Origin of the sequence: Streptomyces cellostaticus (genome assembly GCF_023630175.1) — a bacterium.
In the GTDB taxonomy this organism is placed as follows: Bacteria; Actinomycetota; Actinomycetes; order Streptomycetales; family Streptomycetaceae; genus Streptomyces; species Streptomyces cellostaticus_A.
In genome coordinates, this window is the sequence record NZ_JALLIN010000018.1 from 56,180 (window position 1) to 113,850 (window position 57,671).

Below are 57,671 nucleotides of genomic sequence, written 5' to 3' on the forward strand. Positions count from 1 at the left end.
GCCCGCTGCGGGCAGGGTGACCGACTGCTGCGCGCCGGTAGGCGTATAGCTGTAGGAGTAGGCGTAGGTGCCGGCCAGTCCGGTGGTCATCGAGTTCGCCGGGATGACCGTCTCGGTGCCGGTGGCGCGGTATTCGGTGTCGTAGCCGGTGACGCGGTTGATGTAGTCGCCGTTGACGGTGTGCCGGGTGGAGCTCACCGGCAGGCCGATCGCGCCGGGGATGGTGTCGTAGGTGTATTCCTTGACGGGGACCGCGGTCGCAGAGTCCTGTCTCACCTTGGCGATACGTCCCAGGACGTCGTATTCGGTGAAGGTCTCCTGCTGGCGCCCATTGCGGACACGGTTGGGGCGGTCGGCCTCGTCGTACCAGGTATCCGTGGTGCCGGTGTCGGGGTCGGTCGCGTGGATGATCCGGCCGCGGGCATCGTACTCGTAGGACCACACGTTGCCGGCTGGGTCGGTGACCCTGTTCCGGTTGCCTCGTGCGTCGTACTCGTACGTGGTGGTACGTCCGGTGCCTGCCGAGGAATCGGTCGTGGTGTAGTGCTTGACGGACGTGACGCGTCCGAGCGCGTCGAAGGACGTCAGGGTCGTCGGGGTGGTTGACCCTGGGGGGTTCACCCAGGTGCTGGTGTCGTTGTAGTCGGTGTAGGTGGCGTACTTGTAGTCGCCGTCTTGGTAGACCGATGCGCGGACCTCGCGTTCCAGGCCGTCGTAGCGGTGCTTGGTCCAGCTGGGGATGGACGACTTCGACTTGGGGGTGAAGACGTCGGTGGTCGGCTCGCCTTTGGCGAGGTAGGCGCTGGTCACCTCATCGACTAGGCCGTGGTCGTTGTAGGTGGTGTCCGTGATGACCCGGCCGGGGCCGTGGGCTTCGGCCTGAGTTTGGACTGGACGTGCCAGCCCGTCGTAGAGGGTGACCTGTCGAGAGTAGGAGTCGTCGTCCTTGAGCGTTTTGACGGTTACCGAGGCCGGACGGTTCTCCTTGGGTGTGGCGATCGCCGTCTGGTAGGAGATTTCGACGTTCGGTGACTTGCCGCCGGTGGAACGCGAGGGCGAGTAGCCCTTCACCAGGCGTCCCAGCGCGTCGTACTCGCGCCGTTCTACTTTGCCGTTGACGTCCGTGGTGGTCAGGGGAAGCTCTCGGCCCGGGTCGTAGGTGGTGACCGTCGCGTGGTCCATGGCGTCGATGGACCTCACCGATGTGACCGGTCCCCCGGCGTCGCCAGGGGTGTACTGCTTCTCGGTGGTGCCCAGGCCGGGGGCCGTGATCGTGCGGATCCGTCCGAGCGGGTCGTACGTCGTGGTCACGGCGGGGTCGTAGCCGGTGCCGGCAGCGTTGTTCTTAGCTGTCGAGGTCACCTGGCCCTTGGTCGGTGTGGCGCCGTAGGCGAGGTTGTCGTAGGAGGTCCGCTCCGCGCCCTGGAGTCTGGTGGCCGGGTCCGCCGTGTCGTAGCCGGCGCACGATGTGGCCATGGTGCGCTGTTCCTTGGGCAGGCCGATCAGCCAGACCGTCGGATTGTGCACATAGGAGGTCTTGGTGCAGGACTCGTCGGAGAGGGTCTCGCCGCTCCCGTTGGGCTTGACTACGGACGTCTCCACCTCGAGGGGCAGTCCGTAGGTGTCGTCGACGGTGGTCAGCGTGCGCACGCTGCGCCAGCTTGAGCCGACCGTTTGGATTTCATCGGTCCGCTTGATGCCGGTGCGGTAGGCGAGGAGCGGGTCTCCGGCTGTGCCGTCCTCGTTGTCCCGGGATCGGGACGCTGTCTGCTTTGACCAGGGGAAGCTCAGGCCCTGCTTGAGGACCTTGCCGTCGGAGTCGCGGTAGGTGATCGTCTCCGCGGTCATGCCTGCGTACTGCGCCGCGTCGTCCGCGAGCAGTGTGTAGGTGCCGGTGGAGTCCTTGACCGCGCCGCCCGTGCCCTGGAAGTAGCGGCTCCTGGTGTACGACTGGGACTGCGGGACGCCTTCCTCGGAACTGATCTTGCTGCCCTTGACGGCGGTGACCTGACGGTAGCCACGCCAGTCGCTGTAAGTACGCAGTGCGGGGCGGATGAACTCGTCGTCGCTCTTGGCCCAGGCCGCGTCCTTGTACGCGTACGTGGTGAAGACCGGTCTTCCGTGCGAGGTGACCTTGTCATTCTCGGTGACGGAGTCGACGACGTACTTGTTGAACCAGGCTTTGGCCGGGGTCTTCTCGTCGCCGTCGGGTGACCAGCGCACCGGGTAGCAGGTGCCGTTGGACTTGCCCTTGTCCTCGGCGGGCGTGGTGGCGCAGCCGCCGGTGTACTCGATTTCGACGTCCCCGCCGTTCTCGGTGGAGACCGTGCCGATGCGGGGGCGGGTGAAGCCGGGACGCGGGTCGTTCTTGCCGTCGAGTACCAGGTTCGGCAGCTGCCTGTCCTTGAGCCGGGTGTGCAGAGGGGAGTCGGCGCCGACGGTGTAGGGGGCGAAGCTGATGCCGTCCGCGGACTGCAGGGTGCCGGTGGTGTCACCGGGGGCGTATCCGGTGCGCGTGATCGAGTTGAGCCACAGGCCGGGGGCGGTGTCGTACCAGTCCTCGGGGAAGGACTGGCGCAGCGTGTACTTGTCGACCGGGCCGAGGCCGCTCTGCCCTGCGCGTTGCGCCTTGGACGTCACTGTGTCCAGGCGCATCTGGGTCCAGAAGGACGGGAACGGCGCGCACAGCTTGGACGTGGATTTACAGTTGAGGTTGCCGGGGGTGTCCCACCAGGGCCGGTAGGCGCCTGGGTCATCGGTTTTGGCGAAGTTCGCCGCGTCGCAGGCCGTCGCGGACTTCAGGCAGCGTTGCTTGGCCCCGAAGTCGATGGTGGCGGACGGCTTGGTCAGGTCGGAGCGCATGCCGTACTCGATCGTGGTCGGGTAGGCGTTGCGGTCGTACTGCTCGGGTGATTTGAACTTCTTCTTCACCGCGTAGTAGTTGGTCTCCTGCTTCCAGTTGACCACCATCGTGTTGCCCTGGACGTCGACGACCTTGTCCAGTCCCCAGTACCAGGCCTGCTGCTTGCCGGAGCCGCATCGGGAGTCGGCGAAGGTGTCGGCGTGGCAGGGCTCGCCGGGGTGGTTGCCGAAGACGGGGACGGTGGAGACTGAGTGGGTGTCGGCGTGACCGCCGCCGATGCTGTTCTGGCCGTAGAAGTACTGGGTGCCGTCGGTGGTGGTGACGATCCAGTACTCGCCGTTGTTGTCGTCGTTGCTCGCACCGACCCGGTGCTCCACCCGGGTTCCGTCGTCATGCTGAGGCCGGTAGATCTCGGTGTCCGTCTCCGGCTTGCTTCCGGAGGCGGCGTCCCGGATCAGTTCGGTGGTCCGGCCCGCCAGCGACATCACGGCGTTGTACGACACCCAGCACAGATCGGACGTCTTGTCCTTCTTCGCCGTGTTGTTGGGAGTTCCGCCGTCGAGGGCTTTGCGGTCGTCCTTGCAGGTGCGGTAGCGGCGCTCGATGTGTCCGGGGTCGTAGGACCAGCCTTCCCCGATCCACGAGGCCTGGGGTGAGGAGACTGCGGTACGGCCGTCGACCGACTGGGAGTTGTACTCGAACGAGACCTTGGGCTCCGGCCCCGCCGGCGCCGGCGGCACCACCAATGGGTAGGACCAGTTGAAGCCGCCCGACGAGCCTCCGGCCACCCACTTGCCGTCGGAGGCGAGCGGTGTCGCCGTGAACGTTCCGCCCGCACCGCTGCCGGAGTCGACGGCGCCGATGACCGCCGTGTTGCCGGCGGCCACTGGAGTTGCCGGGGAGGACGTCCGGTAGGCCGCCTGTATCACACCGGAGTTCTTGGAGCCGGCCGATGGTGCAGAGGCCGGAGTGACGGTGTCCTGGGCTGCGGGGTCGACGGTGGCGGTCAGGGACGTCGAGGCAGGGTCGTTGACTGTCTCCAGTTCCTCATAGGCCTGGCACGCCTCGTCGTCCGGCGTGGTCAGATAACAGTCGGGGAACTGCACGAACCGCAGGCGTGACGCCCAGTCAGCGCCGTAGAGATTCTGGAACTTGGAGTAGTCCAGTTTGACGGAGACCGGCACGGAACCGGTGGCGGGAGACTGGACGACCAGGACTGTGCCGTCCACCCCCTGGCTCTCCGGGGCCGTGCGGTTGGGGATGGTGACTTGCCAGGTACCGGTGGGTGCGGGCTCGTCAGGGGCTTGGCCGAGGCTGACGGGCAGGATGCCCACGGGCGACAGGGCAGCCGGGTCGGCCGCTGCGGCAGCGGTCGGTGCCGAGGCAGGTGACGCTGTGCTGCCGCCGAAACTGACGAAGTCGGACAGGTCGGAAGGTGGCGTCACCGTGCCCGCAGGCGCGGCAAGCAGCTCGTCGGGCGCATCGGCCCGCAGCGTGTCGAGGTGCCGGCTGAACGTCTTGCCGGGGATGGGCAGATCACGTTCCAGGTCTGCCAGGTCCAGCGTCTCGCGACCTGTCTCCGCCGTCGCCGGATCCGGCGGCACCGCCAGTGACTGCGCAGGCAGCAGGCCGACCAGCAACGCGGCGGCCGTGAAGGGCACGGCTGTGCGGGCAAGGCGGCGCTTACGAATACGTGGAAGTCCACCGAACACGGCGAGGTCCCCCCAAACCGTTGGAGCGGGACCAGTGACGGACCACGCAGATCATGCATCAGACAGTGGAGATTCTGTGATCACGCTGTGAGGAACGCCAGACACATAAGGATGATGTGAGCATGATCACGGAAGGTAACGTGCCGCTACACACGAACATGATCGAATGCAGGAAATTGGTCAGAAGGGACGTGCCGGGACGCGAGTGCGCTTCACGCCTTAGGGAGCACCACCTAGTTTTTCGTCACTCGATTGACGGGATTGGTCAACCTATGTCCGCTTTGCGTACTGGCGATGCATCAGCCTGCACTCGCTGCGACCGATGTCTGCCCCCTGCGTGGCTTCCGGAGGATGGTTCCGCGTCCTCTGTGCACGAATCCCGCACAGGATGACGACAGCTCCTTCATAGGTCATCATCGGCAGGCCCGGCCGCGCCCTGTCACGCGCCGGATTCCATTGGGGGAAAGGGAAGCCGTCCGATGACGCGCAACTGGCGCCGCATACCCGGCCGCCGGACCAGTGCGGCACTGCTCGCCACCGCAGTCGCCACGACCGGCATCGTCTACGCAGGACTCCGGCTGGACACCGACACCCCGGACCGCGGGGCCACCGAAAACAGGCGGACCGCACGAACCGTCACCGAAGCCGAAGCCGCCGACGAGGCGGCCCGGACCGGGAAGCGGGTCGAGATCACCTCCGCGCGCACGGCACACTCCACCACCTGGGCCCGCCCCGACGGACTCATGGCGAAGCAGCTCTACTCGTCACCCATCCGTGCCAAGGTGGGCGGCGGATGGAAGAGGATCGACGCGAGCCTGCACCGCACCAAGGATGGATGGGAACCGGTCGCCACCAACACCCGCATGGTGTTCTCGCCCGGCTCCGCCGCACCCGGCAAGCGGCGCGCCTCCCGTTCGACCACGCAAAGGATCTCCCTCCTCAAGAGCACAGCCGCAACCGACACCGGGACCCCGCTGGCCTCACTGCACGTCGGTACCGGCGATGGCACCTATGACATCCAGCTCACCTGGCCCGGTACCGTCCCCACCCCCATCATCGACGGCAACCGCGCCCTGTACCCGGACATCTTCCCCGGTGGCGACCTGGTGCTCACCGCCGACGACGACGGCTTCGGCCAGCTCGTCGTCCTGAAGAACCGCCAGGCAGCCTCCGACCCGCATGTGCAGCAGCTCGTCTACGGCCTGCACTCCGCCGAGCTGACCTTTCGCCTGGACCCGTCCTCTGGGATCGTCAGCGCCGAGAACCCCTACGGCGAAGAAGTCGCGGTCTCGCCCACCCCGCTGATGTGGGACAGCAGCGGAGCGCCAGCCACCACGGACGGCGACGTCGGCGCCACCGCCCAGCCCACCGAGCCCGAATCCGCGGCCCCTTCGGACCCCGTCGTGCCCGACCCCAGCGACACTCCGACCGCCACGGCAGACGATCCCGTCGAATCCGACGAGCAGAGCGACACCGATGTCGAGGACCTGCCCTCCGCGAGCGACGGTCCCGAACCGACTGTGGCGGAGTCTCCGCTGCCGTCCGCCCCTCCGGAACCGACCCCGGCACCGTCACAGACCGGCTCCGCTGCCACGCTGAGCCTGCCTTCCCTCGACGGCCCCTCACCCGACTCTCGCGGCGATCTGGTGGGGACCGACCTGTCCGCCGGACGGTGGACCATCACTCCGAACCAGGACTTCCTCACTGATCCGGACATCACCTACCCGGTGTTCATCGACCCCTCGGTCAAGAAGCACGTCCAGAACTGGACCACGGCCTACGACCGGCACCCCACGGCCACCTTCTACAACGGCAAGGGCTTCAACAGGGGAGGAACGCACGAGGCGCGGGTCGGCTTCGAATCCGACACCTGGGGCACCTCCCGCTCGTTCTTCAACATCACCTTCGACAAAGACCTCAAGGGAACAAAGATCAGCAGCGCGAAGCTTCGCCTGCTGGAGACCTACTCCTGGTCCTGCAGTGCCCGCTCCATGAGCGTGCACATCACCGGCGAGATCAACGCCCACACCAACTGGCGCAACGCGCCCAAACTTCACGACGGCAACAAGCTCGCCACCAAGAGCTTCGCGCACGGCTGGAAGGCATCCAGCTGCCGTGACTCCTACGAAGCGTTCGACGTGAAGAAGGGCGCCCAGAAGACCGCCGACGACGGCGACGACACCATCACTTTCGGACTGCGCGCCCGCGACGAGCATTCCCAGTACGCGTGGAAGAAGTTCCAGGCCAACGGCGACTTCTCCCCGTACCTGGAGCTCGTCTACAACCGAAAGCCTACGATCGTCTCCAACTCCTTGGACTTGGGGCCGGACGCCAAGTGCACCACCACCAAGCCCTATGTCCGCATGGGCTCCGCCGATCTGACCTTCACCGCCAAGGCCACGGACAAGGACAAGAACCTCAACTACCTCGACTTCGACCTCTGGCCCACGGGCCAGTGGCAGAGCACCGGTGACCTTCTCAAGACGGCCGGCAAGGTGTCCGTCGGGGCCGATACCGGCACGGCACTGAAGACGACGAAGGGTTTTTCCACCACCGGCCTGAAGGACGGCACCACGTACTCGTGGCGGGTCCGAGCCGTCGACGACGCCGCAAGCTCGTCGGCCTTCTACCCGAGCAAGTCCGTCTGCCGGTTCGTCCTGGACACCACCGCCCCCCGACCGCCCGAGGTCACGTCCGTCGACTTCCCCGACGCCGACGGGTCCGAGAACGGATTCGGCAGTGGTGCCGAGGACGCCATCTGGAGCACCAAGAAGTTCGGCACGCCCGGCTCCTTCACCTTCCGCGCCGTCAACTCCGACGTTGTGCGCTACGAATACGGCTTCAACTCACCCAGCTACACGGGCCAGATTGCGCGCACGGCCGGCACCGCCACGAGCGTCAAGACCACCATCACCGATGCCAAGCCGCCGACCGCCGGCCCCAACGTGCTCTACGTCCGCACCCTCGACAGCGCGGGCAACTATTCCGACCCGCTGAAGTACTTCTTCTACGTCACGCCTCGCGACCAGGCCGATGCCCCCGGCGACTTCACCGGCGACAAGCTGCCCGATTTGATGGTGGTCACAGAAGGCGGCAATCTTGCCCTCTACCCGTCGCAAGCCGACAAAGACCTGGTCAAGGGAACGGGCGACCTGGACTACTCCATGGCAGGAGCCTACCGAGCCAACCCCGATAAGGACCCGAACGGCGACGAACTGCCACCATACGTCGCCGCGTCCTCCGGTCATTTCAAGAACGCGCTCATCACCCACAACGGTGACATCATCGGCGGCGACGGTCTCCAGGACCTCGTCGTCCGCCTCGACGGCAAACTCTGGGTCTACCCCGGAGACGGCTACGGCGCCGTCAACACCGACAAGCGGCGCGAGGTCCTTCTGCCCGACGGCGCCCCCAGCCCGGCCGCCTTCACCCAGATCGTCAGTGCCGGCGACGCCACCGGAGACGGACGCCCCGACTTCTTCGCCACCGTCAAAGGCTCCAACGATGACGAACTCTGGGCCTTCACCGGCTACCACGGCGCCACCATCGACCAGGCCGTCAAGCTGTCCGCCTCCGCCTGGAAGGACCGAGACCTCGTCACCGTCCAGGACATCACCGGCGACGGCGTCACCGACCTCCTCTACCGCACCGACGTGTCCGCCCGGCTCCTACTGCGCAAGGGCATCGCAGCAAGTGGCGGCGGAGTCAATCTGAACTCGCTCGCAGCCGCGGCGAACAGTTCCGGCGGCGTCGACCTCGAGTACGGGGCGTCCGGCTGGTCCAGCACCAGCCTCCCCTTCGTCGTCGGCACTCCCAGCGCCGACGGGGACACCGTCCCTGACATCTGGGCCGTCCGGTCCGACGGATCCGTGCGCTTCTACTCGGGCAGCAAGACAAAGCTGACCGGCTCCGGAACCGAAATCATCACTCCGCGCGACTACTGGAAGACCCGTATCGCCGTCGGCTGACGAACTGCGGTGAGTCGTTGTGCCCCACGCGCCTCAAGCCGTGGGGCACAACGACATGCAAATGCCTCGACCGCCAGTCGTACGGGCCGTCGCCATTCACCATGAAAGCGGCTCCTCCGACGTCCACCCTGGACTCACAGGGGGCGCCGAGGTGGTCCGGACCCGTTGAACGCGCGAGCCGGGGCGAAGCCGATGTCTGCGCTCCCGGACGACCGGCCGGCACCTGGGCGAGGGGTGACGGCCTAGTCCCCGTAGGCCGCCCGCAGGGCCTCCCGTACGGCGGCCAGGGCGTCCTCCTCGGCCAACCCGAGCCGGTGCGCCCGCTCCGCGTAGGCCTGGGCGGCCGACGCGGCCTCGCGCACCGCGGCCGGGCCGGCGGCCGCCACGACCGTGCCGTTGCGGCCCCGCGTCTCGATCACCCCGTCGCCCTCCAGCGCGCGGTACGCCTTGGCCACCGTGTTCACCGCGAGCCCCAGCGACTCGGCCAGCCCCCGCACGGTCGGCAGCCGGTAGCCCACCGGCAGGGCCCCGGACCGTGCCTGCTCAGAGATCTGCGCCCGTACCTGCTCATACGGCGGCGCGCTGTCATCGATGTGGATCTTCAGGCTCACAGGCCGATTGTCCCGCACCCGGCGGAAAATGGGAGGCACCCCCGGGATCCCGGCCCGTACGGTGCCTCACCATGACAGTGATCGTGCGCGATCTGCGCGTCGACGTCCCGGGCGAGGCAGAGGCATACGCCCGGGTCCGCCATCTCACCCTGCCCTACATGCTGTTCACCCCGGAATCCGTCCGCCACGTCATCACCCACAGCCATCCCGACGCCCACTTCCGCTCGCTGGTCGCCGTCGAGGACGGCGAGGTGATCGGCGTCGCCGGGGTGTGCCTGGCGCACGACAGCCCGGAGCCGGGCCAGGGCGTCCTCAACGTGTACGTCCGGCCGGACCGGACCGGCCGGGGGGCGGGCCGGCTACTCGTCCGCGCCGCCGAGGAGCACCTCGACGCCGTCGGCGCGACCCGGCTCTACACCTGGGTCCTCGACGAGCCCGCCAACCGCGCCTTCGCCGAGCGGAACGGCTTCACCGCGGGACGCCCGGCCCACTTCCTCCGCCTCGACCTGGCGGACGGCACCCTCCCGCCGCTCCCCGGGACCCCGCCGGGCGTCGAGCTGCGCAGCGCCGCGGACTTCGCGGACGACCCGCGCCCGCTGTTCGAGCTGGACGCGGCGACGGTGGCCGACGAACCGGGCATGGTGTCCATCGAGTTCACGGACTACGACGCCTGGCTCGAGGAGAACTGGCGGCATCCGCTGCTGAACCACGAGCTGACCACGGTCGCCGTCGTCGACGGGCGGCCGGTCGCCTTCACCGTGGCCTACACCGACGGCGGCACCCGCTACACCACCTCGATGACCGGCACGCTGCGCGGCCACCGCGGCCGTGGCCTGGCCAAGCTGGCCAAGATCCACTCGCTGCACCGGGCCCGCGCCGCCGGCGTCACCGAGGCGTTCACGGGCAACGACGCCGGCAACGACCCGATGATCGCGATCAACAAGTGGCTCGGGTACGAGATCTGCGCGACGGAGGTGCGCTATGTCCGCGCCGTCGGCTGAGCCGGCCGGCCGGGTGGAGGTCGTCCTGGTCAAGGGCGGTCGCACGAAGATCCGTTACCCCGCGGAGCTGCTGCACGAGGACGGCGTCCGCGTCTCGGTGCGTGCCCCGTGGGCGGGCGAGGGCGTGCGCGACTTCGGCTTCGTGCGCTTCGAGCCCGGTGACGTGTTCACCGAGCACTACTGGCGGGACCGGTGGTACTCGGTGAAGGAGGTCCGTGCCGGGGACGGCACCCTGAAGGGCTGGTACTGCGACGTCACCCGGCCGGCCGTCCGGTCCGGCACCGGACTGGTCGTCGAGGACCTCGACCTGGACCTGTGGTGCTCGGCCGACGGCCTCGACATCCGACGGCTGGACGAGGACGAGTTCGCCGAGAGCGGGCTGGCGGAGCGGGACCCGGAGGCCGCGTCCGCCGCCGTGGCCGCGCTGGAGGAGCTGGAGGCGCTGGCCCGCGAGGGCGGCTTCGACGTCCTGCCGGCCTGAGGCCGCCGAGCGGCCCCGCGGGCGCGGGCCCCCGGCCGCCGCTACACGGTCGCCAGCACCGCGTACCGCTCGTCGTCCACGGCTCCGCCCCACAGCATCGGGTCGCCGGACAGCCGCTCCACCCGCGTGTGCAGGGCGACCGGCTCCAGCAGGGACACGAGCCCGGCGGCGGGTATGCCGACCGGGCTGAGGGTCCCCCAGACGCCCTCGACCAGCACGAACCGGCCCCCGGGCCGCAGCAGGGCGCGCCAGTGGCGCAGGACGCGCGCCGGGTCGGGCAGGGTCCACAGCACATGCCGGACCAGGACCACGTCGTGGCTCCGCTCGCGCACCGGCGGTGACGCGGCGTCGCCCCGCAGAACCGCCGCGCCGCGACCGGCGAGCTTGGCCCGGGCCAGTTCGACCATGGCCGGGGAACTGTCCACCGCGGTCACCCGGTGTCCCTGCTCGGCGGCGAGGAGGGACAGGCTTCCGGTGCCGCAGCCGAGGTCGAGGACGTCGGCGGGGTGTCCGGGCAGCCAGTCGCGCAGCCGGTCCGCCCAGGCGGCGCGCACCTCGGGGTCGCGCAGTCCGTGGTCGGGCTCGTCGTCGAAGGCGGCGGCCTGCGCGTCCCAGTCCACCCCGGCGTCCGTCGCGGCCCGGTGGCCGCTCTCGTTCGTCATGCGCCGAAGAGTGACATCCACCACTGACAATCCGGCACCGGCGAGCGAGTCTTCCCGAAAGCGCCCGCCTCCGTGGCGACACGGAACCCGGCAGGCGCCGTGAGGAGGCAGCCATGCGCCGTACGACCGTGCAGAAGCCGCTGAAGAGGACGGACCGCCGCCGGCTCCGTGAGGAGGCGGAGGAGCGCCCGGCCGGGCGCCCGGAGGTGCGAGGGGACATCGCACGCACCTGGTGGCCCGAAGGGTAGTCGGCCGGTTCCGCCCCGGGCGGACCGTACGGCCTCAGAACCTGGGGTCGGAGAACTGGACCTGGACCAGTTCGGCGGCCTCCTCCTCCGTCTCGACGGAGGGCGGGGACCCGGCCAGCGGCTCGTTGGCGGTCTCCTTCATGCACAGGACGGCGACGACGCCCACGGCGGCGGCCGCCGTGGCGTAGTAGGCCGGCATGAGGTCGGTACCGAAGGCACCGATCAGCGCGGTGATCACCAGCGGGGTCGTGCCGCCGAAGAGCGATGTCGAGAGGTTGTAGGCGACCGCGAGGGAGCCGTAGCGGACGGGGGTGGGAAAGATCGCCGGGAGCGCCGCCGACATCGTGCCGAGCATCGCCACCAGGGAGAGGCCCATCAGGACGAGGCCCAGGGCGATGAGCGCGACGCCACCCTGCCGGATGAGCAGGAAGGACGGCACGGACAGGACGAGGAATCCGAGCATGCCGGTCATCAGCAGCGGCTTGCGTCCGAAGCGGTCCGAGAGCCGTCCGACCTGGTTGATGACGCACATCTGCAGCACCATCACCACCAGCAGGATCAGCAGCCCGTGGTCGGTTCCGTAGCCCAGTTCGTCGGACAGGTACGTCGGCATGTACGACAGCAGCATGTAGTCGGTGACGTTGTACGCCGCGACGAGCGCGAGGCACAGCAGCAGCGGCCGCCAGTGGCGGGTGAAGATCCTGCCGAGGTCTCCGGCGGCCGAGGTCTCCACCGCGTCGGCGGCCTCGCTCGCTTGGGCCTGGCCGCCCTCCAGTTTCTGGAAGGCCGGGGTCTCGTCGAGCCTGAGCCGCAGGTACAGGCCGATGAGGCCGAGCGGGGCCGCGGCCAGGAACGGGATGCGCCAGCCCCAGTGCAGCATCTGGTCGTCGCTGAGGAAGGCGCTGAGGGCGACGACCAGGCCGGAGGCCCCGACGTATCCGGCGAGCGTGCCGAACTCCAGGAAGCTGCCGAAGTAGCCGCGCCGCTTGTCGGGCGCGTACTCGGCGATGAACGTCGACGCGCCTCCGTACTCTCCGCCGGTGGAGAACCCCTGCACCAGCCGGAACAGGATCAGCAGGGCCGGCGCCCACAGGCCGATGGCGGCGTGCGAGGGGATGAGGCCGATGGCGAAGGTCCCCACCGCCATCATGATCATGGTCGCGGCGAGGACGCGCTTGCGGCCCAGTTTGTCGCCGAGCGGCCCGAAGACCATGCCGCCGATCGGGCGTACGAGGAAGGCGACCGCGAAGGTCGCGAACGAGCCGAGGAGTTGGGCGGTACCGCTCGCGGAGGGGAAGAAGACCTCGCCGATGGTCGCGGCGAGATAGCTGTAGATGCCGAAGTCGTACCACTCCATCGCGTTGCCGAGGGCGGCGGCCTTGGTGGCGCGCTTGACCGCCGCCTCGTCGGTCACGGTGATGTCGCTGCGGCGGAGCTTCGGGTTGCGCCGCCGTTCGATCGCGCGGAACAGCGCCCGGTGACGCCTGACCGCAGCGTGGTCCACAGACTCGTCGTGGCCGGTCGCCGCCATGTACACGTTCCTTTCGCCGTCGTCCCACCTCCGCCTGCACCGATCTCGCGGGCTCAAACGGGCCGTTGTCCCGCGGGTTCGCCCGATCGCTCCGCGTCACGGCCGGCGCGGCGCCCCGCGGTTACCTGAGCCCAGCCTCAGCACTCCCTTAACGCCGCCATAAGGATCTCCCCGAACCGCTCCCGGCGGGCGATTCCACGGCTCCCCCGGGCTAGCTTCGAACCACCCCACGGGATCCGAGCCGCCTCGCAGGACCCTCGCCCCACAGGACCGTTCCAAGGAGTTCCCCCATGCCCGCACGCCGCAAGGCCGCCGCCGTCACCCTCGCCGCGACGGGGATGGCCGCGCTCGCCTCGGTGCCCGCGTCCGCGCACGGCTCGATGGGCGATCCGGTCAGCCGGATAGCGCAGTGCTACGCCGAGGGCCCGGAGAGCCCGGCGTCGGCGGCGTGCTCGGCCGCCGTGGCGGCGGGCGGCACCCAGGCGCTCTACGACTGGAACGGCGTCCGGATCGGCGACGCCGCCGGCCGCCACCGGGAACTGATCCCCGACGGCAGGCTGTGCAGCGCCGGGAACGAGGAGTTCAAGGGGCTGGACCTGGCCCGCTCCGACTGGCCGGCGACGCGCGTGCACAGCGGGGCGTACACCTTCAAGTACCGGGTGACCGCACCGCACAAGGGCACCTTCAAGGTGTACGCGACCCGGTCCGGTTACGACCCGGCGAAGCCGCTCGCCTGGTCCGACCTGGACCTGGAGCACCCGGTCGCGACGGCCACCGACCCGGTCCCCTCGGGGGGTTTCTCCACGTTCGCGGGCACCCTTCCCGAGCGCACCGGCCGGCAGCTCCTCTACGCGGTCTGGCAGCGCTCGGACAGCCCGGAGGCCTTCTACTCCTGCTCCGACGTGGACTTCGGCGGCAGCGGTGGCGCCGGTGGCACCACCGGTGCCAACGCCGGTGGTGCCACCGGTGACGACGCCACCCCGGTGCCGAGCGCCTCCGCGCCCTCCGACGAGCAGATCGAGGCGGGCTCCGGACGGTCCACGATCGAGCACCACGGGCACGGGGACGACGACGCGAGCACGTCCGCGCGGCCCACCGCGGCGGCGGCCGGGGCCAACCGGCCGGAGGCCGCCGGTTCCGCGCGGAACCTGGCCGAGACGGGCGCCTCGACGGGCACCTCGTACGCCGCGATCGCCGGGGCGGCGGCACTGGCGATCGGCTCGGCGGCGCTGTTCGTCTCGGTCCGGCGGCGCGCGGCGGGCGGCCGGCCGGGCCGCTGAGCCGGTGGAACTCCGGGGCCCGTCCGGCGGCTCAGGCCGGACGGGCCCCGGCGGCACGTCAGCTGAAGACCGACGCGCAGGTGGTGGTCCTGGCGTGGGCCGGGTCGAGCGCGTTGGTCACCTCGTGGAAGGCGATCCGGTCGAACAGGGCGATCGCCACGTGTTCGGACAGGTCGAGCGGGCACAGGTTCTGGAGCAGGACGTTGCGGACGTCCGGGCCGCTCAGGTACTGGTTGCGCCAGGGGGTGGCCACCTCGTCGTACTTGGTGGCGATGACGGTGTAGCGCACTCCGGGGACGGTGTCGCCGCCCGCGTTGAGTTTGGTGAGGAAGGCGGAGCCGGCGATCTGATCGGCGAGGCCGGGGGTGGTGCTCTTGATCAGGTCCGCGGCGCCCGGGAAGTAGGGCAGCAGGTTGGTCAGTCCGCTCAGGTCGGTGCCGTGGTTGTCGGGGGCGAGGCCGACGAGGGCGTTCACCTTGGCGGCGCCGCCGAGGAATTTCAGGTAGTAGCGGGGCATCATGCCGCCCTGGGAGTGGCCGACGAGGTCGGCCTTGGCGGCGCCGGTGGCGGTGAGCACCTTGTCGACGTAGGCGGCGAGCTGCTCGGCCGACTTGTCGATGGGGCCGAGGCCGTGGAAGAGGGGGACTCCGGGCAACTGGCCGTAGTCGAGGGAGAAGACGCAGTACCCGCGGTGCTTCAGGTACGGGGCGAGGGCGAGCCAGTTGTCGACGGAGTTGCCCAGGGTGCCGTGGACCAGGACGACCGGGCGGGGATGGGCGGCGGAGGGCTTGCAGGAGTAGTCGTTCCAGCCCGAGCTGGGCGCGGTGTCGGCGTGCGCGGCGGCGGCGGGGACGACGGCGACGGCGGCGGTGAGGAGCAACGCGGTGAGGGGTCTGAGCACTCGCTTCCAGGGCAGCATCGTGTGATCTCCTTGCGGCTCAAGGGAGGTGCGGGGGACGACCTGTCCCTGTGATCCGGATCACGAGGATGCTGTTCACCCGTCAAGTTACGGGCGAGTAGTGCAGTTGTGAAGTTACGCGTCAGTAAAAACTTCCAGTGGTAGTCACGGCCCCGCACCCGCACCGACGGCCTGTCACCAGGCAGGACGCACCGGCCCCTTGGGGGCGATCCGCAGCAGACGCCGGCCCAGCGCGACGACCTCGCCCTCGCCCAGCAGCTCGGCCCACGCCCCCACGACCTCGGCGGCCGCCGCCTCCGCGGCCCGCGTGCACTCCCGCCCGCGCCCGGTGAGCACGACGAGCCGGGCCCGCGCGTCGACGGGGTGCGGGCGCCGCTCGGCGTACCCCTTGCGCACGATCTCCTCCACGAGCTGACTGGCGGCCTGCTTGGTCACTCCGAGGTGTGCGGCGAGGTCCGTGACGGTGGCACCGTCCGGCGCGAGACGCGCGAAGGCGAAGCCGTGGGCGGGCCGGAGGTCCGTGAAGCCACGGGCCACGACCCCGTCATGGATGCGCTGGGTGAGATCACCCGCGACGGCGAGCAGGGCGGCGGACAGGGCCATGGCTTCGGAGTTCTGCACGCAGGCATTGAAACACCCTTGACCTGAAGGTCAACCAGCTTGACCATATAGTCAAGCCGATTGACCACTTGAACGGAGACCACCATGCCCGTAGTCCGCTCGGCCGAGGCCGTGACCCACGAGATCCACGGCGCCCGCTTCGTCTCGTACGCCACTCCCCTCACCGGGAGCGCGGAGCTGTGCGCGTGGCGGGGCGAGATCCCCGCCGGAACCAGGGCGCCGGCCCACACCGTCGACCGGGAGGAGATCCTCCACCTGCTCGTCGGCGAACTGCTGATCACCCTCGACGGCGACACCGAGCGCGTCCGCGCCGGTGACACGGTGATCGTCGGTGCCGGCGCGACCCTGACCGTGGAGAACCCCACCGACCACACCGCGATCTCCTGGGTCACCACCTCGGTGGGCCTCACGGCCCGGCTGGCCGACGGCACGACCATCGCTCCGCCGTGGGCCAACTGAGCCGGTGGCGCAGGGGGTTCAGGCGGCCAGCGTCCCCGGCACCACTGCCCGCGGCCCGAACTTCGCCCGGAGGCGGTCCGCGACCTCCTCGACGCGGCGGACCTTCTCGTCCACGGGGTCGAAGGTGAGCTGGTGGGCGGCCTGATCGGCGGAGGTCAGCCCCTCGGCGCGCAGGGCGAGCACGCGCACCCGGGCGCGCTGCAGACCGAGCGCCTCGTACATGCCGTAGGCCGTCCTCGTCAGGGCCGCGGAGTGCGCGGTCGGCTCCGCCAGGGTCCGGCTTCGGGTGGTCGAGCTGCGATCGGCGTAGCGCACGGTGAGGGTCAGGGTGCGGCAGACCTTCTGCACCGCGCGGAGCCGGACCCCGATCTCCTCGGCGGCCGACAGCAGCGCCCCGCGATGCCGGTCGGGGTCCAGCTCGTCGAGGCCGAAGGGGCGCTCGGCGGCGAGGGACCGGGAGACGGCGTTCGGCACGACCCGGCCGCGGTCGACGCCGTTCGCCTTCTCGCGCAGCTCGCGGCCCGCCTTCGCGCCGATCAGCCGCTGGAGCGTGGACAGGGGTGCGCCGGCCACCCGGCCGAGCGTGTCCAGGCCGTACTCGCACAGGGTGCGGGCGGTCGCCGGACCCACACCGGGCAGCGCGGCCACGGGCCGGCCGGCGAGGTACTCCGCGACGGCGTCCGGTTCCGCGGGGACGGCGCCGGTCACCCCGGGGCGGGCGTCGCGCAGCGCCATGCGGGCGAGCATCGGGCCCGGTCCGGCGCCGATCACGCAGTCGACGCCGTGCAGCGCGAGGGCGCGGACCCGGATCACCGAGGCCAGCTCCACCGCGCTGCGCCCGAAGTACCGCTGGGCACCCCGGAGATCGGCCAGCGCCCCGTCCGGTGGCAGCGCCTCCACGACCGGGGTGAACTCCTCCAGCAGCCCGAGCAGGGCGGGCAGGGCCGCCTCGCGCGTCGGCGGCGGCTGGAAACGTACGCAGAGGATGGTCATCCCGCACTCCCCGGACTCTGGTGCCACAACTTCCTTCCCGCCGCGGGCCCTTCGCCCGCGGGGCGCAGATCGGCCCAGGGGTGCATCTCGTACCCCGTGGGCATGCGGATCGTCCGGCCCTCCGCCGGGGCGCGGGCCGCCGAACCGGCCGGCCGGGGCGGCCCCTGCGAACCGGCGTCCCGGGCCCGGGACGGATCGCCGCCGCCCCGCGGCGCGGGGTCGTCCGCGGCGCCGCCGGGCGGCCCGGCGAGGAGGGCCGCGACCCCGTCGAGCCCCTCCTCGCGGCGCACCTCCAGCAGTTCGGCGAGGTTCCAGGCGGCCGAGCCCACCACGCTGAGGCTGCGCGGACCGCGCCGTTGCACCACACCGCGCACCAGCAGCAGCCAGGAGTGGAAGACGGTGTACGCGCAGGCGTCGTGGGAGTCGTCGAAGAAGGCGAGGTCGACCAGGCCCGTGCCGTCGTCCAGCGTGGAGAAGATGACCCGCTTGCCGGACCGGATCGGCGGGGTCTGGGTGGCCGCCTTGGCCCCCGCGACCAGCACCGTCTCCCCGTGCCGGGCCTCGCGCAGCCGGCGCGCGGACGCCACGCCCAGCTCCTCCAGGAACTCCCGGTGGTCGTCCATCAGATTGCGCGAGGCGTCCATGGACAGCACGCCCAGCTCGGCGCTGAGCCGCTCCTCCGGGGTCAGGTCGGGCAGACCGGAGGACGCGGTCGCGGTCCGCGGGTCCCCGGCCGGGGACACCTCCCACGCGTCGAGCAGCGGAGGAGGAACCCGGCCACCGCCGCCTCCGGCGCCCCGGGCGCCCCGGTGCAGCTCGGCCAGGTGCAGTTGCAGGTCCCGGCGGTTGGCGCCGAACGCGTCCAGCGCGCCCACCTGGGCCAGCCGCTGGGCGAGCGGGCGGCTGGGGCGGGCCCGCTCCCAGAAGTCCGGCAGGGAGGCGTACGGCTGCCCGGCCACGATCCGCTCCGCCTCGGCCTCGCTGATGCCGTGCACGTCGCAGAGGGCGAGCCGGAGCCCCCACCCTCCGGATTCAGACACCAGTTCGATCCTGTGTGCGACCCCGGACACGTTCACGTCCAGGGGCAGGATCGGCACCCCGCGCCGCCGCGCGTCCGCCAGCAGCAGCCGCTTGGGGTACATCCCGGGGTCGTGCGTGAGCAGCCCGGCGTAGAAGGCGGCCGGATGGTGCGCCTTCAGCCACGCCGACTGGTAGGTGGGTACGGCGAAGGCGACGGCGTGGGCCTTGCAGAAGCCGTAGGAGCCGAAGGCCTCGACGATCTCCCAGGTCCGCCGGATCGTTTCCGCTTCGTACCCGTTGGCGGCCGCCGCCCGCGCGAACCACACCTTGATCCGTCCCTGCGACTCCGGATCGGACAACCCGCGCCGGACCCGGTCCGCCTCGCCGCGCCCGCAGCCGGTCAGGACGGAGACGATGTCGATGACCTGCTCGTGGAAGACGACCACCCCGTACGTGTCCCTCAGCGCCCCCTCCAGGTCTGGGTGCGGGTAGCGGACGGGCGCCCGCCCGTGCCGCGCCTCGATGAACGGCCGCACCATGTCGGCGGCGACCGGTCCCGGCCGGAAGAGGGAGATGTCGACCACCAGGTCGTGGAAGGTGCTCGGCTGCAGGCGGCCCACCAGATCCCGCTGGCCCGGCGACTCGATCTGGAAGCAGCCCAGCGTCTCGGCGGACCGGATGAGCCCGTACGTCGCCGGGTCGCCCGGCGCCACCGCGTCCAGGTCGATCCGCTCCCCCGCGGCCCGCTCCACCTCCGCGACCGCGTGCGCCATCGCCGACTGCATCCGCACACCCAGCACGTCCAGCTTGAGCAGTCCGAGGTCCTCCACGTCCTCCTTGTCGAACTGCGACATCGGCAGCCCCTCTCCGCTGGTCGGCACCACCGGCGTACGGGCGAGCAGGGAGGCGTCGGACAGCAGCACCCCGCACGGGTGCATGGCGACTCCGCGCGGCAGGGCGTCGAGGCCCTCGACCAGTTCCCAGAGCCTGCCGTACCTCTCCCCCTCTCCCGCCAGCGCCTTCAGCTCGGGCAGTTCCGCCAGCGCCGCGCGGGCGTCCCGGGCCCGGATGTGCGGGAAGGACTTGGCCACGCGGTCGATCTCGGCCGGGTCCATGGACAGCGCGGCCCCCACGTCCCGGATGGCGTGCCGCACCCGGTAGGTCTCGGGCATGGAGACGGTCGCGACCCGCTCGGTGCCGAACCGGCCGATGATCGCCCGGTACACCTCCAGCCGGCGCGCGGACTCCACGTCGATGTCGATGTCCGGCAGGACCACCCGCTCCTTGGACAGGAAGCGCTCCATCAGCAGCCCGTGCTCGACCGGGTCGGCATGGGCGATGCCGATGAGGTGGTTGACGAGGGAGCCTGCGCCGGAGCCCCGGGCGGCGACCCTGATCCCCATCCCCCGCACGTCGTCGACCACTTGGGCGACCGTGAGGAAGTAGGAGGCGAACCCGTGGTGGGCGATGATGTCCAGCTCGCGGTGCATCCGCTCCCAGTACTCGCGCCGGCCGCCGTGACCGAGCCGCAGCATCCCGGCCGCCGCCCGCGAGGCGAGCGCCCGCTGGGCGGTGCGGCGACCGGCGCCGACGAGGTGCGCCTCGGGGAAGTGGACGGTACCGATACCGAGGTCGTCCTCGGGGTCGACCAGGCACGCGCCGGCCGTGGCCCCGGTCTGCTCCAGCAGCCGGTGGGCGGTGTCGCGCCGGTAGCCGGCCGCCTCCACGACCCGCTCGGCGACCGCCAGCATGGCCGGCGCGTCCTTCAGCCAGGCCTCGCCCGAGTCCAGTTCCTTGCGGGGGTCGATCGGCACCAGCCGGCGGGCGGCGTCCAGGACGTCGGCGACCGGGCCCTGACCGGGGTCGGCATAGCGGACGGCGTTGCTGAGCACCGGCCGGACCCGCTGCTCGGCGGCGAAGCCGACGGTACGGGCGGCCAGCCGCAGGGAGCCGGGGCCGGTGCCCGCGCGGCCGTGCCAGACGGCTTCCAGCCGCAGCGCGTCACCGTAGACCTCGCGCCAGGGGACGAGCAGCCTCGCGGCCCGGTCGGGGCGCCCGGCGGCGAGGGCGCGGCCCACGTCCGACCCCGGCCCGAGCAGCACGGTCAGACCGTCGCCGTGGTTGCCGGACCAGGGCAGCAGCGCCGCGCCCTCGCCCTCGTGCGCCGCGGTGACGATTGCGCACAGGTCGGCCCAGCCGCGGGCGCCGTCCCGGGCGAGGAAGGTCGCCCGGGGGGCCGACTCGTCGATGAAGGCGCCGCCCCGCACCGGGGTGCGGCGCCTCTCCCGCCCGGCGGCCTGCGGCCCGGCCACCGCCAGGTCCACGCCGAACAGCGGGCGGACCCCCGCCTCGGCGCACGCCTTGGCGAAGCGGACCGTCCCGGCCAGGGTGTCGCGGTCGGTGAGGGCGAGGGCGTCCATGCCCCGCTCCCCGGCGCGCCCGGCCAGCCGCTCCGGGTGGGAGGCGCCGTACCTCAGGGAGAACCCGGAGGCGGTGCGCAGATGCGCGAAACCCGGCACACGCACCTCCCGCACTCGTGAGCCCCGCACGACTCTCGAACATCAGTTCCCTACTTCTTCATCCACCATACCCCCATTCTCGAACAAGTGTGCGACATCGCAGGGACCCCTTCCCACCTGCGCAAACACCCCGCCGACCGGACGCCCGGCCACCGGCGGCACGAAGCCCCCGCCCCCTCGCGCACAGGGCGGGACTTCGAAGGCGGGCGTCGGGCCGGTCGGCCGATCGCCGACCCCGTGGCGGACAGCGCCCCGGCGACCGGCTCCGCATCGGAGCCGCCGGGGGCGGACGGACAAAAGCCCTCGCACGCGAGGAGCGTGCGAGGGCTCGAAGCCGTCACGACGCCACCACGGCCGCGTCCGGCCGCGGGGCGCACGGGAGGCGGTCCCGCCCAGGCCTAGTAGACGTGGACCCCATAGGCGCTCAGCGCCTCGGTGACCGGCTGGAAGAAGGTCGTACCGCCGGAGCTGCAGTTGCCGCTGCCGCCCGAGGTCAGACCGTACGCCGTGGTACCGCCGTACAGCGGACCTCCGGAGTCCCCGGGTTCGGCGCAGACGGTGGTCTGGATCAGGCCGCGGACGATGTCGCCGCCACCGTAGTTGACCGTCGCGTTCAGCGCGGTGACGCGGCCGCTGTGGGTGCCGGTCGTGGATCCGCGGCGGTAGACGGTCGTGCCGACCGAGGGCGTCGCGGCGCGGGTGATGTCCTGGCTGCCCACGGAACCCGACTTGGTCACCGAGCTGTTGGTGTAGCGCACGATGCCGTAGTCGTTGCCGGGGAAGCTGGAGCCGGCCGTGGTGCCGAGCGTGGTCGAGTGCGAGGAGTTCGACCACCAGGTGCCCGCGCCGTCGGTGCAGTGACCGGCGGTCAGGAAGTAGTAGTTGCCGCTGGAGTCCTGCACGTTGAAGCCCAGCGAACAGCGCCAGCCGCTCGCGTAGATCGCGTCGCCGCCGGAGATCAGCTTGTTGAACCTGCCCGCCGTGTGCTTGACGACGAGGGCGCCCGAGTCGCCGCCGGCCTGCCGCTTGATCTTCGCTATCTCGGCCCGGGACACCGTGCTGTCGACGGTGACGACGACACGGTTGGTCTTCGCGTCGACCGCCCAGGCCGTGCCGGGGATGTCGGCCTTGAGGACGGAGTCGCTCGCCCTCGTGAGCTGGTTGGCGCTGAACGTGTGGGCGTCGCTGGCGTTCGCGGTGGGGGCGGCGAGCGCTGCCGCGGCCAGGAAGCCGGTGGCCACGGCGGTCAGCCGGGTCCGTCTTGCGGTGCCGCTGCGGGGAGTGGTGCGCTTGATCCTCACGTTGCATTCCCTCCCAGGGGAAGTCGAGGGCCCGCGTGGGGTCGGGGCCCGGTGAGGCGCAGTCAGGGACTTGTTCGGGGTACCGCACAATGCTCATGCCCCTGACAAGCACTGAGGGGGAGTATTCGGCCGAACGGCCGGTCGGCACAAGGGTTCCTTTCGGCCGTCAAACTTTGAACCACCTATGCGCACCGCCCCCTTGACACCGGTTCGGGGACGGGCCGGGCGGCACGCACCGCCCACGGCCCGGCGACCGACGGCACCGGTCGACTCCGGCCAGGGCGAAGGCGGCTTCACCGGCGGGGACGGACCCGCGCCCACGTCCGCCGCCACCCCCGTCCGCGGCCGGGCCGCCGGAACCGGTGCCGGAGGACACCTCACCGTCACCATCGGCCGCCCCGTACCGGACATGGCCGGAATTCACTCCTCCGGATGATCCCCTAGCAGTCGCAGCACGAGCAGCACTCGAGGCACTCGCAGCACTGGCAGGCCTCGCAGCACGAGCAGTCGCAGTTGCCGCAGCAGCCCTCGCGCCTCTTCCGGGACCAGGGGCCCTCGTACTCGTCGGCGCAGCACACCTTGCAGGTGCAGCACACGCCCAGGGCGGCGGCGCACCCGGCCCAGAAGCCCCGCTTGTCCGGGCGCGGCGGCTCGCCCCCGAAGGGGTCGCCGTACGGGTTGCCCGGCGCCGGGGGCGCCCGGTGTCCCGGGGGCGGCCCGAAGGAGGCCTCGGGCGCGTGTCCGCACGCGTGGCCGCCGAACGCCCGGTCCACCGAGCGACTCAGCTCGTGCGCGAACAGCAGGTGGACCAGCCTGCCGTCGGCGAAGTCCACCTCGCGCAGCGCCAGCCGGATGCCGTGCAGGGCGTCGTCGGCGAGCCGGCGGGCCTCGGTGAGGGAGGCGCCGGTGGCGGCGAGCGGGTTCCAGGCACCCGAACGGGCGTCCGCCTCCCGGTCCTCCACGGCGTCCAGCAGGTGCGCGAGCCGGCCGAAGAGGCGGCCGGCCTCGGCGAGCGGCCCGGCGTTGCCCGGCCGGTCCGCCAGCACGGCGGTGTGCGCGAAGGCTGCCGCCGTCGCCGTCTCGGTCGGCTCGGTGACCGTCAGCAGCGGGGTGCCGTGGCCCGCCAGGGCCTCGATGCCGGTCTGCCGGTCGACGGCGTCGACGAGGACACCGGTGTCGAACCCGACGGCGGCGCCGGTGCGGGCCCCGGCCCTCCCCCAGCTCGTCGCGACCCGGCGCGCCGCGAGGGCGACGGGCCCGCGGGCCAGCAGTCCGTCCCGGTCGGCGACATGGTCGCGCACCTTGGCGGAGGCGAGGACCAGCGAGACGGCCGCGGCGAGCCGGGCGCCCTCGCCCTGGGCGACGGACGCCGTCCGCATGCCACGCAGCGCGCACGGCCCGGCGGTGCGCCGCGCCCCCTGCGCCGGTCCGGCCTGAGCCTCCGTCAGGACGGACACGAGCAGGCCGTCGTAGTTGGTCACGACGCGGGCGAACTGTCCGTGATCACGGCGCAGGGCGAGGCACAGACCGCACAGGTGTGCCATCCACTGGGCCCTCAGACCCTCCCCCAGCCGGTGACTGCACGGCCGTACGATTCCGAACACGCCGATCCCCCGTGATGTGCCGCGACCTCGAGCCGAGGCATCGTATCGGCCTACTGTCGGCTCGTATCAGCCATGCCGTTCACCCATACGCTCCGTGCATCACCCATCTGCCAACGACAATCATATTTCACTCTCAGTCAGCAGCCGTATGAGTCAGGACCCTTGGGGTACACGGGCTCTCGACGTACCCGCTGTGCACCAGTACCGTCACAAACCCCCCGCGCGGCGCCCATTTACTTGGCGCGCCGTCTGCATCATGGATGACCATAGGGATGCGCAGAGCAAGAAGACAGCGGTGAGAGGAGGCGTCCATGGGATCGGTACGCAAGGCGAGTGCGTGGCTCGGCCTCGTCGACGACAACGATGACGAGCGTTACTACGACGACGACTACTCCGAGGGCACCGAGTCCGCGGACGCCTGGGTCACGGACCCCCGGGTGAAGGTGGCCACGGACACGGCCGAGGAGAAGGGCCGCAGGATCGGCACGGTCACCCCGGACAGCTTCCGGGACGCCCGCGCGATCGGTGAGCTGTTCCGGGACGGCGTCCCGGTCATCATGAACCTCACGGCGATGGAGCCCTCCGACGCCAAGCGCGTGGTCGACTTCGCGGCCGGGCTGACCTTCGGCCTGCGGGGCACGATCGAGCGGGTCGCGAACCGCGTGTTCCTGCTGACGCCCTCCAACACCGAGATCGTCAGCGGAGAGCCGGCGGCGCGCCGCGAGGACGGCTTCTTCAACCAGAGCTGAGGCGGGGCCGGTGTCCGGCCCCGCCCCCGCCGGGGCTCACCGGAAGGCGTCGAGCCCGGTGAGCGCCTTGCCCAGCACGAGCTGGTGCATCTCGACGGTGCCCTCGTAGGTGAGCACCGACTCGAGGTTGGTCGCGTGCCGCATGACGGGGTACTCGAGCGAGATCCCGTTGGCGCCGAGGATCGTCCGCGCCGTACGGCAGATCTCGATGGCCTCGCGGACGTTGTTGAGCTTGCCGAAGCTGACCTGCTCGGGACGCAGGCGGCCGGCGTCCATCCGCCGCCCCAGATGGTGGGCGAGCAGGATCCCCTTGTGCAGTTCGACGGCCATGTCGGCGAGTTTGGCCTGGGTGAGCTGGAAGCCGCCGATGGGCCGACCGAACTGCTCCCGGGTCTTCGCGTACTCCACGGCCGCCTCGAAACTGCTGCGTGCCGCACCCATGGCGCCCCACACGATGCCGTAGCGGGCGTGCGAGAGGCAGCCGAGCGGCCCGCGCAGGCCGGTGGCCTCCGGCAGCACCGCGCCGGCGGGCAGCCGTACGTCGTCCAGGACCAGCTCGCTGGTGACGGAGGCCCGCAGGGACCACTTGTGCCTGATCTCGGGTGCCGAGAAGCCGGGGCGGTCGGTCGGCACCACGAACCCGCGGATGCCGTCCTCGGTCTGCGCCCAGACGACGGCCACCCCGGCCACCGATCCGTTGGTGATCCACATCTTGCGCCCGTTGAGCACCCAGTCGTCGCCGTCGCGCTTGGCGTGGGTGCGCATGGAGGCGGGGTCGGATCCGTGGTCGGGCTCGGTGAGCCCGAAGCAGCCGATCACCTCGCCGGCGGCCATCCGCGGCAGCCACTCCCGCTTCTGCTCCTCGCTGCCGAACCGGTGGATCGCGTACATCGCGAGCGAGCCCTGCACGGAGACCAGGGAACGGATGCCCGAGTCCGCGGCCTCCAGCTCCAGGCAGGCGAGTCCGTACTGCACGGCCGTGGCGCCGGCACACCCGTAACCGGTCAGGGACATGCCGAGCGCACCGATGCCGCCCAGTTCCCGGGCGAGCTCCCGGATGCCGGGCAGCTCGCCCTTCTCGTACCAGTCGGCGACGTACGGCAGCACCCGGTCGGCCGCCCAGCCGCGGACGGTGTCCCGGATCGCCAGGTCCTCCGGGTCGAGCAGGTCGTCGATCCCGAGCGGGTCGGCGGCATCGAACGGCGGCAGCTTCGCGGACGCGGACATGGAACACCCTCCGGGACACTGGGACTCAGCAAAACTAGCAGCGCTAGTCACGTCTCTCCGGGCGACGTTACGGTGCGGTGTCCCGCACGTCCAGAGCGGGGGTCAGGCCGACACCTTGGGCTTGTGCGGCTCGCGCGGGGCGGGCACCGCCCCCACCGGGGGCGCCTCCTGCGCGCCCTGCTCGCCGCACTGCATGATCCGCGGCAGCCGCAGCGCCATCAACCCGCCCAGCAGCAACAGACCGGCGCTGACCAGCAGGGTCACATGCAGCCCGTGCACGAAGGAGTCCCGGGCGGTCCGGCGCAGGGCCTCACCGGTGGGCCCGCCCAGTCGCCCGGCGACCTCGTAGGCCTCGCCGAGCGAGTGGCCCGCCGCCCGTGAGGCGTCCGAGGGGACGCCCGGCACCGATGCGAGCCCCGGCGCGTAGGCCCTGTTCATCACGCTGCCGAGCAGGGCGATCCCGATCCCGGCGCCGAGTTGGTACGAGGTCTCGCCGATCGCCGCCGCTCCGCCGGCCTGCTCGGCCGGTGCCTCGCTGAGCATCGACTCGTAGGCGCCGAAGAGGGTGGTCTCCAGGCCGAAGCCGAGCAGCACGAAGCCGCAGAGCAGCAGCGCCGCGTTGTCCTCGCCGCCCATCGCGGTCAGCGTCACCACCGCGGCGGCGGTGAGGCAGAAGCCGGCGCTGACCATGCGGCGCGGTCCGAAGCGGCGCAGCATCCGGGCGCCCGCGAGGCCCGCCGCCATCGCCGCGACGGTCAGGGGCAGCAGCCGCAGTCCCGTCCGCAGGGGCGACAGACCCAGCACCAGTTGCAGGTACTGCGCCGCGATCAGCTCCAGGCCGACCAGCGCGAGCATGGCCAGCACGATGCAGCCCACCGAGGTGCTGAACGCCGGCCGCCGGAACATCCGCAGATCCACCAGCGGATGCGGGCGGCGCCCCTGGCGCCGGACGAAGAGGAACAGCAGCGCCGCGCCCAGCAGCAGCGGGGCCAGCGTGAACGGACTCGCGGCGGACTCGCCGCCGCCGAGCCGCTTGACACCCATGACGACGCCGAACAGGCCGGCCGCCGCCATCAGCGCGCCGGTGACGTCCCACGGGCCGTCGCCCTCGCCCCGGGACTCGGGCAGCAGCATGCGCCCGACCGGCAGGCTGACCAGCATCAGCGGGATGTTGACCAGGAAGACCGAGCCCCACCAGAAGTGCTCCAGCAGGAAGCCGCCGAGCAGGGGGCCGACGGCCGCGCCGACGGCGGCGACCGCGCTCCAGACCCCGATGGCCAGCGCGCGCTCACGCCGGTCGGGAAAGACCTGGCGCAGGATCGACAGGGTCGCGGGCATGACCATCGCGCCGCCGACGCCGAGCAGCGCCCGGGCCAGGATCAGCGCGTGGGCGCTCGGCGCGAAGGCGGCCACGGCGGAGGCGACTCCGAACAGGGCGTAGCCGAGGAGCAGCACACGTCTGCGGCCGATCCGGTCGCCGAGCGTGCCGAAGAGGATCAGCAGCGAGGCGCAGACCAGCGGGTAGACGTCGACGATCCAGAGCAGCTCCACGGCGCCGGGTCTGAGGTCCTCGGTGACGGCGGGGACCGCCACGTGCAGCACGGTCGCGTCGAGGGCGACGAGCAGCAGGCTGACGCAGAGGACGACCAGGACGACCCAGCGGTTGGCACCGGCCCCGGCCGCCCGACGGCACGGCCGGACGGCGGCCGTGGTCGTCCCGGACATGTACGTACCTCCCAGATGGATCCCTCGCGTGCTGCGGACGGGCGGAGCGGGGACTCTCCGTCGTACGGCCGGAGAGGAGCGGGGGTCTCCGGCCCGCGCAAACCCACGCGGGTGACTCGCCAGCGTACGCGAGTCCGTCGTGGGCACACGTGGCGGACCTCTCACACGCGGGAGCGAACCCGTGTGGCGTACGCCACCTCGCACGATGTGACGCGGACGGGCGGGCGGCCCGGTTGCTGACCCGGCCGATAATCGAGCCCGTGACCGACCTCGCGACGCGCCCGGCCCCGGCCCGCGGCACCCTCCTGCGCCGGGCGGCCCCGGCCCTCCTCGGGTACGCGGCCGTCCGTGTGCTCGGCCTGCTCGTGCTGGCCGTGTGGAGCGCCGCGCGCGGCAGGAGCGCGCTCACCCTGCTGGGCGCGCGCTGGGACTCCCTCTGGTACGCCCGGGTGGCCGAACTGGGCTACGGCTACGAGGTGCGCCTGCCCAACGGCGACGTCCACTCCAACCTGGCGTTCTTCCCCTTGCTGCCCTGGCTGGAGCGGCTGCTGCACGGCGTCACGCCGCTGTCGTACGCGCACGCCGGCCTGGTCGTCTCCCTGCTCGCCTCGCTGGCCGCGGCCGGAGGGATCTTCGCGGTCGCGGAGTGGGTGTACGGGTCCCGGGCGGGGGTCTGCGCGGTGCTGCTGTGGGCGGTGCTGCCGGTCGGGGTCGTGCAGTCGATGGCGTACAGCGAGTCCCTCTTCACCGCGCTGGCCGCCTGGTCGCTGTACGCCGTGCTGACCGGCCGGTGGGTGGCGGCGGGGCTGCTGGCGGCGCTGGCGGGGCTGACCCGTCCGGTGGGTCTCGCGGTGGTCGCGGCGGTGTGGGTGGCGGGCGCGCTCACGTTCGTGCGGAGGTGGAGCGCGTGCGAAGCGCACGACGGCGGCCGTGCCCCCGACCCGGCGGCCGGGGTACGCGCCGAGCGCGAGGCGCGTGCCGGCGGCGCACGAGGAGCTACACGCGCTCCGTCCGGTCCGGAGGGCGCGCACGATGCGGAGCGCGCTGCGTCGCACACGCCTCGCGCCGTCTGCGCACCCGCGTGGCGCCGCGCCCTCGGGCTGCTCCTCGCCCCGCTGGGCACGGCCGGCTACGTGCTGTGGGTCGGCCACCGCACCGGCGGGGGGCCGCTCGGCTACCTGGACGTGCAGGCCGGCTGGCGCAACGGGTTCGACGGCGGGTACGCCTTCGCCCGCTTCGTCGCCGACAAGTTCACGTCACTGCCGTCGGCCCCGGCCGGAGCGGGCCTGGTCGTCGGGGTGGTCCTGTTGATCACGCTGTACGCGACCGGTGTGCGGCAGCGGCAGCCCGTCCCCCTGCTGGTGTACACGGGCGCCGTCCTCGCCCTGGCCCTGTGCGCCTCGAGCTACTTCGGGTCCAAGCCCCGGCTGCTGATACCGGCCTTCCCGCTGCTGTTCCCGCTCGCCCGCGCCCTGGCCCGGCCGCGGACCGCACGATCGGCGCTGGTCACAGCGGGTCTGGCGGTGGCGGCGGCGGTGTACGGCGCGTTCTGGCTGAACGGCTCCGGTCCCCCGTGATCGGCCCCGGCGGCCGGTGAGCACACCCTGAATTCCACCCCATGATTCGGTGAACGAATTCATAAGGGCCATATAACCGCGACCGGAATGATCAAAGGAATTACGGGAAGCGGGTTCACCGGATTGCGGAATCCCAGGAATTCAGTGGCTCCTGAGACGTTTCCCACATCACATCGTCATCACAAATCCGCTGTTTCGACCGGGAACAGAGCGCACTCGCTGTAACGTCGAGCGGGTGCGTACCGAACCAAACCTCACCCGGCGTCTGGACCGGGTGTTCGCCAGGCTGGACCGTGAGCCGGAACGGCCGGCCCACCTCGATGTGCCGCGGATGAGCCGGCACCGGGTCGTGCTGTTCACCGCGACCCTCGCCTTCTATCTGGCGATCGTCTGGGCCGTGGTGATCACCTCCTGGCTGGTCCGGCTTGACTGGCAGGTCATGTTCTTCCGGCCGTACCAGCAGTGGTCCGGGATCCACTGGTTCGTCGACTACTACGTGGTGCTCGGCCAGCGGGGCCCCACCGCGGTCATGGTCGCGGCCTGGCTGGGCTGGCGCTCCTGGCGTCAGCACACGCTCCGCCCACTGCTGACCCTCGGCGCGTCACTGCTGCTGCTCAACATCACGGTCGGCGCCGCCAAGTACGGCATGGGCCGGCTCGGCCCGCACTACGCCACCGTGATCGGCTCGAACGAGATGGGCCTCGGCGGCGATATATTTCCCAGCGGCCACACCGCCAACGCCGTGGTGACCTGGGGAATCCTGGCCTATCTGGCCTCCACTCCGACCGCGCGCCGCTGGCTGTCCGCCGTGTCGGCCGTGACCTCGCTGGGTGTCGGGATGGCCACCGTCTACCTCGGTACGCACTGGCTGAGCGACGTGCTGCTGGGCTGGGCCGCGGGCCTGCTGATCCTGCTCGCGCTGCCGTGGTGCGAGCCGCTGATCGCCCGGTCCGAGACCGCGATCTTCGATCTGCGCGACCGCTGGCGCACCCGCCGCGGCCGTACCGTCCCCGCACCGGCGGCGCCGGTCCCGGTGGTGCTCAAGCCGCGCACCGCGCCCGCCGAGCAGTCCGCTCCGGCCCGCGAGCCGGTGGCTTCGGTGCGCGGGCCCCGGACGCCGATCCATCTGGCCCCCGGCCCGCACACGGCACGTTCGGAGCGCACCCCGGTCACCCCGGCGGGCAGCCGCCGACCGCCGCACGCCGACCGGCTGCCGCGCGGCACCTCCCAGCCCGCCCGGCCCGTCTCGGGCGGCTGACACACCCGCCGCGGCGGCGTGGTCCGGTACGCACGACCGACCCCGTGGCCGCGCCGAAGGCCCCGTCCCCCCTTTCGAGGGGGGACGGGGCCTTCGGCGTAGGGGCCGCGCCGTGCGCGAGAGGTGTTGTCAGCCCTTCCAGGCGCGGGTCACCCGGCCGTCCCGCACCTCGAGGTTGAGCCGGCCCACCCGGTACTCCATGGTGATGATCGTGCCCGGCGGGAGTGCCCGCACCGTCGACCACCCGCGCCGGCGGGCGAGCCGTTCGGCGTTCGTGGCGTCGAGACCGACGTACCCGTCCGGACTGTCCTGGGGCTCCGCCGGCGGAGTGGGAATGGGTGCCATGCGGCCACGCTAGGCCCCGTCGGGCGGCGACGGAAGCCGCGGCGGCGGCAGACCTCCGGCCCCTCTCGCGTCCCCCTCCTGTCACGCTTCTGTCACAGGTTCCCGGACCCGATTTCTTCGAACTCCGTCACACGATCGGGGGTTTCCAGGCCGTTCACCGGGGTATTCGAACAGAATTCTCACGCGCCGGCACCCTCCTCTCGAATTGGGCGGAGGAAAGCGTCTCGACCATCGATCGGCGCGGATCCGCGGCACTGATTCCGCGCCGATTCCGCGGCGGTGCCGGGAGATCCGGCACCGCCGCGGAATTTCACGGATTGGGCGTGCCACCGCCGTGCGGTCCCACCGACCGCGCCAGGGCCCCGTCGAGCCGGTCGCGGATCCTTCCGACCGACTCGGTCAGCTCGGCGGGCTCCAGGACCTCGAACGGGAAGCCGGTCATCATGATGTGGATCACCATCACGTCCAGGCTCGGCGCGCCGCTGCGCAGGAGGCAGGCGTCCGGGCCGTCGGCCTCCAGCGTCCCGGCGGACGGCGAGATCCGCTCGGCGGCCTCGTGCAGCGGCACCAGCAGCCGGACCACGGACCGCTCGGCGTACGCGTGTGTGGAGACGCCTCTGGAGACATGGGCGGCCAGGTCCCCGGCGGGCGGCTCGCGCGGGGTGAAGCGGGGCCCGTGCGGCGGCCTGGGGGTGATGCGGTCGACCCGGAAGGTCCGCCAGTCCGCCCGGTCGACGTCCCAGGCGACCAGGTACCAGCGCCGCTCGGTGCAGACCAGCCGGTGCGGTTCGACGGTGCGCCGGCTCACGGCGCCGTCGTGCGTGCGGTACTCGAAGCGCAGCCGCTCGGCGTCCCGGCACAGGTGGGCGATGTCGGTGAGCAGCGCCGGGTCGACCGGAGAGGCCGACGGGCCGCCGCTCAGCATCGGCACGGTGAAGGCGTTGAGCGCGCCCACCCGGCGGCGCAGCCGGTTCGGCAGCACCTGCTCCAGCTTGGCCAGGGCGCGCACCGAGCTCTCGCCGATCCCCTCGATGCCCTGGCCGGCGGCGGTGCGCAGGCCGACGGCCACGGCGACGGCCTCGTCGTCGTCCAGCAGCAGCGGGGGGAGCTCGGCGCCCGCGCCGAGCTGGTAGCCGCCACCGGTGCCGGGGCTGGCGTTGACCGGGTAGCCCAGCTCGCGCAGCCGGTCCACGTCCCGGCGGACCGTGCGCGGGGTGACGCCGAGCCGTTCGGCCAGTGCGGCACCGGACCACTCGCGGTGGGCCTGGAGCAGCGAGAGCAGGCGCAGCAGTCGTGCCGAGGTCTCCAACATGGGACGATTCTTCCCGCCGATGCGGACAGCCGCTGTCCTCGACGGGACAGCGGCTGCGGTGCGCGGCCGGCTCAGAGCGCCAGGCGCCGGCCGGGCACGATCAGGTCCGGGTCGTCGCCGATGACGTTCCGGTTGGCGGCGTAGACCCGCTGCCAGGTGGTGCCGTGCCGGGCGGCGATGGCGCTGAGGGTGTCGCCCTCCCGGACGGTGTAGTCGCCGCGGGACGCGGCACGGCCGGTGTGGGCCGCCGTGCGCTCGGGCCGCGCGGCCGGCGCCGACTTCGTCGTCGCACCGCTCCCGGTCGCCGCTCCCGAGGCCGCCCCGGGGGCGGTCCCGGTGGCTCCGGCACGGCCCGAGCAGACCGGCCAGGCCCCCCAGCCCTGGGCCTGCTGGACCTTGGCGGCGACGGCGATCTGCGCGCTCCGGGAGGCCTGGTCGGCCGTCGGGGCGTAGGCGCCGCCGCCGTAGGCGCGCCAGGTGCCGGCGGAGAACTGGAGCCCGCCGTAGTAGCCGTTGCCGGTGTTGATGTGCCAGTCGCCGCCGCTCTCGCACTGGGCGATGCGGTCCCACACCCCGCTGTCCGCGGCGCTCGCCTCGCCGCTGGCGGCCAGCAGCCCCAGCGGGGCCAGCAGCGCGGCTCCGGCCAGGGCGGCCGCTGCCGTACGGCCCTTGCGGGCTCCGTCGGGACGGGCGGTGCGGCGGGTGGTATCGGCACAATCGGACATGTAACTCCCTCTCCACGTACCCGGGCTCCCCCGGACGGAGCGCGCCTCGCCGCGCAGGACCGCGGTTCCTCGCGCCCGCCCCGCCCGCCGCGACCGGTGCGGCGATCGTGCTCTGCCTGGCCGGCCGGCGGACGTACCCGAGCGGTGCTGGTTGCACACGGCGAAGGAATGTAGAGAGGGCGGACGGGCTGTTTCAACCAAGTCGCCGTCGTTCCAGGCCAGTTCGCGGTTACCTCAGGTATCGGCGAATTTCGGCCAGCCGTTTCGTCCGTGGATTTCAGGATTTTTCGACCACTTACCCGAATGGCGCGTGACCCACTTCACTCGTTCAAGTGCCTTGAAGAGAAACGGACTTGACGGTGAGTGTCCGGTTCCGGACCGATGGTGACCGTGTGCGGTGGATGGTTCGATTCCGTTGCTCCGAGGGCGTGACCCCCACCACAGGACGCCCGTTGTCTTCTTCATGAGCCCGGAACCCCGGGGCTCAGCGGCCGGGAGCCACCCGGCCGACCCAGCACCGCATCCCGAGGGAGCCACCGTGCCGCGCATGCTCGACGTCAGTGACGCAGTACGCGCCGAGATCGGCGACGAAGAAGCCGACCGGCTGCTCGCCGGAGAGAACGCCCCGGGCAGTTACGACTGCACGTCCTGCCGCACCCCGGGCGACTCCGAGCAGGAGCGCACCAGCACCGTTCTGTTCGTCGGCGACGAGACCGCCGTCCTCGCCTTCGCCCACGCTGGCTGCCTGCCCTCGCAGGTCGTCCAGGTCACCGAGGAGCAGTTGCAGGGCGCCGTCCGGTCCATCGGCGGACGCCCGGCCGCGGACGGCGACCTGAGGCGGTCCGTGCCCGAGCAGGCGGTGCTCGGTGTGACCAGCGGACTGGTCCTCGTCGAGGGCGAGTTGCACCCGGCGCTCGTCGTCGAGCCGACGGCTCCCATCGTGCGCCCCGGCTCCTTCGGCGCCGGCGACGACTTCCTGCCGCTGCTCATCGAGCAGGGCTTCATGCCGGTGACGGAGCTGGTGTCGGTCCCGCCGGTGCTGCACGGATGGTCGGTGCTGCTCGCGATGGGCCAGCTCCACGCGGTGCTCCAGCCGGGAGTGGGCGGTGGCCAGCCGGTGGCCTGGTGGCAGGCGCACCAGCCGCTGCAGGTGACGGACGGCTGGCGGGCCGCCGCCAACAAGCACCAGCAGGTACTGCTGTTCGCGGCGCCGGTGGGATCCATCGGGCGGCAGCCCCGGGAGGACCTGCTGCGCGCCTCCCTCGACCGGGCCGCGGCCGGGGGCAAGCTGGTGGCGGCGGCGCTGCCTCTCGCCGGCACCTGAGACCCGCCCGGCCGCACGCCGGGAACACGCCCCACTTGTCCGACCGCATCCCTTTCGGATTCCGTTCGTTTGGACATACGTGCACGCATATGACGCCCCTCCTCCCCGCCGGCCAGCCTTCGTCTCCGTTCCGTCCGCCCGGGCAGGGGAGGGTTCGGCCGCGCCCTCGGCCACGCCGATCTACGACTCGCTCTACGCGGAGTGGGTCAAGGCCTTCCGTACGCTGCCGGGTGACCGCAGCGGTGAGGAGGAGCTGGGCTTCTGCGCCTTCGGGAACACCACCCCGCACAGCACCGGTTCGTACCGCATGACCTCCTACAGCGCCTACAGCGCGGGGGCGTACAGCGCCCGGCAGGGCGGCGGTCAGCAGCAGCCGCAGTGGCAGCGGGTCGGCACGCTGGGGCGGCAGCAGGACACCGGGATGCACCACGTCCCGGCGGGGCTGCCGCCCGCCCCGCGGCGCGGCGCCTGAGGCATGGCGAAGGGCGGCCCCCGGAAGCGGGGGCCGCCCTTCGCCATGCCCTGGGGGCGGTTACTTCTTCTTGCCTCGCTTCTCGCGCACCCGCACCGAGATGTGGATCGGGGTGCCCTCGAAGCCGAACTCCTCGCGCAGGCGGCGCTCGATGAAGCGCCGGTAACCGGCCTCGATGAAGCCGGAGGCGAAGAGGACGAACCGCGGCGGCTTGGTCCCGGCCTGGGTGCCGAACAGGATGCGCGGCTGCTTGCCGCCCCGGACCGGGTGCGGGTGGGCCGACACCAGCTCGCCGAGGAAGGCGTTCAGCCGGCCGGTGGGCACCCGGGTCTCCCAGCCGGCGAGCGCGGTCTCGACCGCCGGGACCAGCTTCTCCATGTGCCGGCCGGTACGGGCCGAGACGTTGACCCGGGGCGCCCAGGCGACCTGGCCCAGCTCGGTCTCGATCTCCCGCTCCAGGTAGTAGCGGCGCTCCTCGTCGAGGGTGTCCCACTTGTTGAACGCCAGGACGACCGCGCGGCCCGCCTCCACGGCCATGGTGACGATGCGCTGGTCCTGGACCGAGATGTTCTCGGAGGCGTCGATCAGGATGACGGCGACCTCCGCCTTCTCGACGGCGGCCGCGGTGCGCAGCGAGGCGTAGTAGTCGGCGCCCTGCTGGAGGTGGACCCGCTTGCGGATGCCCGCGGTGTCGACGAACTTCCAGGTCACCCCGCCCAGCTCGATCAGCTCGTCGACCGGGTCGCGGGTGGTGCCGGCGAGTTCGTTGACGACGACGCGCTCCTCGCCCGCCACCTTGTTCAGGAGGGAGGACTTGCCGACGTTCGGACGGCCGATGAGGGCGATGCGGCGCGGACCGCCGACCGCGGTGCCGAAGGTCTGCTCGGGCGCCTCGGGCAGCGCCTCGAGAACGGCGTCCAGCATGTCGCCGGTGCCTCGTCCGTGCAGGGCGGAGACGGGGTGCGGCTCGCCGAGGCCGAGGGCCCAGAGGTAGGTGGCGTCGGCCTCGCCGCTCGGGCCGTCGACCTTGTTGGCGGCCAGCACGACGGGCTTGCCCGCCTTGCGCAGCAGCCGTACGACCGCCTCGTCGGTGTCGGTGGCGCCGACCTTCGCGTCCACGACGAACACGACGGCGTCGGCGGCCTCGATCGCGTACTCGGCCTGCGCGGCGACGGAGGCGTCGATACCGAGGACGTCCTGCTCCCAGCCGCCGGTGTCGACCACCTTGAAGCGGCGGCCCGCCCACTCGGCCTCGTAGGTGACGCGGTCGCGGGTGACGCCGGGCTTGTCCTCGACCACGGCCTCGCGACGGCCGATGATCCGGTTCACCAGGGTCGACTTGCCGACGTTGGGGCGGCCGACGACGGCGAGCACGGGCAGCGGCCCGTGACCCGCCGCCTCGATGGCGCCCTCGACGTCCTCGATGTCGAAGCCCTCTTCCGCGGCGAGCTCCATGAACTCCGCGTACTCGGCGTCGCCGAGAGCCCCGTGGTCGTACTCGTGCTCAGCCGAGTCGCCGGGCTGGGTCTGGTCGTTCATGAAGTCCGTACCTCGTCGTTCATCGTGGTGATCGGTGGAGCGGCCCTGGTGGACCGGTCCACTACTCAAGTGTCGCTTGCCCTGCCCGGCGGATCGGGCCGGAGGAAATCAACGGTATCCGACCGGGCCCCGCGTCTTCGGCGGGTTGCGCCGGGCGGGGCTCAGCGCCCGGTGAGGCGCCTGGCGTTCTCCAGATGGCCGGTGAGCTGCTTCTGGATGCGCTCGGTCGCCTCGTCCAGCGCCCCGCGCGTGCGCCGTCCCGAGCCGTCGCCCGCGTCGAACGGGTCGCCGAAGACGACGTCGACGCGGGAGCGCAGCGGGGGCAGCGCCTTCGTCAGCCGGCTGGGGCGCGCGGTGCTTCCCAGTACGGCCACGGGCACGACGGGCGCCCCGCTGCGCACCGCGAAGTAGGCGAGCCCGGCCCGCAGCGAGGCGAAGTCGCCCTCGCCCCGGGTGCCCTCCGGGAAGATGCCCAGCACCCCGCCGGCCGCCAGCACGCCGAGGGCCCGGGTGATGGCGGTGCGGTCCGCGGCGGCCCGGTCCACCTTGAGCTGGCCGATGCCGGTCAGGAAGGGGTCCAGCGGGCCGACGAACGCCTCCTTCTTGATCAGGAAGTGCGTCGGCCGGGGCGAGACGCCCATGACCATCGGCCCGTCGATGTTGTGCGAGTGGTTCACGGCGAGGATCGCCGGACCGCTCGCGGGCAGCTTCCAGGCGCCGAGCACACGCGGCCGCCACAGCCCGTACATCAGGCCGACGCCGATGCGCCGCCCGATCTCGGCGCCCCGCTCCGACGGAAGGCTCACTTCCCGGCCCGCTTCTCCTCGACCAGGGTGACGACGCACTCGATGACCTGGGCGAGGGTGAGCTCGGTGGTGTCCACCTCGACCGCGTCGTCCGCCTTGGCGAGCGGGGAGGCCTTGCGGCTGGAGTCGGCGGCGTCCCGCTTGATCAGGGCCTCGCGGGTGGCGTGGACGTCGGCGCCCTTCAGCTCGCCGCTGCGGCGGGCCGCACGGGCCTCCGGGGAGGCGGTGAGGAAGATCTTCAGGTCGGCGTCCGGCAGCACGGTGGTGCCGATGTCCCGGCCCTCGACCACGATGCCGAGCTCGGCACCGGCCGCCAGGAAGCGCTGCAGCTCGGTGATCCGGGTGCGCACCTCGGGCACCGCGCTGACCGCGCTGACCTTGGAGGTGACCTCCTGGGTGCGGATCGGGGCGGCCACGTCGACACCGTCGACCGTGATGGTCGGCGCGGACGGGTCGGTGCCGGAGACGATCTCCGGCTTGCCCGCGACGGCGGCGATGGCGGTCGGGTCCTCCAGGTCGATGCCGTTGGCCACCATCCACCAGGTGATGGCCCGGTACTGGGCGCCGGTGTCGAGGTAGCTCAGGCCGAGCTGGGCGGCCACGGCCTTCGACGTGCTCGACTTGCCCGTGCCGGAGGGGCCGTCGATCGCGACGATCACGGGCTTGGCGGTCGGGGCGCCGTTTTCCACGGGGACACCTTCCTGGTGCGGTGCGGTTCAGGGGGGGCTGGAGCGCGAGAGCGCCCCGCACAAGGTTACTGGGTACGGCTGACCGGGACGGACGGCCGTCCTCCTACTGCCGCAGCGCCCAGCCCCGCTCGCGCAGCGCCTCCTTCAGCACGGACGCCGCCCTGGGCTCGACCAGGAGCTGCACGAGTCCGGCCTGCTGCCCCGTCGCGTGCTCGATCCGGACGTCCTCGACGTTGACCCCGGCCCGTCCCGCGTCCGCGAAGATGCGGGCGAGCTGGCCGGGCTGGTCGTCGATGAGGACGACGACCGTCTCGTACACGCGTGGCGCGCTGCCGTGCTTGCCGGGTACCCGTACCTGGCCCGCGTTGCCGCGGCGCAGCACGTCCTCGATGCCCGAGCCGCCCTCGCGGCGCTTGTCCTCGTCGGAGGACTGCAGGGCGCGCAGGGCGCGGACGGTCTCCTCGAGGTCGGCGGAGACGTCGGCGAGCAGATCGGCGACCGGGCCGGGGTTGGCGGAGAGGATGTCGATCCACATCCCGGGGTCGGAGGCGGCGATCCGGGTCACGTCCCGGATGCCCTGCCCGCACAGCCGCACGGCCGCCTCCTCGGCGTGCTCCAGGCGGGCCGCGACCATGCTGGAGACCAGGTGGGGCATGTGGGAGACGAGCGCCACGGCCCGGTCGTGGGCGTCGGCGTCCATGACGACCGGCACGGCCCGGCAGTGCGAGACCAGTTCCAGGGCGAGGTTGAGGACCTCGGTGTCGGTCTCCCGGGTCGGGGTGAGCACCCAGGGGCGGCCCTCGAAGAGGTCGCCGGTGGCGGCCAGCGGGCCCGACTTCTCCCGGCCGGACATGGGGTGCGTGCCGATGTAGGCGGACAGGTCGAGGCCGCGGGCCTCCAGCTCGCGGCGCGGACCGCCCTTGACGCTGGCCACGTCGACGTAGCCGCGCGCGGCACCGCGGGTCATGGCGTCCGCGAGGACGCCGGCCACGTGTGCGGGCGGGGCGGCGACGACGGCGAGGTCCACCGGGCCGGCGGGGGCCTCGTCGGTGCCGGCACCCAGCGCGGCCGCCGTGCGGGCCTGTTCGGGATCGTGGTCGGTGAGGTGGACGACGACGCCCCGCCGGGTCAGGGCGAGCGCGGCGGAGGTGCCGATGAGCCCGGTGCCGATGACGAGTGCGGTTCTCACTGGGCGATGTCCTTGCGCAGGGCGGCGGCGGCGCCGAGGTAGACGTGGGCGATCCGGTCGCGGGGCCGGTCCGACTCGATGTGCGCGAGCACCCGGACGACCCGGGGCATGGCGCCCTCGATGTCCAGTTCCTGGGCGCAGATCAGGGGGACGTCGACGATCCCCAGCTTGCGGGCGGCGGCGGCCGGGAAGTCGCTGTGCAGGTCGGGGGTGGCCGTGAACCAGATGCTGATCAGGTCGTCGGCGGTGAGTCCGTTGCGCTCCAGTATCGCGGTGAGCAGGGCTCCGACCTGCTCGTCCATGTGGTCGGCCTCGTCCCGCTCCAGTGGGACGGCCCCCCGGACCGCTCGTACCGCCACGGCGCTGCTCCTCGCTGACATGTGTTGCTGGCATGCGTTTCGTTCTGGCCCGTCCAGCCTAGCCATGCCCCGGGCGGCCGGGTGCGCGGCGCCCGCCCGCTGAGACGCGGGGCCGACCCGGTGACGCCGTGTCCTCTCCCCCGCCACCTGCTTCGGCAGGAGAGCCTTTGGTGCCAAGATGTCATGAATCATGGCTTTTCTTACTGCCGATGTTCGGAGTGACGACATGACCTACAGCACGACGCGGCGCACGGTTCTCGCGACGGGCGCGGCGGCGCTCGCCACCGGCTGCGGGGGCAGCGGCGGCGATACGACGGGCTCCTCCTCCTCGTCGCCCGGCGGCATGGAGCTGGCGAGCACCAGCGACATCCCCGAGGGCGGCGGCAAGATCTTCAAGGCGCAGAAGATCGTGGTCACCCAGCCGTCGAAGGGCGACTTCAAGGCCTTCTCGGCGATCTGCACCCACGAGGGCTGCACGGTGAGCGAGGTGGCCGACGGCACCATCGACTGCCCCTGCCACGGCAGCAGGTTCCACATCGCCGACGGCTCGGTGGCGCACGGGCCGGCGACCCGGCCGCTGCCCGCCGAGACGATCAAGGTGGAGGGAAATTCGATCCACCTGGCGTGAGGGGCCCGCGTACGCTCCGGGAATGCAGCCCGAGGACCTGGTACGCGACCACACGATCTACGCCTGCGTCATGGGTTCGCGGGCCTTCGGCCTGGCCACCGAGGCCAGTGACACCGACCGGCGGGGCGTCTTCCTCGCCCCCACTCCCCTGTTCTGGCGGTTCGAGCGGCCGCCGGCGCATGTGGAGGGGCCGGGCGAGGAAAGGTTCTCCTGGGAGCTGGAGCGGTTCTGCGAGCTGGCGCTGCGCGGCAACCCGAACGTCCTGGAGTGCCTGCACTCCCCACTGGTGGAGCACGTGGACGACACCGGCCGCGAACTGCTGTCGCTGCGCGGCGCCTTCCTCTCCCGGCAGGTGTACGAGACCTTCACGCGCTACGCCCTCGGCCAGCGCCGCAAGCTCGACGCCGACGTCCGCACGACGGGCGTCCCCCGCTGGAAGCACGCCATGCACCTGCTGCGCCTGCTGACGAGCGCCCGGGACCTGCTGCGCACCGGGGAACTGCGGATCGACGTGGGCGCCGAGCGGGAGCCGCTGCTGGCGGTGAAGCGGGGCGAGATCCCCTGGCCGGAGGTCGAGACCCGCATGGCCCGGCTCGCGGCGCAGGCCGAGGAGGCCCTGCACGGCACGCCGCTGCCGCCGGAACCGGACCGCGCACGGGTGGCCGGATTCCTCTTCCGGGCGCGCCGGGACTCAGCCCGCCGGGCGGACGCGCACGACGAAGTCGTGCAGGGCGTCGTGGACCGTGGGGGCGTCGGGCAGCGCTGAGGCGGCCTGCGCCTCGTCGAGCACGGCGTGCAGGCGTTCCACGTCGGCCTCCACACGCGCGTGGTCGACGTCGGCGGCGCCCTGCTCGCGCTCGGCCTTGGCGGCGATCAGCTCGGCCAGGTAGGCGGGCGCGTCCGCCTGGTCCAGCAGGGTGGGCAGATGGGCCTGCACCTCACCGCTGCGCATCAGATGGATTCCGGTGAGCAGCACGCGGAAGGTGTAGAGCAGCGGCTTGAGTTCGCCGGTCTTGTCGAACAGCCGCCACTGGGTCACCGCGAACCCGCGGTAGTGGTGCGCGTGGTGGCTGGTGAGGACGCCCGGGGCCAGAGCGGCCAGCTCCCGGTGCGCCTCGCAGGTGTGCGCCACGAGGGGGGACAGAAGCTGCTCCAGCACATAGCCGTTGCGCCGGAGCATCAGCCGGGCGAACTTGCGGACATCGTGGGTGACGAGGTCCATCTCGACGCCGAAGCGCACCCAGGTCCGCGACCGGGTCTCCTCCGGCTCGCGCAGCCCGAGCAGGTCCGCCGCGGGCAGCAGATGGACACCGCGCAGGTCGAGGTCGGAGTCCGCGGAGGGGAACCCGTACAGGTGGGATCCGGAGACGGTCGCGAACAGCAGGGGGTGGGGCTGCTCGGCGATCACGGGCGTCAGGTCCATGTCGAGGTCGTCGATCATGGCGCTAAGCGTCCCAGAGCGCCCCCAGTGCCAACAGGTCGCCCCGGTACTCGATCCGCCCGGCCCAGTCGGCGGGCCAGGCGTCCGCGCCGAGCCAGGCGCCCGCGAACGCGCCGGTGAGGCAGGCGATGGAGTCCGAGTCGCCCGAGGAGCAGGCGGCCCGGCGCAGGGCGGTGACGGGCTGGTCGGGAAAGAGCAGGAAGCAGAGCAGTCCGGTGGCGAGGGCCTCCTCGGCGATCCAGCCCTCTCCGGTGGCCAGGCAGGGGTCGGTCTCCGGGGAGACGGTGCGCACGGCCTCCTGGAGGCGGCCGAGCATGTCCAGGCACTCGTCCCACCCGCGCGCGATGAAGTGCTCGGGGCCGGGGTCCTGGGAGCGGGTCCACAGGTCGCCGAGCCAGGCGTGGTCGTAGCGGGTGCGGTTGTCGTAGGCGTAGCTGCGGAGCCGCCCGACCAGCCCGGCCGGGTCGGCGCCCCGGGCGAGCAGGTGCACGGCGTGGGCGGTGAGGTCGCAGGCGGCCAGGGCGGTGGGGTGTGCGTGGGTGAGCGCGGACTGCAACTGGGCGGCGCCGGCACGCTGTTCGCGGGTGAGGCCGGGAGCGAGGCCGATGGGGGCGACCCGCATGTTGGCGCCGCAGCCCTTGGAGTCGACCCGGCCGGCGTCCTGCCAGGCGCGGCCCTCCTCCTTGAGCAGGCGGCACGCGGTCAGGCAGGTGTTGCCCGGGGCGCGGTCGTTGTCCGGCGACAGGTACCAGTCCACGAACTCCTCGCGCAGCGGCCGCGCCAGCCGTTCCGGGGCGAGGTCCCCGCGCTCCATGGCCGTGCGGAGCCCGCGGCCGACGGCGAGGGTCATCTGGGTGTCGTCGGAGACGAGGGCGCGCCGCGGCAGCTCCATCGCCCGCCAGGGGCCGCACTCGGCGAGGATCGAGGGGACGTCGTCGAACTCGGTCGGGAAGCCGAGGGCGTCCCCGAGGGCGAGGCCGAGGAGCGAGCCGGTGGCGGCGCGCTTGCTCGGGCGGGTGGTGGTCATGCGGGGCTTCCTTCCCGGGACGGTCGGAGCAGGGGCGGGTGCAGGGCGGCCGCGGGGCCCGCGCGGTAGAGGGCGGCCGGCTTGCCGCGGCCTGCGGTGAGCCGGGCGGCGCCGGGGACGGGCTCGACGAAGCCGGGAGTGGCGAGCACCTTGCGGCGGAAGTTGGGCCGGTCCAGGGCGGTGCCCCACACCGCCTCGTACACCTGCTGCAGCTCGCCCAGGGTGAACTCCGGCGGGCAGAAGGCGGTGGCGGCGTGGGTGTTCTCCAGCCGGGCGCCGACCCGGTCGTGGGCGTCGGCGAGGATGCGGTCGTGGTCGAAGGCGAGCGGCCCCACCGAGCCGTACGGCAGCCAGCGGGCCCGGGCCGCGTCGCCGCCGCCGCGCGGTTCGGGGGGATCGGGCACCAGCGCGGTGAACGCGACGGAGACGACCCGCATCCGGGGGTCGCGGCCCGGCTCGCTGTAGGTGCGCGACTGCTCCAGGTCCAGCCCGCAGACGTCGTCCAGGCCGGTCTCCTCGGCGAGTTCACGCCGGGCGGCCGTCTCCGCGGACTCGTCGGGCAGCAGGAAGCCGCCGGGCAGCGCCCACCGGCCGGCGTAGGGTTCCTGCCCGCGTTCGACCAGCAGCACGTGCAGCACGCCCTGGCGGACGGTCAGGACGGCGAGGTCGACGGTGACGGCGAAAGGCTCGTAGGCGTGCTTGTCGTAGCCGTGCGGCACGGACACCCCCTTTTATAGTCATCGAGACTATAAAAGGGGGTGTCCGTGCCGCACAACCTCTCTAGAGGTCGACCTCCTGCATCAGCATCCCGACCTCGGTGTTGGACAGGCGGCGCAGCCAGCCCGACTTCTGGTCGCCCAGGGTGATCGGGCCGAAGGAGGTGCGCACCAGCTTCTCGACCGGGAAGCCGGCCTCGGCGAGCATGCGGCGCACGATGTGCTTGCGGCCCTCGTGCAGGGTCACCTCGACCAGGTAGTTCTTGCCGGTCTGCTCGACCACCCGGAAGTGGTCCGCGCGCGCGTAGCCGTCCTCGAGCTGGATGCCGTCCTTCAGGCGCTTGCCCAGGTCACGCGGGATGGGACCGACGATGGCCGCGAGGTACGTCTTCTTCACGCCGTACTTCGGGTGGGTCAGCCGGTGTGCCAGCTCGCCGTGGTTGGTGAGCAGGATGACACCCTCGGTCTCGGTGTCGAGCCGCCCGACGTGGAAGAGCCGGGTCTCGCGGTTGGTGACGTAGTCGCCGAGGCACTGCCGGCCCTCGGGGTCCTCCATGGTGGAGACGACACCGGCGGGCTTGTTGAGCGAGAAGAACTGGTACGACTGCGTGGCGACGGTCAGACCGTCGACCTTGACCTCGTCCTTCTCCGGGTCGACCCGGCGGCCCTGCTCCAGCACGATCTCGCCGTTGATCTCGACCCGGGCCTGCTCGATCAGCTCCTCGCAGGCGCGACGGGATCCGTAGCCCGCGCGCGCGAGCACCTTCTGCAGCCGCTCGCCCTCCTGCTCGGCGCCGGGGAAGGTCTTGGGCAGCTTGACGTCCTTCTTGCCCGCGTACCGCTCCCGGTTGCGCTCCTCGGCCCGCGTCTCGAACTCGCGCGAGCGCCCCGGGGCCGACCGGCCGCCGCGCTGCTGGGACTGCTTCGGGCCGCCCTTGGCGCCGCCGCGCGCGGAGCCGCCGCGCCCGGACTTGGGACCGTCCTGGGAGGCCCCGGGGCCCACGTCGTAGCGGCGCTCCTCGGGGCGGGGCTTGCGGGGCCGGCCCTGCCCCTGCTTCTGGTCCCTGTCGTTGCCGGCACCGCGGTGGTTACCGCGCCCGCCGCTCTTGCCGCTGCCGCTGCTTCGCATCAAGGTTTCCGTCTTAGTCGTCTGCGTCCTGACCGCCGGGCGCGTCGGGCGCGTCCGGGTCGAACGACGGGACCCCCTCCTGGGTCTCGGCCTCGATCGCCTCCGCCTCCGGGAGGAAGGGCGCGAGTTCCGGAAGTTCGTCAAGGCCGCGCAGGCCCATCCGCTCCAGGAAGTAGTTCGTCGTCCTGTACAGGATCGCACCTGTTTCGGGTTCCGTGCCCGCCTCCTCGACCAGACCGCGCTGGAGGAGGGTGCGCATCACGCCGTCGCAGTTCACTCCGCGCACGGCGGAGACCCGGCTGCGGCTGACCGGCTGGCGGTAGGCGACGACCGCGAGGGTCTCCAGCGCGGCCTGGGTGAGACGGGCCGTCTGGCCGTCGAGGACCAGGCGTTCCACGGCGGGCGCGTACTCGGCGCGGGTGTAGAAGCGCCAGCCGCCCGCGACGAACCGCAGCTCGAAGCCGCGGCCCTGCACGGTGTAGTCGTCGGCCAGCGCACGCAGCGCGTCCCCGATCTGCCGCCTGGGGCGCTCGAGGATGCGGGCCAGGTGCTCCTCGGTCGCGGGTTCGTCCACGACCATCAGGACCGCTTCGAGGGCGGGCTTGAGGTCCAGCCCCGCGACGGCGCCCGGGGGCGCGTCGGCGGGCGCCTCGGTGGGCCGGGCGGGCGTCGGGGCGGGGTCCTTGGGTGCCCCGGTGGTCTCGCTCACGCCTTCTTCTCCTCCTCGGTCTCCGCGGGCGGCCGGTCGAACTCGTCGGTGACCATCGGTGCCGTGTCCGTGTCCCCGCCGGTCCAGCGCACCAGCAGCTCCCCGAGGGCCGTCTCCTGCTCCAGGGCGACGGCCTTCTCCCGGTACAGCTCCAGCAGCGCCAGGAAGCGGGCCACGACCGTCAGGGTGTCGTCGGTGTCCTCGACCAGCGCCCGGAAGTCGGCCTCGCCCAGTTCCCGGAGCCGCGCCACCACGATCCCCGCCTGTTCCTGCACGCTGACCAGCGGGGCGTGGATGTGGTCGACGTAGACCTCCGGCTTGGCCTTCGGCTGCATCGCCCTGACCGCGAGCCTGGCGAACCCCTCGGGGCCGATGCTGATGACGACCTCGGGCAGCAGCTCGGCGTGCTGGGGCTCCAGGCCGACGGTACGGGGATGGCGGCGGGCCTCCTCGTCCAGGCGCTCGTTGAAGATGTCGGCGATCCGCTTGTACGCGCGGTACTGCAGCAGCCGCGCGAACAGCAGGTCCCGGGCCTCCAGCAGCGCGAGGTCGGCCTCGTCCTCGACCTCGGCGGCGGGCAGCAGCCGGGCGGCCTTGAGGTCGAGCAGTGTGGCGGCGACGACGAGGAACTCGGTCGTCTGGTCCAGGTCCCAGTCGGGGCCCATGGCCCGGATGTGCGCCATGAACTCGTCGGTGACCTTGGACAGGGCGACCTCGGTGACGTCCAGCTTGTGCTTGGAGATGAGCTGGAGCAGCAGGTCGAACGGCCCCTCGAAGTTGGCCAGCCGGACCTTGAAGACACCGTCGGCGGCGCTCTCCCCGGCGGCGCCGGCACCGGACTCGACGGAGCCGCCCTCCGGTGACGGTCGCGGCGGCTCCGGTACGGCGGTCCCCGACGGCCGGGCGGGGTTCGCGGCCACCTCGTCCGGCACGGCCGGGGCGGGCTCGGCCACTGCCGGCGGCGAGGGTTCAGCCAGCGGCGGGGGTTCGGCCGAGGCGGGTGCGATCGGGGCGGGTGCCGGGTCCGGCGGAGGTGCCGGGGCCGGCTCGGCCACTGCCGGCGGCGGGGGTTCGGCCGAGGCGGGTGCGATCGGGGCGGGTGCGACCGTCGCGGGTGCCGGCTCCGGCGGAGCGGGGTGCGGCTCGGCGGTCCGGGGGCGGGACGTGGTGCCCGGTCCACGGCCCAGGGCACGCCTGCGGCCGGCACCGGGGCCGGAGGCGGGGGCGTCGTTCGGGGTCATGGCCGTCGCAGGCTATCGCCTGGCGGCCGCCCGGCCGACTACCGACCCCGCAGCCGCCGCACCAGGATGCTCGCGTCCCCTCGGGACTCCAGGTCGGCCAGGACCACGGCGACCGCCTCGCGGACGATGCGGCCGCGGTCCACGGCGAGGCCGTGCTCACCGCGCAGGACCAGCCGGGCGTGTTCGAGGTCCATCAGTTCCTCGGCGGACACGTACACCGTGATCTTCTCGTCGTGCCGTTCGCGCCCGCTGGGCCGCCGGTTCGCCGCCCGCCCGCGCTTGCGCGGCTGCGCGGCCGCCGAGGCCGCGGCGGTGGCCGACCCCTCCGGCGGCGCCTGGCGCCGGGACGGCCGGGTGCGAGACTCGCCGGTCCCGGCCGGCTCCGCGCCCGCGGCGGCGTGTTCCGCGCCCTCTCCGTCACCGCCCTGGACGGGCACCGACTGCGGCGCGTCCTCGGCGGCCACGTCGTCGCTCTCCCCCGCGGGAGCCGGCACCCGGGCCTCGCCGTTGGCCCCGCGCCGGGGCGTGGACGGCTGGAGCGCCATTCCCCCTGTCGTACGGAACAGTTCGTCGGCCCCGGGCAGACTCACTCGGCGTGACACCGGGCGAGCACCTCCCTGGCGAGCTGGCGGTAGGCGGCGGCACCGACGGAGTTGGAGGCGTACGTGGTGATCGGCTCACCGGCGACGGTGGTCTCCGGGAAGCGGACCGTGCGGCCGATGACCGTGTGGTAGACGTGGTCGTCGAACGCCTCGACCACGCGCGCGAGCACCTCACGGCTGTGCACCGTGCGCGAGTCGTACATCGTGGCGAGGATTCCGTCGAGCTCCAGGTCGGGGTTGAGCCGCTCCTGGACCTTCTCGATGGTCTCGGTCAGCAGGGCCACACCGCGCAGCGCGAAGAACTCGCACTCCAGCGGGACGATGACCTTGTGGGCGGCCGTCAGCGCGTTGACCGTGAGCAGGCCCAGCGAGGGCTGGCAGTCGATCACGATGTAGTCGTAGTCGTCCATCAGCGGCTTGAGCGCACGCTGGAGGGTCGACTCGCGCGCGACCTCGGAGACGAGCTGGACCTCGGCGGCCGACAGGTCGATGTTGGACGGCAGCAGGTCCATGTTGGGGACCGCCGTCTTCAGCAGGACCTCGTCCGCCGACATGCCCCGCTCCATGAGCAGGTTGTAGACGGTGAGGTCCAGCTCCATGGGGTTGACGCCGAGACCCACCGACAGCGCGCCCTGCGGGTCGAAGTCCACGAGCAGCACGCGCCGGCCGTACTCCGCGAGCGCGGCACCCAGGTTGATGGTCGACGTGGTCTTGCCGACGCCGCCCTTCTGGTTGCACATCGCGATGATCTTCGCGGGGCCGTGGTCGGTCAGCGGGCCGGGGATCGGGAAGTACGGCAGCGGGCGCCCGGTCGGACCGACGCGCTCACGGCGCTGGCGGGCCGCGTCGGGCGCGAGCGTGGCCGCGTACTCGGGGTCGGGCTCGTACTCGGCGTCGGGGTCGTAGAAGTGCCCGTCGGGCAGTTCGTCGTAGTCGGCGAGCTGGTTGTGGGGCGCGCCACTTCCGTCGCCGGCCATGGCGTTCACGTGATGGCCATCCATGCTGTGGTGTGCTGTCCGGACCGGCTGCGGACCCGGAGTCTGGTGGGCTGCGAAGGTGCGCACAGCGACGGAGCCGACAGCCTCGGATCCCGCGGAACCGGCCTGGCCCCGTACCGGCATTCCTGGTTGACCACCCCCGGGAGTAAATGTCGACTCGTTCACAAGTCGTCTTACCTCCTTGGTGACCAGGAAACTTCTAGACAAGGTCAGCGTGGCACCATGCCGACGGTTGGCGACTCTATGGCGTGTCGGCGGTCCGCAGCAACACAATCCGCCGGACCCGGCCGGATGTGTCGGCAATGAAACATCCCTCTGTCAAGGGCGTACGGGCGTCGCACCGCAGGTTTCGCCGGTGTGCGAATCGGTCGAAGGGTTACGTTCGAGGCGAGTTGACCGCAAGTGGCAAAGTGACCATACACACATCCGGCCGGACCTTGTCGGGCAAGGTCCGGCCGGGCGTTCGGCGTTGACGACGGCTGTTGACGAATCGCCTTTCACCGGTTGGCGACTTGGCGACACGCCGGATCGCCGGGGTCAGCCGAGGAGGGACTCCAGCTCCACGTGCTCCAGACCGTGGGCCTCGGCGACCTCCTTGTAAACGACCTTGCCGTCATGGGTGTTGAGGCCCTTGGCGAGCGCGGGGTCGCGGCGCAGCGCCTCCACCCAGCCGTTGTTGGCGAGGGAGACGATGTACGGGAGCGTGGCGTTGGTGAGCGCGTTGGTGGAGGTGTTCGGCACCGCGCCCGGCATGTTGGCGACGCAGTAGAAGACCGAGTTGTGGACCCGGAAGGTCGGCTCGGCGTGCGTCGTGGCGCGGGAGTCCTCGAAGCAGCCGCCCTGGTCGATCGCGATGTCGACAAGGACACTTCCGGGCTTCATGCGCGACACCAGCTCGTTGGTGACCAGCTTCGGGGCCTTGGCGCCCGGGATGAGCACCGCGCCGATGACGAGGTCGGCGTCCAGGACGGCCTTCTCCAGCTCGAAGGAGTTGGACATGATGGCCTTGACCTTGGTGCCGAAGACCTTGTCGGCCTCGCGCAGCTTGTTGATGTCACGGTCGAGCAGGGTCACGTCGAAGCCCATGCCGACGGCGACCTGGGTGGCGTTCCAGCCGGAGACGCCGCCGCCGATGACGACGGCCTTGGCCGGGGTCACGCCCGGCACACCGCCCGGCAGCACACCGCGGCCGCCGGCCGGGCGCATCAGGTGGTAGGCGCCGACCTGCGGGGCCAGCCGGCCCGCGACCTCGGACATCGGGGCGAGCAGCGGCAGCGCGCGGTTCGGCAGCTCGACGGTCTCGTAGGCGATGGCCGTGGTGCCGGACTCGACGAGCGCGTCCGTGCACTGCTTGGAGGCGGCCAGGTGCAGGTAGGTGAAGAGGATCTGGTCCTTGCGGAGGCGGTGGTACTCCTCGGCGACCGGCTCCTTGACCTTCAGCAGCAGGTCGGCGGCGGCCCACACCTCGTCGGCGGTGCCGAGGATCGTGGCACCGGCGGACACGTACTCCTCGTCCGTGATCGAGGAGCCGAGCCCGGCGGCCCGCTCGACGACGACCTGGTGGCCGTTGCGCACCAGCTCGTGCACACCGGCGGGGGTGATGGCCACCCGGAACTCGTTGTTCTTGACCTCGCGGGGGATGCCGACCTTCACGTCGATCACGGTCCTTGGCTCAGAGGGTATGGGGGTGCATTACAAGACGTACCCAGACATGCAAGGGCATACCGGGAGACACCGCAGGAACGAGCGGCAGAGCCAGTCTAATGAAGGTGTTCCGCCTGTCTAGCCTTTCATTGCATCAATCTTCGCTCGCGGCAGTACGGATTTCGCAGGCATCATCACCGCGTTCCGGCAGCATGTCGTCCTCCTGCGGCCCGTTACCCAGCATGCGCTCGGCCGCGGACCTGTGCAGATGGGCGGCCGCGGGGTCGCCGAGCCGGTCCAGGGTGTCGGCCAGTCTGAGCTGCAGGGCGGCCTGCAGCCGGGTGTCCTGGGCACGCCGCGCCCACTCCACGGCCTCCCGGCAGGTGTGCAGCGACTCCTCGGGCCGCCCCGCGTACTCCTGCACCCGGGCCACCTCGCTCAACGCCCGCGCGTGGGCGGCCACATCACCGTCCTTGCGGTACCCGGCGGCGGCCGCGCGCCAATTCCTCAGCGCCTCGCCGTAGCGGCCCGCGTAGGTGTGGGCCGTGCCCGTGCGGCCGTACAGCCGGGCGGCCTCGGCGCGCTCGCCCCGGGCCAGCCGCTCGGCCAGCGCCCGCCCGAACCAGTCCGCGGCCCGGTCGAAGTCCCCCAGCTCCTGGTGGGCGCCGCCTACGGATTCCATCGCGCGGCCGGTGGCGTACGGGTCGTTCGCCTCGCGTCCGGCGTCCAGCGCGGCCCGGTAGCGGGTCAGCGCGTCCCTGGTGCGGCCGGTCTGCGCGTCCACGTCGCCGAGGTTGAGCAGGGCGGCGGCCCGCTCCCGGTGCAGTCCGCGCCGCTCGGCGACGTCGAGGACGAGGCCGTGGATCTCGTACAGGTCGGGAGCGGCCGCCTGTGCCCCGAAGTGCGCCGCCATGGCCCTGACGAGCTGGGACATCAACCGGCGGGCGAGGGTGTCCAGCTCCCCGTCGGCGACGGCCGCGCGGGTGGCGGCCAGCAGGGCGGGCCGGCGCACCCGCAGCCACTCGGCGGCGGCGCGGGGCGTGGGGAAGCGCAGCGCCGGGGGCATCTCCCGCAGCCTCTCCCGGGCCTGCGGGCTGTCCGTCTCGGTGATCAGCCGGCAGGACTGCAGCAGCCGTACGTTGCGCTCCAGCATCCGGGCCCGGGCGAGCTGGAGCTCACCGGGGCGCTCCTGGCTCTCGGCGCGGGCGCGCATCAGCGGGTGCAGGCAGCCGGGGACGGCGTACTGGGGCAGCGGGGAGTCCACCGCGCGCAGCAGACCGACTGCGGCGAACTCCTCCAGCACGGCGCCGGCGGTGTCCACCGAGCAGCCGGCCAGGGCGGAGGCGGTGTGCGGGTCGGCCAGGCCGGCCGGGGCCAGGCACAGCAGGCGCAGTACCCGGGCGGCCCGGCCCGGGAGCTGGTCGTGGACGAGCCGGAAGACCCGGGCGAGCGGGGTGCCCTCGGGGGCGTCGCCGGTGTCCGTGTGCAGCCGTTTGGCCAGGTCGGAGACGGCTGCCTGGGGCCGGGAGGCGAGCCAGCCGCCGGCCAGGGCGAGCGCGGCCGGCTGCCCCTCGCAGGCCTCGGCGAGGCTCTCGGCGGAGCGCGGGTCGACGGTGATCCGGACCGAGCCGGTGTAGCGGGTCAGGAGTTCCACCGCGGACTTCGCGTCGAGGCCGCCCAGGGTGCAGGGGCGGACGTCGGCGATGCCGGTGAGCGGACCGCCGGCGACGGCCACGACCAGGCAGTCGGGGGCGTCCGGGAGCAGTGCGTCCACCTGCTCGGCGCCGGCCGCGTCGTCCAGCAGGAGCAGCGCCCGCCGGCCCGCGAGGGCCGTGCGCAGCACCTCGGTCAGCTCCTCCTCGGCGGCCCCGGCGGGAGCCGGCACGTCGAGCGCGGCGAGCAGTTCGCGGGCGGTGCGCGCGACCGGTACGGGGGTGCCGTCGGGCTCGCCGAGGCGGGCCCGCAGCACTCCGTCGGGGTAACGCTCGGCGACCTGCCGGGCCAGTTCCCCGGCCAGGGCGGTCCGGCCGGACCCGGGGCGTCCGGCGATGAGGAGCACGCGCGCGCGGGGTGGCTTGCGCCCCGAGAGGGTGTCCAGCCCGGCGCGCTCGATGTCGGCGCGCAGACCCTTCAACTCCCGCGTGCGGCCCAGGAAATGATCCTCCGAGGGCGGATGCGCGGGCAGCCGCGCGTCGTCCGTGTCCACCGCCTGATCCGTCACGGGCCACACTCCCGTCCCACCGCGCGCGCAAGCCCGCCGGGTCCTCCCGGAACAGGCATTTCCAGAGCCTAGTTCACGCTCTGCGACGTTCCGGTGGGAGCGCGGCGGACACATCCCCCGATCGGATCAGGCGATCGTCACACCAATGCGCGGACGGCTGGGACGAGGCTCCGGACGGAGGGGGTCCGGGCGGGCTCCGGCGGGTCCGGGACGGCCGCCCGGGCCCTCCCCGGAGCTGCCGGGCTCAGGAGTCGAAGGGGCGCGCGGGCCAGGGCGCGTCGGCCGGGCGCAGCCCGTCCAGGCCGTCCCCGCCCCGGGCGGCGACCAGCGAGAGGACGCCCACCACGAGGCAGTTGTTGTGCACATCGCCGGCGAGCACCCGGCGCACCAGTTCGTCGACCGGCAGGCGCGCGTGCTCCATGTCGGTCTCCTCGTGCTCCGCCTCGAACCGCTCGCCCTCGGCCTCCGAGAGGTCACGGGCGAGGAAGATGCGTACGGCCTCGTCGCAGCCGCCGGGGGTGGTGTACACGTCGGTCAGCACCCGCCAGTCCTCGGCCTTGACGTGCGCCTCCTCGTACAGCTCGCGCTGGGCGGCGTGCAGCGGGTTCTCACCGGGCACGTCGAGCAGGCCGGCCGGGATCTCCCAGAGCTTGTGGCGCACCGGGTGCCGGTACTGGTTGATCAGCAGCACCCGGTCCTCCGCATCGAGCGCGAGGACGGCGACCGAGCCGGGGTGCACCTGGTAGTCGCGGCGGACCACCGAGCCGTCGGGCATGACGACCTCGTCCGTGCGCACGGAGGTCTTGTTGCCCGTGAAGGGGGTCTCCGTCGCCCGGATCTCCCACTCCGCGGGGGTGTCCTTGATCGTCATGCCCTGTCCTTCCACACGTGCACGAGCGGCCGGGGCGCGGCCCGTTCTGAACGGGAGCGCCCCGGCCACCGTACAACCGTCGTGCTACTTCGAGATCTTCCGCTCGACGGAGGCCTTCACCAGCCCGGCGAAGAGCGGGTGCGGACGGGTCGGCCGCGAGCGCAGCTCGGGGTGCGCCTGCGTGGCGACCAGGTAGGGGTGGACGTCGCGCGGGTACTCCACGTACTCCACGAGCTTGCCGTCCGGCGAGGTGCCCGAGAACTGGATGCCGGCCTTCTTCTCCAGCTCCGCGCGGTAGGCGTTGTTCACCTCGTAGCGGTGGCGGTGCCGCTCCTCGACGTACTCCTTGTCGTCGTACACCTCGCGGACGATGGAGCCCTCGGCCAGCTTCGCCGGGTACATGCCGAGCCGCATGGTGCCGCCCATGTCGCCCTCACCGGCGACGATGTCCATCTGCTCGGCCATCGTGGAGATGACCGGATGGGCGGTGGCCGGGTCGAACTCGGTGGAGTTGGCGTCCGGGATGTCGGCCAGGCCGCGCGCGGCCTCGATCACGATGCACTGCAGGCCCAGGCAGAGGCCCAGCAGCGGGATCCTGTTCTCGCGGGCGTAGCGGATCGCGCCGACCTTGCCGAGCACACCGCGGTCGCCGAAGCCGCCGGGGATGCAGATGCCGTCGACGTCGCCGAGCTGCGCCTCGGCACCGGCCGGGGTCTTGCAGTCGTCGGAGGTGACCCACTTGATCTTGACACGGGCCTTGTTGGCGAAGCCGCCGGCGCGCAGCGCCTCGGTGACCGACAGGTAGGCGTCGGGCAGGTCGATGTACTTGCCGACCAGGGCGAGGGTGATCTCGTGGTCGGGGTTGTGGACGCGGTCCAGCAGGTCGTCCCAGGTCGTCCAGTCGACGTCCCGGAACGGCAGGTCGAGCTTGCGCACGACATAGGCGTCCAGGCCCTCGGAGTGCACGACCTTCGGGATGTCGTAGATCGAGCGGGCGTCCGGGCAGGCCACGACGGCGGCCTCGTCGACGTCGCACATCAGCGAGATCTTGCGCTTGATGGCGGTCGGCACCTCACGGTCGCAGCGCAGCACGATGGCGTCCGGCTGGATACCGATGTTGCGCAGGGCGGCGACGGAGTGCTGGGTCGGCTTGGTCTTCAGCTCGCCGGAGGGGCCGATGTACGGCAGCAGCGAGATGTGGACGACGAAGACGTTGTCCCGGCCGACCTCGTGGCGGACCTGGCGGACGGTCTCCAGGAACGGCAGCGACTCGATGTCGCCGACCGTGCCGCCGACCTCGGTGATCACCACGTCGACCTCGTCCGTCGCCATGCGGCGGATGCGGTGCTTGATCTCGTTGGTGATGTGCGGGATGACCTGGACGGTGTCGCCCAGGTACTCGCCGCGCCGCTCCTTGGCGATCACCGTCGAGTAGACCTGACCGGTGGTGACGTTGGCGGATCCGTCCAGGTCCCGGTCGAGGAAGCGCTCGTAGTGGCCGATGTCCAGGTCGGTCTCGGCGCCGTCGTTGGTGACGAACACCTCACCGTGCTGGAAGGGGTTCATCGTGCCCGGGTCGACGTTGAGGTACGGGTCCAGCTTCTGCATCACGACGCGCAGGCCGCGGGCCTTGAGCAGCATGCCCAGGCTGGAGGCGGTGAGGCCCTTGCCGAGCGAGGAGGCGACACCCCCGGTGACGAAGATGTGCTTGGTCGTCGTAGATTTCGGCGGCATGGCCAAGAGGGGGCTCCCGTGGTCGCTGACTGTCGTGCGGTGCGGCTGCCGGTCCGGATGTCTCCGGGGGTCGCCGTCGCTGCGGTTCGGGGGTTCGTCTCCCACCGGTCCACGGGCTACCAGCGTAACAGCGCCCGGAGGGGATGGCTCCCGGCCACGCTCCGCGCCCGCTCCGGCACACAGCGGTCCGGTTCGGGGACGGCGCACGGCCCACCCGTTCACACGCGTGCGCACCCGTCACACGCCCATCACCCGCTGGTCACTCGTTCGGCCCACACGGGTTGCCGGGAGCGGCACGCAGATCATCTGCGTGCGTCGTATCCTGCTCGGACACTCACCTGCCGAGCCCGTCCGGAACGACGGCACACCCCCGCCCGCAGCACCCGGAACAACGAGAGCGCGGCAGTTCGTTGAGCAAGGACTGTCGTTTTGCCCCAGGGCTCGGCGGGCTACTTTGCTTCACCGCTCAACGACGCACAACAAACGACCCCTTGACCGCACTAGCGACAGCCCCCTGCGCGGGGGTGACGTGGCCGTTCGACTGGAGTTGCACGTGGCCGGGCGCATCGAAGACTACGCACTCATCGGAGACATGCAGACCGCTGCCCTGGTCTGCCGGGACGGCACAGTCGACTGGCTGTGCCTGCCCCGCTTCGACTCGCATGCCATCTTCGCCGGCCTGCTGGGCACCGAGGAGCACGGCTTCTGGCGGCTCGGCCCGGCGTACGCGGCCGACTCCCAGCCGCCCACGGCCGCCCGGCGCAGCTACCGGGGCGACTCGCTGATCCTGGAGTCGGAGTGGGACACCCCGCGCGGCACCGTGCGCGTGACCGATTTCATGCCCCCGCGCGACGGCGCCCCGCAGCTCATCCGGATCGTGGAGGGCGTCACCGGCCGGGTGCCGATGCGCTCGGCGCTCAGGATGCGCTTCTCCTACGGCCGGGTCGTGCCCTGGGTGCACAAGCACGAGGGCCGCACGGTGGCGGTCGCCGGGCCCGACTCGGTGTGGTTCGACACGGAGGCCGAGACCTACGGAAAGTCGCTGACGACCTACGCCGACTTCACCGTCGCCCCGGGTGACCGGATCGCGTTCACGATCTCCTGGCAGCCCTCGCACAAGCAGCCGCCCCCGCTGCCGGAACCGGAGGCCTCGCTGGAGGCGACCGAGGACTTCTGGCGCGAGTGGGTCGAGCACTGCACGTACCACGGTCCGTACCGCGAGGCGGTGGTCCGCTCGCTGATCACCCTGAAGGCGCTGACCTACGCCCCGACCGGCGGCATCGTCGCGGCCCCCACCACCTCCCTGCCCGAGGACATCGGCGGCGTCCGCAACTGGGACTACCGCTACACCTGGCTGCGCGACGCGGCGATCACCCTGTCCTCGCTGCTGCGCACCGGCTACCGCGAGGAGGCCCGCGCCTGGCGGGAGTGGCTGCTGCGCGCGGTGGCCGGCGACCCCGAGAACCTGCAGATCATGTACGGCATCGCGGGCGAGCGCGAGCTGGGCGAGGCGGAGCTGGACTGGCTGCCGGGCTACGAGCACTCGGCCCCGGTCCGGGTCGGCAACGGCGCCGCGCACCAGCTCCAGCTCGACGTCTACGGCGAGGTCACCGAGGCCCTGCACCTGGCCCATATGACGGGCCTGGCCCGCAACGACTACGCCTCCCTGCTCCAGCTCAAGCTGATCCGCTACCTCGAGGACCACTGGCAGGAGCCGGACGAGGGCATCTGGGAGGTGCGCGGCCCGCGCCGGCACTTCGTGCACTCCAAGGTGATGGCCTGGGTGGCGGTGGACCGCACGATCAAGCTGATCGAGTCCGGAGACGCGGACGGCCCGCTGGAGCGCTGGAAGGAACTGCGCGACGACATCCACCGGGACGTGTGCGAGAAGGGCTACGACAAGGAACGCAACACCTTCACGCAGTCCTACGGCTCCCAGGAGCTGGACGCCTCCCTGCTGCTGATCCCGCAGATGGGCTTCCTGCCGCCGGACGACAAGCGGGTGATCGGCACCATCGAGGCGATCCAGCGCGAGCTGTCCACCTCGGACGGGTTCATCCTGCGCTACCCCACCGAGGGCAAGGACGAGGGCGTCGACGGCCTCCCCGGCGACGAAGGGGCCTTCCTCGCCTGCTCGTTCTGGATGGCGGACGACCTCGCGATGATCGGCCGCGTGGACGAGGCCAGGAAGCTGTTCGAGAAGCTCCTCGCGCTCCGCAACGACCTGGGTCTGCTCGCCGAGGAGTGGGACCCGCGGCTCCAGCGCCAGGTCGGCAACTTCCCCCAGGCGTTCAGCCACGTGCCGCTGATCGACACCGCGCTGCGGCTGACGGCCTCGGGGGCGTACGGCGGCTGAACGGCATCGGCCGAACCGGCTCGCGGGCGCTGTCGCCGGTCCGAGCGGCGCCGCGGGCGGACGGGAGTCCGCCCGCACCGGGGCCGGTGGTGAAGGTGCCGTCGTCCGCCCGAGGGAGAGCCCTTAGGCTGGAGAGGCACCATTGCCACTTTCCGGAAGGGGGGCGGCCATGGCTTCCCCTTCGAAGGCGGGCGCGGCTCTCGCCGCGCTGCGCGAAGACCTGGCCGGCGACGTGTTCGCCCCCTCGGACCCGGGCTACGACGAGGCCCGCACCGTCTTCAACGCGATGATCGACCGGCGGCCGGCGGTGATCGCCCAGTGCACGGGCCCGTCCGACGTGGTCCGCGCCGTACGGTTCGCCCGGGACCTGGACCTTCCGGTCGCGGTGCGCGGCGGCGGGCACAGTGTGGCCGGCACGGCCCTGGGCGACGGCGCCGTGGTGGTGGACCTGCGCCGGATGCACGGGGTGAGCGTGGATCCGGCGGCCGAGGCGGTCCGGGTGGAGGGCGGCGCCACGATGACCCATCTGGACCGGGCCACCCAGCCGCACGGCCTCGCCACCACCGGTGGCCGCGTCTCGACCACCGGTGTCGGCGGCTTCGTCCTCGGCGGCGGCACCGGCTGGCTGGACCGCGCCTTCGGCTACGCCGCCGACAACCTGCTCGGCGTGGAGCTGGTGACCGCTGACGCCGAGCGGGTGCACGCGAGCGCCGACGAGAACCCGGAGCTGTTCTGGGCCCTGCACGGCGGCGGCGGAAACTTCGGCGTCGCCACCGCGCTCACCCTGCGGCTGCACGAACTGCCCGAGTTCTCCATCGCCCTGCTGCTGTACCTGCCGCAACGCGGCCAGGACGTGGTCCGCGTCTTCCGTGAGATCGTCACCACCGGTCCCGACGAGGTGAGCGGCGCCGTGCTCTACCTGACCGGCCCGCCCGAGGAGTTCGTGCCGGCGGAGCTGGTGGGCAAGCTGGTGTGCGTCGCGCTGCTGACCTACGCCGGCGGCGAGGACGGCCTGCGCAAGCTCGCCGAGCCCCTGCTGGCGATGCCCCACGAGGCGCAGATCGTCGGCGCGATGCCGTACGCCGACGTCCAGTGCATGCTGGACGACCCGCCCGGGCAGCGGAACTACTGGTCGGCCGAGTACGTGACCGGTCTGCCCGACGAACTGGTGGACGTCTACTGCGCCCGCGCGGAGAGCATGCCGGTACCCACCAGCACCCAGCACCTGCTGTTCCCGCAGGGCGGCGCGATCGCCGCCGGCCCGC

The 57,671-nt window shown here is 72.0% G+C and carries 47 protein-coding genes (2 of these 47 running past the window's edge); 15 read left to right on the plus strand and 32 right to left on the minus strand.

Annotation, left to right across the window (positions count from 1 at the left end; translation table 11 throughout):
* Positions 1-4,524 carry the 5' portion of a polymorphic toxin-type HINT domain-containing protein gene (locus tag MXD57_RS13830; protein WP_250401692.1) on the minus strand. It extends 2,673 nt beyond the left edge of the window, so the window shows 4,524 of its 7,197 coding nt (coding positions 1-4,524); its start codon is at positions 4,522-4,524; its stop codon lies beyond the left edge, outside the window.
* Positions 4,525-5,054: 530 nt separating this feature from the next.
* Here MXD57_RS13830 and MXD57_RS13835 point away from each other — a divergent pair.
* The gene (locus tag MXD57_RS13835) at positions 5,055-8,543 is read left to right on the plus strand and encodes a DNRLRE domain-containing protein (RefSeq protein ID WP_250401693.1); all 3,489 of its coding nucleotides are present in this window, start codon (positions 5,055-5,057) and stop codon (positions 8,541-8,543) included.
* 242 nt (positions 8,544-8,785) lie between these two features.
* On the opposite strand, the gene MXD57_RS13840 is transcribed toward MXD57_RS13835, so the two are convergent.
* On the minus strand, positions 8,786-9,154 hold the full coding sequence (locus tag MXD57_RS13840; protein ID WP_250401694.1) for a GntR family transcriptional regulator: 369 nt from the start codon (positions 9,152-9,154) through the stop codon (positions 8,786-8,788).
* Between the two features lie 71 nt (positions 9,155-9,225).
* Here MXD57_RS13840 and MXD57_RS13845 point away from each other — a divergent pair, with 71 nt between their 5' ends.
* Both MXD57_RS13845 and MXD57_RS13850 read left to right on the plus strand, forming a co-directional pair.
* Positions 9,226-10,155, plus strand: a complete 930-nt coding sequence (locus MXD57_RS13845; protein ID WP_250401695.1) for a GNAT family N-acetyltransferase — start codon at positions 9,226-9,228, stop codon at positions 10,153-10,155.
* Positions 10,136-10,636, plus strand: a complete 501-nt coding sequence (locus tag MXD57_RS13850) for a DUF402 domain-containing protein (RefSeq protein ID WP_250401696.1) — start codon at positions 10,136-10,138, stop codon at positions 10,634-10,636. Before MXD57_RS13845 ends, MXD57_RS13850 begins: the two co-directional genes overlap by 20 nt.
* A 41-nt stretch (positions 10,637-10,677) precedes the next feature.
* Here the strand turns inward: MXD57_RS13850 and MXD57_RS13855 are convergent, their stop codons facing one another.
* Positions 10,678-11,298 carry a class I SAM-dependent methyltransferase gene (locus tag MXD57_RS13855; RefSeq protein WP_250401697.1) on the minus strand — a complete coding sequence of 207 codons (621 nt, stop codon included), beginning with the start codon at positions 11,296-11,298 and terminating at the stop codon, positions 10,678-10,680.
* A gap of 113 nt (positions 11,299-11,411) precedes the next feature.
* Between MXD57_RS13855 and MXD57_RS31520 the strand changes: the two genes are divergently transcribed.
* Complete coding sequence (locus tag MXD57_RS31520; RefSeq protein ID WP_284505531.1) at positions 11,412-11,546, plus strand: hypothetical protein; 135 nt, start codon at positions 11,412-11,414, stop codon at positions 11,544-11,546.
* A 34-nt stretch (positions 11,547-11,580) separates the two neighbouring features.
* Here the strand turns inward: MXD57_RS31520 and proP are convergent, their stop codons facing one another.
* Positions 11,581-13,077, minus strand: coding sequence for a glycine betaine/L-proline transporter ProP (gene proP / locus MXD57_RS13860; RefSeq protein ID WP_250401698.1), 1,497 nt, complete (start codon positions 13,075-13,077; stop codon positions 11,581-11,583).
* 290 nt (positions 13,078-13,367) lie between these two features.
* On the opposite strand from proP, the gene MXD57_RS13865 reads away from it, so the two are divergent.
* Positions 13,368-14,357 (plus strand): lytic polysaccharide monooxygenase auxiliary activity family 9 protein, encoded by a 990-nt coding sequence (locus MXD57_RS13865; RefSeq protein WP_250401699.1) that lies wholly within the window; start codon positions 13,368-13,370, stop codon positions 14,355-14,357.
* Between the two features lie 58 nt (positions 14,358-14,415).
* Here the strand turns inward: MXD57_RS13865 and MXD57_RS13870 are convergent, their stop codons facing one another.
* Positions 14,416-15,276, minus strand: coding sequence for a lipase family alpha/beta hydrolase (locus tag MXD57_RS13870; protein ID WP_250401700.1), 861 nt, complete (start codon positions 15,274-15,276; stop codon positions 14,416-14,418).
* Positions 15,277-15,450: 174 nt separating this feature from the next.
* Positions 15,451-15,897: a MarR family winged helix-turn-helix transcriptional regulator gene (locus MXD57_RS13875; RefSeq protein WP_250401701.1), complete on the minus strand. Its 447-nt coding sequence runs from the start codon at positions 15,895-15,897 to the stop codon at positions 15,451-15,453.
* 84 nt (positions 15,898-15,981) lie between these two features.
* Between MXD57_RS13875 and MXD57_RS13880 the strand changes: the two genes are divergently transcribed.
* Positions 15,982-16,356 carry a cupin domain-containing protein gene (locus tag MXD57_RS13880; protein ID WP_250401702.1) on the plus strand — a complete coding sequence of 125 codons (375 nt, stop codon included), beginning with the start codon at positions 15,982-15,984 and terminating at the stop codon, positions 16,354-16,356.
* Between the two features lie 18 nt (positions 16,357-16,374).
* On the opposite strand, the gene MXD57_RS13885 is transcribed toward MXD57_RS13880, so the two are convergent.
* From MXD57_RS13885 to MXD57_RS13900, 4 genes are all read right to left on the minus strand, one after another.
* Positions 16,375-17,349: a DNA polymerase Y family protein gene (locus tag MXD57_RS13885; protein WP_250401703.1), complete on the minus strand. Its 975-nt coding sequence runs from the start codon at positions 17,347-17,349 to the stop codon at positions 16,375-16,377.
* Positions 17,346-20,888, minus strand: coding sequence for a DNA polymerase III subunit alpha (locus MXD57_RS13890; RefSeq protein WP_250401704.1), 3,543 nt, complete (start codon positions 20,886-20,888; stop codon positions 17,346-17,348). Before MXD57_RS13890 ends, MXD57_RS13885 begins: the two co-directional genes overlap by 4 nt.
* A 398-nt stretch (positions 20,889-21,286) precedes the next feature.
* Positions 21,287-22,189, minus strand: coding sequence for a S1 family peptidase (locus tag MXD57_RS13895; protein ID WP_250401705.1), 903 nt, complete (start codon positions 22,187-22,189; stop codon positions 21,287-21,289).
* A gap of 440 nt (positions 22,190-22,629) precedes the next feature.
* The gene (locus MXD57_RS13900) at positions 22,630-23,793 is read right to left on the minus strand and encodes a DUF5685 family protein (RefSeq protein WP_250401706.1); all 1,164 of its coding nucleotides are present in this window, start codon (positions 23,791-23,793) and stop codon (positions 22,630-22,632) included.
* Between the two features lie 311 nt (positions 23,794-24,104).
* Here MXD57_RS13900 and MXD57_RS13905 point away from each other — a divergent pair, with 311 nt between their 5' ends.
* On the plus strand, positions 24,105-24,542 hold the full coding sequence (locus MXD57_RS13905) for a cell division protein SepF (protein ID WP_199209989.1): 438 nt from the start codon (positions 24,105-24,107) through the stop codon (positions 24,540-24,542).
* 36 nt (positions 24,543-24,578) lie between these two features.
* Here the strand turns inward: MXD57_RS13905 and MXD57_RS13910 are convergent, their stop codons facing one another.
* Together MXD57_RS13910 and MXD57_RS13915 are read right to left on the minus strand one after the other, a co-directional pair.
* A complete protein-coding gene (locus MXD57_RS13910) occupies positions 24,579-25,769 on the minus strand; it encodes an acyl-CoA dehydrogenase family protein (RefSeq protein ID WP_250401707.1) in 1,191 nt (396 codons plus the stop codon).
* Between the two features lie 102 nt (positions 25,770-25,871).
* Entirely contained in the window at positions 25,872-27,494 is a 1,623-nt protein-coding gene (locus tag MXD57_RS13915) for an MFS transporter (protein ID WP_250401708.1), read from the minus strand.
* A 260-nt stretch (positions 27,495-27,754) separates the two neighbouring features.
* Here MXD57_RS13915 and MXD57_RS13920 point away from each other — a divergent pair, with 260 nt between their 5' ends.
* Together MXD57_RS13920 and MXD57_RS13925 are read left to right on the plus strand one after the other, a co-directional pair.
* Positions 27,755-29,071 (plus strand): mannosyltransferase family protein, encoded by a 1,317-nt coding sequence (locus MXD57_RS13920; protein WP_250401709.1) that lies wholly within the window; start codon positions 27,755-27,757, stop codon positions 29,069-29,071.
* Positions 29,072-29,306: 235 nt separating this feature from the next.
* Entirely contained in the window at positions 29,307-30,329 is a 1,023-nt protein-coding gene (locus MXD57_RS13925; RefSeq protein ID WP_250401710.1) for a phosphatase PAP2 family protein, read from the plus strand.
* A 129-nt stretch (positions 30,330-30,458) separates the two neighbouring features.
* Here MXD57_RS13925 and MXD57_RS13930 read toward each other — a convergent pair whose 3' ends face one another.
* From MXD57_RS13930 to MXD57_RS13940, 3 genes are all read right to left on the minus strand, one after another.
* On the minus strand, positions 30,459-30,674 hold the full coding sequence (locus MXD57_RS13930; protein WP_250401711.1) for an I78 family peptidase inhibitor: 216 nt from the start codon (positions 30,672-30,674) through the stop codon (positions 30,459-30,461).
* A gap of 310 nt (positions 30,675-30,984) precedes the next feature.
* The gene (locus MXD57_RS13935; protein WP_250401712.1) at positions 30,985-31,986 is read right to left on the minus strand and encodes a helix-turn-helix transcriptional regulator; all 1,002 of its coding nucleotides are present in this window, start codon (positions 31,984-31,986) and stop codon (positions 30,985-30,987) included.
* 71 nt (positions 31,987-32,057) lie between these two features.
* On the minus strand, positions 32,058-32,711 hold the full coding sequence (locus tag MXD57_RS13940) for a LysM peptidoglycan-binding domain-containing protein (RefSeq protein WP_250401713.1): 654 nt from the start codon (positions 32,709-32,711) through the stop codon (positions 32,058-32,060).
* A gap of 538 nt (positions 32,712-33,249) precedes the next feature.
* On the opposite strand from MXD57_RS13940, the gene MXD57_RS13945 reads away from it, so the two are divergent.
* Together MXD57_RS13945 and MXD57_RS13950 are read left to right on the plus strand one after the other, a co-directional pair.
* Entirely contained in the window at positions 33,250-34,035 is a 786-nt protein-coding gene (locus MXD57_RS13945; protein ID WP_250401714.1) for a hypothetical protein, read from the plus strand.
* 79 nt (positions 34,036-34,114) lie between these two features.
* Complete coding sequence (locus MXD57_RS13950; protein WP_250401715.1) at positions 34,115-34,507, plus strand: hypothetical protein; 393 nt, start codon at positions 34,115-34,117, stop codon at positions 34,505-34,507.
* Positions 34,508-34,567: 60 nt separating this feature from the next.
* Here MXD57_RS13950 and der read toward each other — a convergent pair whose 3' ends face one another.
* From der to aroH, 5 genes are all read right to left on the minus strand, one after another.
* Positions 34,568-36,046, minus strand: coding sequence for a ribosome biogenesis GTPase Der (gene der / locus MXD57_RS13955; protein WP_250401716.1), 1,479 nt, complete (start codon positions 36,044-36,046; stop codon positions 34,568-34,570).
* Positions 36,047-36,207: 161 nt separating this feature from the next.
* Positions 36,208-36,795 carry a lysophospholipid acyltransferase family protein gene (locus MXD57_RS13960; RefSeq protein ID WP_250401747.1) on the minus strand — a complete coding sequence of 196 codons (588 nt, stop codon included), beginning with the start codon at positions 36,793-36,795 and terminating at the stop codon, positions 36,208-36,210.
* A gap of 53 nt (positions 36,796-36,848) precedes the next feature.
* Positions 36,849-37,541 carry a (d)CMP kinase gene (gene cmk / locus MXD57_RS13965; protein ID WP_250401717.1) on the minus strand — a complete coding sequence of 231 codons (693 nt, stop codon included), beginning with the start codon at positions 37,539-37,541 and terminating at the stop codon, positions 36,849-36,851.
* Positions 37,542-37,644: 103 nt separating this feature from the next.
* A complete protein-coding gene (locus MXD57_RS13970) occupies positions 37,645-38,730 on the minus strand; it encodes a prephenate dehydrogenase (RefSeq protein WP_250401718.1) in 1,086 nt (361 codons plus the stop codon).
* Entirely contained in the window at positions 38,727-39,089 is a 363-nt protein-coding gene (gene aroH, locus MXD57_RS13975) for a chorismate mutase (RefSeq protein ID WP_250401719.1), read from the minus strand. The genes MXD57_RS13970 and aroH overlap by 4 nt, the downstream gene beginning before the upstream one ends.
* Before the next feature lie 226 nt (positions 39,090-39,315).
* Here aroH and MXD57_RS13980 point away from each other — a divergent pair, with 226 nt between their 5' ends.
* Both MXD57_RS13980 and MXD57_RS13985 read left to right on the plus strand, forming a co-directional pair.
* Positions 39,316-39,717, plus strand: a complete 402-nt coding sequence (locus MXD57_RS13980; protein ID WP_250401720.1) for a Rieske (2Fe-2S) protein — start codon at positions 39,316-39,318, stop codon at positions 39,715-39,717.
* A 22-nt stretch (positions 39,718-39,739) separates the two neighbouring features.
* A complete protein-coding gene (locus MXD57_RS13985) occupies positions 39,740-40,483 on the plus strand; it encodes a nucleotidyltransferase domain-containing protein (RefSeq protein WP_250401721.1) in 744 nt (247 codons plus the stop codon).
* On the opposite strand, the gene MXD57_RS13990 is transcribed toward MXD57_RS13985, so the two are convergent.
* The 12 genes from MXD57_RS13990 to MXD57_RS14045 form a co-directional block, all read right to left on the minus strand.
* Positions 40,409-41,158 (minus strand): nucleotidyltransferase domain-containing protein, encoded by a 750-nt coding sequence (locus MXD57_RS13990; RefSeq protein WP_250401722.1) that lies wholly within the window; start codon positions 41,156-41,158, stop codon positions 40,409-40,411. The genes MXD57_RS13985 and MXD57_RS13990 overlap by 75 nt on opposite strands.
* 4 nt (positions 41,159-41,162) lie before the next feature.
* A complete protein-coding gene (locus tag MXD57_RS13995; protein ID WP_250401723.1) occupies positions 41,163-42,185 on the minus strand; it encodes an ADP-ribosylglycohydrolase family protein in 1,023 nt (340 codons plus the stop codon).
* Positions 42,182-42,910, minus strand: coding sequence for an NUDIX hydrolase (locus tag MXD57_RS14000; protein WP_250401724.1), 729 nt, complete (start codon positions 42,908-42,910; stop codon positions 42,182-42,184). Before MXD57_RS14000 ends, MXD57_RS13995 begins: the two co-directional genes overlap by 4 nt.
* Before the next feature lie 55 nt (positions 42,911-42,965).
* Complete coding sequence (locus tag MXD57_RS14005) at positions 42,966-44,030, minus strand: pseudouridine synthase (RefSeq protein ID WP_250401725.1); 1,065 nt, start codon at positions 44,028-44,030, stop codon at positions 42,966-42,968.
* A gap of 13 nt (positions 44,031-44,043) precedes the next feature.
* Entirely contained in the window at positions 44,044-44,643 is a 600-nt protein-coding gene (gene scpB / locus MXD57_RS14010; protein WP_250401748.1) for an SMC-Scp complex subunit ScpB, read from the minus strand.
* Positions 44,644-44,735: 92 nt separating this feature from the next.
* A complete protein-coding gene (locus tag MXD57_RS14015; RefSeq protein ID WP_250401726.1) occupies positions 44,736-45,980 on the minus strand; it encodes a segregation and condensation protein A in 1,245 nt (414 codons plus the stop codon).
* 38 nt (positions 45,981-46,018) lie between these two features.
* A complete protein-coding gene (locus MXD57_RS14020) occupies positions 46,019-46,582 on the minus strand; it encodes a hypothetical protein (RefSeq protein ID WP_250401727.1) in 564 nt (187 codons plus the stop codon).
* Positions 46,567-47,703, minus strand: a complete 1,137-nt coding sequence (locus MXD57_RS14025; RefSeq protein ID WP_250401728.1) for a ParA family protein — start codon at positions 47,701-47,703, stop codon at positions 46,567-46,569. Before MXD57_RS14025 ends, MXD57_RS14020 begins: the two co-directional genes overlap by 16 nt.
* Before the next feature lie 414 nt (positions 47,704-48,117).
* Positions 48,118-49,242: an alanine dehydrogenase gene (gene ald, locus MXD57_RS14030; protein ID WP_250401729.1), complete on the minus strand. Its 1,125-nt coding sequence runs from the start codon at positions 49,240-49,242 to the stop codon at positions 48,118-48,120.
* 136 nt (positions 49,243-49,378) lie between these two features.
* Complete coding sequence (locus tag MXD57_RS14035) at positions 49,379-51,445, minus strand: tetratricopeptide repeat protein (RefSeq protein ID WP_250401730.1); 2,067 nt, start codon at positions 51,443-51,445, stop codon at positions 49,379-49,381.
* Positions 51,446-51,689: 244 nt separating this feature from the next.
* Positions 51,690-52,316: an NUDIX domain-containing protein gene (locus tag MXD57_RS14040; RefSeq protein ID WP_250401731.1), complete on the minus strand. Its 627-nt coding sequence runs from the start codon at positions 52,314-52,316 to the stop codon at positions 51,690-51,692.
* Between the two features lie 84 nt (positions 52,317-52,400).
* Positions 52,401-54,050: a CTP synthase gene (locus MXD57_RS14045; RefSeq protein WP_250401732.1), complete on the minus strand. Its 1,650-nt coding sequence runs from the start codon at positions 54,048-54,050 to the stop codon at positions 52,401-52,403.
* Between the two features lie 553 nt (positions 54,051-54,603).
* Between MXD57_RS14045 and MXD57_RS14050 the strand changes: the two genes are divergently transcribed.
* Complete coding sequence (locus tag MXD57_RS14050; protein ID WP_250401749.1) at positions 54,604-56,406, plus strand: glycoside hydrolase family 15 protein; 1,803 nt, start codon at positions 54,604-54,606, stop codon at positions 56,404-56,406.
* Positions 56,407-56,575: 169 nt separating this feature from the next.
* Positions 56,576-57,671, plus strand: partial view of an FAD-binding oxidoreductase gene (locus MXD57_RS14055; RefSeq protein WP_250401733.1) — the 5' portion only. The gene runs 287 nt beyond the window's last position; the window shows 1,096 of its 1,383 coding nt (coding positions 1-1,096); it begins with the start codon at positions 56,576-56,578; the stop codon falls past the right edge of the window.

Excerpts from the sequence above, each read along its gene's own strand:
- MXD57_RS14015 (WP_250401726.1), bottom strand. The coding sequence starts at position 45,980 with ATGACCCCGAACGACGCCCCCGCCTCCGGCCCCGGTGCCGGCCGCAGG.
- MXD57_RS14025 (WP_250401728.1), bottom strand. The coding sequence starts at position 47,703 with ATGCCGGTACGGGGCCAGGCCGGTTCCGCGGGATCCGAGGCTGTCGGC.
- MXD57_RS13885 (WP_250401703.1), bottom strand. The coding sequence starts at position 17,349 with ATGACCATCCTCTGCGTACGTTTCCAGCCGCCGCCGACGCGCGAGGCG.
- MXD57_RS13870 (WP_250401700.1), bottom strand. The coding sequence starts at position 15,276 with ATGCTGCCCTGGAAGCGAGTGCTCAGACCCCTCACCGCGTTGCTCCTC.
- MXD57_RS13995 (WP_250401723.1), bottom strand. The coding sequence starts at position 42,185 with ATGACCACCACCCGCCCGAGCAAGCGCGCCGCCACCGGCTCGCTCCTC.
- MXD57_RS13835 (WP_250401693.1), top strand. The coding sequence starts at position 5,055 with ATGACGCGCAACTGGCGCCGCATACCCGGCCGCCGGACCAGTGCGGCA.
- MXD57_RS14005 (WP_250401725.1), bottom strand. The coding sequence starts at position 44,030 with ATGCGAAGCAGCGGCAGCGGCAAGAGCGGCGGGCGCGGTAACCACCGC.
- MXD57_RS13855 (WP_250401697.1), bottom strand. The coding sequence starts at position 11,298 with ATGACGAACGAGAGCGGCCACCGGGCCGCGACGGACGCCGGGGTGGAC.
- der (WP_250401716.1), bottom strand. The coding sequence starts at position 36,046 with ATGAACGACCAGACCCAGCCCGGCGACTCGGCTGAGCACGAGTACGAC.
- MXD57_RS13985 (WP_250401721.1), top strand. The coding sequence starts at position 39,740 with ATGCAGCCCGAGGACCTGGTACGCGACCACACGATCTACGCCTGCGTC.
- MXD57_RS13850 (WP_250401696.1), top strand. The coding sequence starts at position 10,136 with ATGTCCGCGCCGTCGGCTGAGCCGGCCGGCCGGGTGGAGGTCGTCCTG.
- MXD57_RS13960 (WP_250401747.1), bottom strand. The coding sequence starts at position 36,795 with ATGTACGGGCTGTGGCGGCCGCGTGTGCTCGGCGCCTGGAAGCTGCCC.
- MXD57_RS13930 (WP_250401711.1), bottom strand. The coding sequence starts at position 30,674 with ATGGCACCCATTCCCACTCCGCCGGCGGAGCCCCAGGACAGTCCGGAC.
- MXD57_RS13990 (WP_250401722.1), bottom strand. The coding sequence starts at position 41,158 with ATGATCGACGACCTCGACATGGACCTGACGCCCGTGATCGCCGAGCAG.
- MXD57_RS13910 (WP_250401707.1), bottom strand. The coding sequence starts at position 25,769 with ATGTCCGCGTCCGCGAAGCTGCCGCCGTTCGATGCCGCCGACCCGCTC.
- MXD57_RS13980 (WP_250401720.1), top strand. The coding sequence starts at position 39,316 with ATGACCTACAGCACGACGCGGCGCACGGTTCTCGCGACGGGCGCGGCG.
- MXD57_RS13905 (WP_199209989.1), top strand. The coding sequence starts at position 24,105 with ATGGGATCGGTACGCAAGGCGAGTGCGTGGCTCGGCCTCGTCGACGAC.
- MXD57_RS13845 (WP_250401695.1), top strand. The coding sequence starts at position 9,226 with ATGACAGTGATCGTGCGCGATCTGCGCGTCGACGTCCCGGGCGAGGCA.
- MXD57_RS14040 (WP_250401731.1), bottom strand. The coding sequence starts at position 52,316 with ATGACGATCAAGGACACCCCCGCGGAGTGGGAGATCCGGGCGACGGAG.
- MXD57_RS13935 (WP_250401712.1), bottom strand. The coding sequence starts at position 31,986 with ATGTTGGAGACCTCGGCACGACTGCTGCGCCTGCTCTCGCTGCTCCAG.
- MXD57_RS13940 (WP_250401713.1), bottom strand. The coding sequence starts at position 32,711 with ATGTCCGATTGTGCCGATACCACCCGCCGCACCGCCCGTCCCGACGGA.
- MXD57_RS13865 (WP_250401699.1), top strand. The coding sequence starts at position 13,368 with ATGCCCGCACGCCGCAAGGCCGCCGCCGTCACCCTCGCCGCGACGGGG.
- proP (WP_250401698.1), bottom strand. The coding sequence starts at position 13,077 with ATGGCGGCGACCGGCCACGACGAGTCTGTGGACCACGCTGCGGTCAGG.
- MXD57_RS31520 (WP_284505531.1), top strand. The coding sequence starts at position 11,412 with ATGCGCCGTACGACCGTGCAGAAGCCGCTGAAGAGGACGGACCGCCGC.
- MXD57_RS13915 (WP_250401708.1), bottom strand. The coding sequence starts at position 27,494 with ATGTCCGGGACGACCACGGCCGCCGTCCGGCCGTGCCGTCGGGCGGCC.
- MXD57_RS13880 (WP_250401702.1), top strand. The coding sequence starts at position 15,982 with ATGCCCGTAGTCCGCTCGGCCGAGGCCGTGACCCACGAGATCCACGGC.
- MXD57_RS14045 (WP_250401732.1), bottom strand. The coding sequence starts at position 54,050 with ATGCCGCCGAAATCTACGACGACCAAGCACATCTTCGTCACCGGGGGT.